Source organism: Vibrio sp. L3-7 (genome assembly GCF_963898195.1).
Lineage (GTDB): Bacteria > Pseudomonadota > Gammaproteobacteria > Enterobacterales > Vibrionaceae > Vibrio > Vibrio echinoideorum.
In genome coordinates this window covers 57,672-101,535 of sequence record NZ_CAWQUW010000002.1, presented here as the reverse complement: position 1 = coordinate 101,535, position 43,864 = coordinate 57,672, and the positions used below count along the sequence as shown (strand labels likewise).

At 44.4% G+C, this 43,864-nt stretch carries 38 protein-coding genes and 8 tRNA genes (1 of these 46 running past the window's edge); 6 read left to right on the top strand and 40 right to left on the bottom strand.

Translation table 11 applies throughout. The annotated features are described in order from the left end of the window. Positions 1-33: 33 nt before the first annotated feature. From AACW75_RS02835 to pncC, 13 genes are all read right to left on the bottom strand, one after another. Positions 34-110 (bottom strand) — tRNA-Arg (locus tag AACW75_RS02835). Positions 111-192: 82 nt separating this feature from the next. After that, a tRNA-Arg gene (locus AACW75_RS02830) sits at positions 193-269 on the bottom strand. 101 nt (positions 270-370) lie between these two features. Beyond that, positions 371-447 (bottom strand) — tRNA-Arg (locus tag AACW75_RS02825). 101 nt (positions 448-548) lie between these two features. Continuing rightward, positions 549-625 (bottom strand) — tRNA-Arg (locus tag AACW75_RS02820). An 83-nt stretch (positions 626-708) separates the two neighbouring features. Further along, a tRNA-Arg gene (locus AACW75_RS02815) sits at positions 709-785 on the bottom strand. Positions 786-869: 84 nt separating this feature from the next. Beyond that, positions 870-962, bottom strand: a tRNA-Ser gene (locus AACW75_RS02810). A gap of 48 nt (positions 963-1,010) precedes the next feature. Then, positions 1,011-1,087, bottom strand: a tRNA-Arg gene (locus tag AACW75_RS02805). Positions 1,088-1,133: 46 nt separating this feature from the next. Next, positions 1,134-1,226: transfer RNA gene (locus AACW75_RS02800), tRNA-Ser, on the bottom strand. A 472-nt stretch (positions 1,227-1,698) separates the two neighbouring features. Beyond that, on the bottom strand, positions 1,699-1,896 hold the full coding sequence (csrA, locus tag AACW75_RS02795; protein ID WP_009847619.1) for a carbon storage regulator CsrA: 198 nt from the start codon (positions 1,894-1,896) through the stop codon (positions 1,699-1,701). A gap of 92 nt (positions 1,897-1,988) precedes the next feature. Then, positions 1,989-3,170 (bottom strand): aspartate kinase, encoded by a 1,182-nt coding sequence (locus AACW75_RS02790; protein WP_145570519.1) that lies wholly within the window; start codon positions 3,168-3,170, stop codon positions 1,989-1,991. A 220-nt stretch (positions 3,171-3,390) separates the two neighbouring features. Beyond that, entirely contained in the window at positions 3,391-5,973 is a 2,583-nt protein-coding gene (gene alaS / locus AACW75_RS02785; RefSeq protein ID WP_135457187.1) for an alanine--tRNA ligase, read from the bottom strand. Positions 5,974-6,296: 323 nt separating this feature from the next. Then, positions 6,297-7,334 carry a recombinase RecA gene (gene recA, locus AACW75_RS02780; RefSeq protein ID WP_029405997.1) on the bottom strand — a complete coding sequence of 346 codons (1,038 nt, stop codon included), beginning with the start codon at positions 7,332-7,334 and terminating at the stop codon, positions 6,297-6,299. A 138-nt stretch (positions 7,335-7,472) separates the two neighbouring features. Then, on the bottom strand, positions 7,473-7,967 hold the full coding sequence (pncC, locus tag AACW75_RS02775; RefSeq protein WP_029225095.1) for a nicotinamide-nucleotide amidase: 495 nt from the start codon (positions 7,965-7,967) through the stop codon (positions 7,473-7,475). Positions 7,968-8,091: 124 nt separating this feature from the next. Between pncC and mutS the strand changes: the two genes are divergently transcribed. Further along, entirely contained in the window at positions 8,092-10,653 is a 2,562-nt protein-coding gene (gene mutS / locus AACW75_RS02770; RefSeq protein WP_017075369.1) for a DNA mismatch repair protein MutS, read from the top strand. A 143-nt stretch (positions 10,654-10,796) separates the two neighbouring features. Here the strand turns inward: mutS and rpoS are convergent, their stop codons facing one another. The 13 genes from rpoS to rlmD all read right to left on the bottom strand — a co-directional run bounded on the left by rpoS (position 10,797) and on the right by rlmD (position 25,261). Further along, a complete protein-coding gene (gene rpoS, locus AACW75_RS02765; RefSeq protein WP_029225096.1) occupies positions 10,797-11,777 on the bottom strand; it encodes an RNA polymerase sigma factor RpoS in 981 nt (326 codons plus the stop codon). A 98-nt stretch (positions 11,778-11,875) separates the two neighbouring features. Continuing rightward, positions 11,876-12,790 (bottom strand): murein hydrolase activator NlpD, encoded by a 915-nt coding sequence (nlpD, locus tag AACW75_RS02760; RefSeq protein ID WP_145570454.1) that lies wholly within the window; start codon positions 12,788-12,790, stop codon positions 11,876-11,878. A 35-nt stretch (positions 12,791-12,825) separates the two neighbouring features. After that, a complete protein-coding gene (locus tag AACW75_RS02755; protein ID WP_017075372.1) occupies positions 12,826-13,452 on the bottom strand; it encodes a protein-L-isoaspartate(D-aspartate) O-methyltransferase in 627 nt (208 codons plus the stop codon). After that, a complete protein-coding gene (surE, locus tag AACW75_RS02750; protein WP_029225098.1) occupies positions 13,453-14,196 on the bottom strand; it encodes a 5'/3'-nucleotidase SurE in 744 nt (247 codons plus the stop codon). It lies immediately after the preceding gene. A 76-nt stretch (positions 14,197-14,272) separates the two neighbouring features. Continuing rightward, complete coding sequence (truD, locus tag AACW75_RS02745) at positions 14,273-15,319, bottom strand: tRNA pseudouridine(13) synthase TruD (protein WP_029225099.1); 1,047 nt, start codon at positions 15,317-15,319, stop codon at positions 14,273-14,275. A 22-nt stretch (positions 15,320-15,341) separates the two neighbouring features. Continuing rightward, on the bottom strand, positions 15,342-15,821 hold the full coding sequence (ispF, locus tag AACW75_RS02740) for a 2-C-methyl-D-erythritol 2,4-cyclodiphosphate synthase (protein ID WP_029225100.1): 480 nt from the start codon (positions 15,819-15,821) through the stop codon (positions 15,342-15,344). Positions 15,822-15,823: 2 nt separating this feature from the next. After that, positions 15,824-16,525, bottom strand: coding sequence for a 2-C-methyl-D-erythritol 4-phosphate cytidylyltransferase (gene ispD / locus AACW75_RS02735; RefSeq protein WP_145570452.1), 702 nt, complete (start codon positions 16,523-16,525; stop codon positions 15,824-15,826). Further along, positions 16,525-16,806: a cell division protein FtsB gene (ftsB, locus tag AACW75_RS02730; RefSeq protein ID WP_004735394.1), complete on the bottom strand. Its 282-nt coding sequence runs from the start codon at positions 16,804-16,806 to the stop codon at positions 16,525-16,527. Before ftsB ends, ispD begins: the two co-directional genes overlap by 1 nt. A gap of 575 nt (positions 16,807-17,381) precedes the next feature. After that, positions 17,382-18,680, bottom strand: a complete 1,299-nt coding sequence (gene eno / locus AACW75_RS02725) for a phosphopyruvate hydratase (RefSeq protein WP_029225101.1) — start codon at positions 18,678-18,680, stop codon at positions 17,382-17,384. Between the two features lie 82 nt (positions 18,681-18,762). Beyond that, positions 18,763-20,403, bottom strand: coding sequence for a CTP synthase (locus tag AACW75_RS02720; protein ID WP_017075378.1), 1,641 nt, complete (start codon positions 20,401-20,403; stop codon positions 18,763-18,765). A gap of 150 nt (positions 20,404-20,553) precedes the next feature. Then, positions 20,554-21,351, bottom strand: a complete 798-nt coding sequence (gene mazG, locus AACW75_RS02715) for a nucleoside triphosphate pyrophosphohydrolase (RefSeq protein ID WP_145563962.1) — start codon at positions 21,349-21,351, stop codon at positions 20,554-20,556. A 229-nt stretch (positions 21,352-21,580) separates the two neighbouring features. Continuing rightward, on the bottom strand, positions 21,581-23,806 hold the full coding sequence (relA, locus tag AACW75_RS02710) for a GTP diphosphokinase (protein WP_029225103.1): 2,226 nt from the start codon (positions 23,804-23,806) through the stop codon (positions 21,581-21,583). 135 nt (positions 23,807-23,941) lie between these two features. After that, positions 23,942-25,261, bottom strand: coding sequence for a 23S rRNA (uracil(1939)-C(5))-methyltransferase RlmD (rlmD, locus tag AACW75_RS02705; protein ID WP_145570450.1), 1,320 nt, complete (start codon positions 25,259-25,261; stop codon positions 23,942-23,944). Positions 25,262-25,426: 165 nt separating this feature from the next. Between rlmD and barA the strand changes: the two genes are divergently transcribed. Further along, the gene (barA, locus tag AACW75_RS02700) at positions 25,427-28,240 is read left to right on the top strand and encodes a two-component sensor histidine kinase BarA (RefSeq protein ID WP_145570448.1); all 2,814 of its coding nucleotides are present in this window, start codon (positions 25,427-25,429) and stop codon (positions 28,238-28,240) included. A 122-nt stretch (positions 28,241-28,362) separates the two neighbouring features. Here the strand turns inward: barA and acpS are convergent, their stop codons facing one another. The 11 genes from acpS to rpoE all read right to left on the bottom strand — a co-directional run bounded on the left by acpS (position 28,363) and on the right by rpoE (position 37,655). Continuing rightward, positions 28,363-28,743: a holo-ACP synthase gene (gene acpS / locus AACW75_RS02695; RefSeq protein ID WP_017075383.1), complete on the bottom strand. Its 381-nt coding sequence runs from the start codon at positions 28,741-28,743 to the stop codon at positions 28,363-28,365. A 98-nt stretch (positions 28,744-28,841) separates the two neighbouring features. Further along, positions 28,842-29,579 (bottom strand): pyridoxine 5'-phosphate synthase, encoded by a 738-nt coding sequence (gene pdxJ / locus AACW75_RS02690; protein WP_017075384.1) that lies wholly within the window; start codon positions 29,577-29,579, stop codon positions 28,842-28,844. Continuing rightward, on the bottom strand, positions 29,576-30,304 hold the full coding sequence (recO, locus tag AACW75_RS02685) for a DNA repair protein RecO (RefSeq protein WP_237297594.1): 729 nt from the start codon (positions 30,302-30,304) through the stop codon (positions 29,576-29,578). Before recO ends, pdxJ begins: the two co-directional genes overlap by 4 nt. A gap of 103 nt (positions 30,305-30,407) precedes the next feature. Continuing rightward, the gene (gene era / locus AACW75_RS02680) at positions 30,408-31,379 is read right to left on the bottom strand and encodes a GTPase Era (RefSeq protein ID WP_135457203.1); all 972 of its coding nucleotides are present in this window, start codon (positions 31,377-31,379) and stop codon (positions 30,408-30,410) included. Next, positions 31,372-32,049 (bottom strand): ribonuclease III, encoded by a 678-nt coding sequence (gene rnc / locus AACW75_RS02675; protein ID WP_017075387.1) that lies wholly within the window; start codon positions 32,047-32,049, stop codon positions 31,372-31,374. The genes era and rnc overlap by 8 nt, the downstream gene beginning before the upstream one ends. A gap of 26 nt (positions 32,050-32,075) precedes the next feature. Next, positions 32,076-32,972, bottom strand: coding sequence for a signal peptidase I (gene lepB, locus AACW75_RS02670; protein ID WP_017075388.1), 897 nt, complete (start codon positions 32,970-32,972; stop codon positions 32,076-32,078). Between the two features lie 97 nt (positions 32,973-33,069). Next, entirely contained in the window at positions 33,070-34,863 is a 1,794-nt protein-coding gene (gene lepA / locus AACW75_RS02665; protein ID WP_017075389.1) for a translation elongation factor 4, read from the bottom strand. A 137-nt stretch (positions 34,864-35,000) separates the two neighbouring features. Continuing rightward, positions 35,001-35,471, bottom strand: a complete 471-nt coding sequence (locus AACW75_RS02660) for a SoxR reducing system RseC family protein (RefSeq protein WP_017075390.1) — start codon at positions 35,469-35,471, stop codon at positions 35,001-35,003. Further along, positions 35,468-36,430 carry a sigma-E factor regulatory protein RseB gene (gene rseB, locus AACW75_RS02655; protein ID WP_017075391.1) on the bottom strand — a complete coding sequence of 321 codons (963 nt, stop codon included), beginning with the start codon at positions 36,428-36,430 and terminating at the stop codon, positions 35,468-35,470. The genes AACW75_RS02660 and rseB overlap by 4 nt, the downstream gene beginning before the upstream one ends. Further along, positions 36,427-37,050: a sigma-E factor negative regulatory protein gene (locus AACW75_RS02650; RefSeq protein ID WP_004735378.1), complete on the bottom strand. Its 624-nt coding sequence runs from the start codon at positions 37,048-37,050 to the stop codon at positions 36,427-36,429. The genes rseB and AACW75_RS02650 overlap by 4 nt, the downstream gene beginning before the upstream one ends. A gap of 26 nt (positions 37,051-37,076) precedes the next feature. Then, a complete protein-coding gene (gene rpoE, locus AACW75_RS02645; protein ID WP_004735377.1) occupies positions 37,077-37,655 on the bottom strand; it encodes an RNA polymerase sigma factor RpoE in 579 nt (192 codons plus the stop codon). 387 nt (positions 37,656-38,042) lie between these two features. Here rpoE and nadB point away from each other — a divergent pair, with 387 nt between their 5' ends. After that, positions 38,043-39,659, top strand: coding sequence for an L-aspartate oxidase (gene nadB, locus AACW75_RS02640; protein WP_017075393.1), 1,617 nt, complete (start codon positions 38,043-38,045; stop codon positions 39,657-39,659). Between the two features lie 83 nt (positions 39,660-39,742). Here nadB and AACW75_RS02635 read toward each other — a convergent pair whose 3' ends face one another. Together AACW75_RS02635 and AACW75_RS02630 are read right to left on the bottom strand one after the other, a co-directional pair. Further along, positions 39,743-40,162, bottom strand: coding sequence for a protein YgfX (locus AACW75_RS02635; protein WP_318276513.1), 420 nt, complete (start codon positions 40,160-40,162; stop codon positions 39,743-39,745). Beyond that, positions 40,110-40,370 (bottom strand): FAD assembly factor SdhE, encoded by a 261-nt coding sequence (locus AACW75_RS02630; protein WP_017075394.1) that lies wholly within the window; start codon positions 40,368-40,370, stop codon positions 40,110-40,112. The genes AACW75_RS02635 and AACW75_RS02630 overlap by 53 nt, the downstream gene beginning before the upstream one ends. A gap of 167 nt (positions 40,371-40,537) precedes the next feature. On the opposite strand from AACW75_RS02630, the gene ygfZ reads away from it, so the two are divergent. The 3 genes from ygfZ (at position 40,538) to AACW75_RS02615 (ending at position 42,743) form a co-directional block, all read left to right on the top strand. Beyond that, on the top strand, positions 40,538-41,509 hold the full coding sequence (gene ygfZ, locus AACW75_RS02625) for a tRNA-modifying protein YgfZ (RefSeq protein WP_145570446.1): 972 nt from the start codon (positions 40,538-40,540) through the stop codon (positions 41,507-41,509). Positions 41,510-41,513: 4 nt separating this feature from the next. Further along, positions 41,514-41,975 (top strand): aminoacyl-tRNA deacylase, encoded by a 462-nt coding sequence (locus AACW75_RS02620; protein ID WP_237297598.1) that lies wholly within the window; start codon positions 41,514-41,516, stop codon positions 41,973-41,975. 561 nt (positions 41,976-42,536) lie between these two features. Next, positions 42,537-42,743, top strand: coding sequence for a DUF1107 domain-containing protein (locus AACW75_RS02615; RefSeq protein WP_004735370.1), 207 nt, complete (start codon positions 42,537-42,539; stop codon positions 42,741-42,743). 156 nt (positions 42,744-42,899) lie between these two features. Here AACW75_RS02615 and AACW75_RS02610 read toward each other — a convergent pair whose 3' ends face one another. Further along, a protein-coding gene (locus AACW75_RS02610; RefSeq protein WP_237297593.1) for an FAD-dependent 2-octaprenylphenol hydroxylase crosses the window boundary here: on the bottom strand, positions 42,900-43,864 show its 3' portion. The gene runs 259 nt beyond the window's last position; the window shows 965 of its 1,224 coding nt (coding positions 260-1,224); its start codon lies off the right edge, out of view — the gene reads right to left on this strand; it ends in the stop codon at positions 42,900-42,902.

Genomic DNA, 43,864 nt, shown 5'->3' with positions numbered 1-43,864 from the left:
TTCAACATCAGGATTAATGAAAACCCTAAATAGTGGTGCGCCCTGGAGGATTCGAACCTCCGACCGCCTGGTTCGTAGCCAGGTACTCTATCCAGCTGAGCTAAGGGCGCAACGGTTTCGATATTAATTATGAAGTAAGGCAATTTAGCCAAACTAAATCATCAATATCAGGGTTAGTGAAAACCCTAAAAGTGGTGCGCCCTGGAGGATTCGAACCTCCGACCGCCTGGTTCGTAGCCAGGTACTCTATCCAGCTGAGCTAAGGGCGCAACGGTTTCGATATTAAGCTGTTAATTAAAGCAATAAAGCTGTTAAGACAATAAAGCCAAACTAAACGTTCAACATCAGGGTTAGTGAAAACCCTAAATAGTGGTGCGCCCTGGAGGATTCGAACCTCCGACCGCCTGGTTCGTAGCCAGGTACTCTATCCAGCTGAGCTAAGGGCGCAACGGTTTCGATATTAAGCTGTTAATTAAAGCAATAAAGCAGTTAAGACAATAAAGCAAAACTAAACGTTCAACATCAGGATTAATGAAAACCCTAAATAGTGGTGCGCCCTGGAGGATTCGAACCTCCGACCGCCTGGTTCGTAGCCAGGTACTCTATCCAGCTGAGCTAAGGGCGCAACGGTTTCGATATTAATTATGAAGTAAGGCAATTAAGCCAAACTAAATTATCAATATCAGGGTTAGTGAAAACCCTAAATAGTGGTGCGCCCTGGAGGATTCGAACCTCCGACCGCCTGGTTCGTAGCCAGGTACTCTATCCAGCTGAGCTAAGGGCGCACGGTATCTTCAAAAGAAGAAGTTGTGAAATATATCACATTCTGTTTCTACGAAACAAAAAAAAGGCCATAGGCCTGTAATGAATGGCGGTGAGGGAGGGATTCGAACCCTCGATGCGGCTACAAACCACATACTCCCTTAGCAGGGGAGCGCCTTCGGCCACTCGGCCACCTCACCTAATTCATTATTCTAATCTATCACTTCTTAACAAAGTAATATTAAGAATGGTGCGCCCTGGAGGATTCGAACCTCCGACCGCCTGGTTCGTAGCCAGGTACTCTATCCAGCTGAGCTAAGGGCGCACATTGTTACTTCTGTGTTTGCGTGCAAATTCAAACGTGCAAGAAATGGCGGTGAGGGAGGGATTCGAACCCTCGATGCGGCTATAAACCACATACTCCCTTAGCAGGGGAGCGCCTTCGGCCTCTCGGCCACCTCACCGTCTTGCGGAGGCACATATTACGTTTTACCGAAAATATGTCAAACACTTTATTGAAAAAAATAGGACAAAAACATCCAACCGTTTGCTATTTAATCAAAGCGCTTGCAAATTGAACTTATAAGATCAATTTAACGCTTTTTCCCTTAAAAATTAAGGTGAAAGATTAGCCATAATAAACAACCGAAAACAATTATCTAATTTATCCAGCAGCAAGTGCTACCGCTGTTTGCACAATACTACGGGATGCGTAATTGCGCCATAGAGTAAGCTAACAAATCTTGAGCTTTGGCAAACAAAAACAGATAAACGATCGTACTCAGCATGTTTGCATTTCACCGATTAATGAAACCGGCGCTTCGCCAGTTCAAAACAAAGCAGTTATACAACCAATGTATATCCAAACGTTCTTTTCTGTTCCTCAAGATCAAAAAAGGCTAGCAACAATGCTAGCCCTTTCTCTACGCAAAAGTATTAGTAGTTGCCAGGTGCAACGTTACCATTACCTTTTTCAGCTTGAATGCGCATGTAGATCTCTTCACGGTGAACAGATACTTCTTTAGGTGCGTTAACACCAATACGTACTTGGTTACCTTTAACGCCAAGTACAGTAACTGTTACTTCATCACCAATCATCAGTGTTTCGCCAACACGGCGAGTCAAAATTAGCATTCTTTGCTCCTTGAGTAATCTCTAAATTTATCTAGCTACGAGAGCATTATCCAACAAAAGTTATATTTTCGTAAACTATCGATTGAGTTTATTTAACCAAAATGCACTTCTTTTTTAGGATAACCCTGTGTTTCACGCGCTACGATGTATGCATTGTGTAATATGTTAGCAGCCATATCGACTTGCGTTGGTGATATCACCAAAGTTAAAGACTGCTGCTGCAATAAGTGATGTTGTACATCAATTTCGCCTTCAGACAACAATCCATGTGAACTGACCACAATATCTTGTGTTCGGCTTCCTACCACAGTTAACAAACTAACCTGTTCACTATTACGGATTTTTTCTGCAAAAACTAGTTTTAATTTAGCACTTATGTCTTGTTTAATAATGAGTGCTGCTCGTTCTGTTTCCTCGATCACACTACAGACTTCGATCCCTAACAGTTGGCAATGCGATATGAAAGATGGTAAATCTTCATTCAAACACTCAATACGCACCATATCTCTTTGAATGGCGATGCCAGCAATATCATTCAAACACTGGTGCCCCGCGATCAACGTGCCCTCACCTTCTTCAAAACTTGAAAGCACTCTCAGTGGTACATTGTGGTGCCACGCAAACTGAACACACGGCAGGTGTAATACCTTTGCGCCTCTACGAGCCATTTCTTCCATAGACGGAAAGTCCAAGGTATCTAATTTTTTCGAATGCTTCACGACTCTGGGGTCGCAAGAGTAAACACCATCAACATCAGTATAGATCTGACACTCTTTCGCTTGAAGTGCTCCAGCCAACGCAACCGCAGTGGTATCTGAACCACCTCGGCCTAATGTCGTGATATCGCCTTTTGCATTAACGCCTTGAAAGCCTGCAACAATCACAATCTGGTCGTCATCTAACAGAGCTTTAATAGGAGCGGTATCAATACGCTCAATCGTTGCATTATTATGATTCGCATCGGTGTGTATCTTAGCTTGATAACCCGTCATCGATGTCGCTTCATAACCTAACTGATGCAGTGTCATCGCCAACAAAGCCATGGAAACTTGCTCTCCAGCCGTTAACAACACATCCAATTCTCTAGCGTTTGGTACGCTATCAATTTGTGAGGCCAAGTTAACTAACCGATTTGTTTCACCTGACATAGCAGAAACGACAACCACGATCTGGTTACCTTCATTTTTCGCTTCAATGATTTTCTCTGCTACATGATGGATTCGTTCTATTGAACCCACCGACGTTCCACCAAATTTCTGCACGATAAGAGGCATTTTCACCCTTCCTCACCTTCCCAAGACCAATGTCTATATATGACAAAAAAACACACGCTCCGCGTCATGGCGAAGCAATAAAAAATTAACCAAGGAGTCTAACGTTATCATTAGACTTCTTGGTTAATCTCAATCAAACCTTATTTAGACACGCTTCCAATAGGCAAAATAAAAGATGCCCAATCAACGGATTGGGCATCTTTGTATCAGTTACTTAAGCTTAAAGACGCTCTTCGAGCCAAGTACGTACCGATTTTAAAGCTTCAGGTAGCGCTTCAACGTCTGTACCGCCCGCTTGAGCCATATCTGGACGACCGCCGCCTTTACCGCCAACTTGCTCAGCAACCATCTTAACGAGGTCACCCGCTTTCACTTTACCGATAAGATCTTTCGTTACGCCAGCAATTAAGCCAACTTTTCCGTCCGCTATATTGGCAATAAGGATGATACCGCTACCCACTTGGTTTTTAGCATTATCAACCATAGTACGTAGGTTCTTGTTGTCTGCGCCTTCAATTGCAGCAACCAGTACTTTAGTACCTGAGATATCTTCCACTTTACCCATGATGTTTGCGCCTTCAGCAGCAGCCATCTTTTCTTTAAGTAGTTGGATTTCTTTCTCTAGCGATTTTGCTTTCTTAGCCGATTCAGCCAATTTCTCTTCGTAAGCGTTATTCTGTGCATCCACTGCATCTAAAGCAGCTTCACCGGTTACCGCTTCAATACGACGAATACCCGCAGCGATACCACCTTCAGAAGTGATCTTGAATAGACCGATATCACCTGTGTTGCTCGCGTGAATACCACCACAAAGCTCAGTAGAAAAATCACCCATAGACAGAACACGAACTTCATCATCGTACTTCTCGCCAAACAGTGCCATCGCACCTTTTTCTTTCGCTGACTCGATGTCCATGATGTTCGTTTCAATCACATGGTTCTGACGAACTTGTGCGTTAACTAGACGCTCTACTTCTTTAATCTGTGCTGGTGTTACCGCTTCAAGGTTAGAGAAATCAAAACGTAGGTTGTCTGGCTTAACTAAAGAACCTTTCTGAGCAACATGCTCACCTAGCACTTCGCGCAATGCAGAGTGAAGTAAGTGAGTTGCAGAGTGGTTTAATGAGATAGCAGAACGACGCTCAGCATCAACGCGCGCTTCTACTTTATCGCCTTGAGCAAATACACCTTCAACGAGCTCGCCATGGTGTGCAAATGCGCTACCTAGCTTCTGAGTGTCTTGCACTTTGAATAGACCCGACGCAGTGCTTAGCGTACCAGCGTCACCACATTGACCGCCTGATTCAGCGTAGAATGGTGTCTCTTCAAGGATGATGATTGCTTTGTCGCCTGCCGATAGTGAAGATACTTCTTCGCCGTCAACAAATAGCGCAGAGATTTCACCAGCACCTTCAGTAGTGGTGTAACCACAGAACTCAGTGTTCGTGTCTACTTTGATAGTCGCGTTGTAATCCGTACCGAATTGACCTGCTTCACGTGCACGCTTGCGCTGTGCTTCCATCGCTTTTTCAAAGCCTTCTTCATCGATAGTAAAATCGCGTTCACGAGCTACATCGTTAGTAAGGTCAGCTGGGAAACCGTATGTGTCGTAAAGTTTGAATACTGTTTCACCATCAAGCTCTTTGCCTTCAAGTGCGTCTAGCGCATCATTCAAGATAACCATGCCACGCTCTAGAGTACGACCAAAGTTCTCTTCTTCAATGCGAAGTACTTTTTCAACAAGCTCTTGTTGTTTCTTAAGTTCTTCAGCGGCAGAGCCCATCACTTCAGCCAGTACACCCACAAGTTTGTGGAAGAACACGCCTTGTGCACCAATCTTGTTACCGTGACGAACTGCACGACGAATAATACGACGTAGAACGTAGCCACGACCTTCGTTTGAAGGCATTACGCCATCAGCGATCAGGAATGAACAAGAACGGATGTGGTCAGCAATAACGCGCAGCGATTGGTTAGATAGGTCATCATGACCAACCACTTCTGCTGTCGCTTTGATTAGCTTTTGGAATACATCAATTTCGTAGTTAGAGTGAACGCCCTGCATGATTGCAGAGATACGCTCAATACCCATACCAGTATCTACAGCTGGCTTAGGTAGCGGTTCCATAGTGCCGTCAGCGTGACGGTTGAACTGCATGAATACGTTGTTCCAGATCTCGATGAAACGGTCACCATCTTCTTCAGGTGTACCAGGACGGCCGCCCCAAATGTGCTCACCGTGATCGTAGAAGATTTCAGTACATGGACCACAAGGACCTGTGTCACCCATTGTCCAGAAGTTATCAGACTCAAACTTCTTGCCGCCTTCTTTGTCGCCGATGCGAACAATCTTGTCAGCTGGGATGCCTACTTTCTTGTTCCAGATTTCGAATGCTTCGTCATCTGTCTCGTAAACCGTTACTAACAGGCGATCTTTTGGCAGACCTAGTGTTTCAGTCAGGAATTCCCAAGCAAATCCAATCGCTTCTTCTTTGAAGTAATCGCCAAAGCTGAAGTTACCTAGCATTTCGAAGAATGTGTGGTGACGAGCCGTGAAACCTACGTTTTCAAGGTCATTGTGTTTACCACCCGCACGTACACAACGCTGAGCCGTAGTTGCTCGTGTGTAGGCACGCTTTTCGGCGCCTAAAAAGCAATCTTTGAATTGGTTCATACCTGCGTTAGTAAATAGCAGGGTTGGATCGTTATGTGGAACTAACGATGAACTGTCTACGATTTGGTGTTCTTTGCTCTCAAAGAACTTAAGGAACGCGTTGCGAACCTCGTCAGTGCTCATGTACATGCAGCTCTTCCTGAAAATAGTCGAGTTAGAATTTTGCCGTATTGTAGATCATGGTTAAGGCTTCGACTAGTTTTCTTGTAGAAAAGACACCCTTGGGTAGGATTTTAGTTGGAATTAGATAAAACGAAGAATATTCCACTAGCTCAGATAGGGAACAAACAAAAAATTGGCAAGCTACCTCAAACAACCAAATAGATCTAGCAAGGCGCTGCAAGGATGGGGACAGATACTTTGACAAAAAAAGCCCCGCACAAAATATGCGAGGCTTCCTATTCTTTCAAAGCGGATGTTCCTTTCAAACACCCGCTCTATAAACCGTTAGCTTATAGCTCTTCGTTTTCTTCTTTCTCTGCGCCTTTCTCTTCAAGAACAGCAGGAGTCAGTAGCAATTCACGAAGCTTAGTGTCAAGTTCAAGAGCGATCTCTGGATTTTCACGTAGGTGTTTACAAGAGTTCGACTTACCTTGGCCAATCTTGTCGCCTTTGTAGCTGTACCAAGCGCCCGCTTTTTCTACCAACTTATTCTTAACACCTAAATCGATAAGCTCGCCTTCGCGGTTGAAGCCTTTACCGTAAAGAATTTGAGTCTCAGCTTGCTTAAATGGCGCTGCGATCTTGTTCTTAACAACCTTAATGCGAGTCTCGTTACCAACAACTTCATCACCATCTTTGATCGCACCCGTACGACGGATATCTAAGCGAACAGATGCGTAGAACTTAAGTGCATTACCACCGGTTGTTGTTTCTGGATTACCGAACATCACACCAATTTTCATACGAATTTGGTTAATGAAGATAGCCATACAGTTAGACTGCTTAAGGTTACCTGTCAGTTTACGCATCGCTTGAGAAAGCATACGAGCCTGAAGACCCATGTGGCTATCACCCATTTCGCCTTCGATCTCAGCTTTAGGTGTTAGTGCAGCAACCGAGTCAATAACAAGAACGTCGATAGCACCTGAACGAGCCAATGCATCACAGATTTCTAGAGCTTGTTCACCAGTATCTGGTTGAGATACAAGTAAAGCATCAATATCAACACCAAGCTTTTGAGCATAGATAGGATCAAGTGCGTGTTCCGCATCAATGAATGCACACGTTTTGCCCACTTTCTGAGCTGCGGAAATAAGCTCAAGAGTTAGCGTTGTTTTACCTGATGATTCCGGACCGTAAACTTCAACGATACGTCCCATAGGTAAACCACCAGCACCCAGCGCGATATCTAGAGATAGAGAACCTGTAGAAATAGTTTCTACGTCCATTGTACGGTTATCACCAAGACGCATGATCGAACCTTTACCAAATTGCTTTTCAATCTGACCAAGGGCTGCGGCTAACGCTTTCTGTTTATTATCGTCCATTTCTATCTCCACATAATCGGTTGTCTAACAAGCGATTTAGAATCTATTTCTAACCCACAAAGGGGTGACTAATTGACTTTTATTATACTGTTTATTCATACAGTGTCCATACCTGTATGAAAATAATTTGTACAAATGTTACTTGTCTTCCATTGAGAGGTAATCATAAATAACTTGCAAGGCATGATGCGTGGCTTGTTGACGTACTTGTGATCTATCGCCTGCAAATACATTCGTTTCTACTTTATTCCACCCACTTGACGCCTTCCAAGCAAAACACACAGTACCTACGGGTTTATCTTCAGTGCCACCACCAGGACCAGCGATGCCGCTGATCGAGACAGAAATCGTGCCATTGGAATTCTGTAACGCACCATCGGCCATTTCAATAACCACAGGCTCACTCACAGCACCAAATTTGGCTAAGGTTTCAAGCTGAACTCCGATCATCTCTTGTTTGGCTTCGTTACTGTAAGTCACAAAGGCACGATCAAACCACGCAGAGCTGCCTGCAATATCTGTCACAGCACTCGCTACGCCCCCGCCAGTGCAGGATTCAGCCGTCACTAGAATGTGTTGGTGTTTCGCAAGTAAATGTCCAAGCTGCTCACTAAGTTCTTGAGTCGTATGCATCGTCGGCTTCCCTTTATTCACAGTCATATCATTTGGATTTACATCTTTTCGCATGTGTCGCTTTTCGCACGAAACGCTTTCACGTATCCTAAGCCGCAATAGAAATAAACGAAAGAAGTTAACTGTGAAAGCCGATCAAAAACATACTCCCATGATGCAGCAGTATCTAAAACTCAAAGCAGAAAACCCAGAAATTCTGTTGTTCTACCGCATGGGCGATTTCTACGAGCTTTTCTACGATGACGCTAAAAAAGCCTCTCAACTCCTAGATATTTCACTGACTAAGCGTGGCTCTTCGAATGGCGAGCCAATCCCTATGGCAGGTGTTCCGTACCACGCCGTCGAAGGTTACCTTGCGAAATTAGTGCAGTTGGGAGAATCCGTAGCGATTTGTGAACAGATTGGCAATCCAGCGACTTCAAAAGGCCCCGTTGATCGCGCTGTCGTGAGAATTGTGACACCAGGAACCGTGACAGATGAAGCATTGCTTTCTGAGCGTGTTGATAACCTGATTGCCGCTATTTACCACCATAACGGTAAGTTTGGCTACGCAACACTTGATATAACCTCTGGTCGATTCCAGCTATGTGAGCCTGAAACTGAAGAAGCGATGGCCGCGGAGCTACAAAGGACATCACCACGTGAGTTGCTGTTCCCTGAAGATTTCGAACCTGTAACCTTAATGGCAAGCCGCAATGGTAATCGCCGTCGTCCAGTATGGGAATTTGAATTAGATACAGCGAAACAGCAGCTAAACCAACAATTTGGTACTCGTGACCTCGTTGGCTTTGGCGTTGAGGGCGCGAAACTAGGCCTCTGCGCAGCTGGCTGTCTAATCCAATACGTGAAAGATACGCAACGTACTGCCCTTCCGCACATCCGTTCACTCACAATGGATAAACAAGATCACTCAGTGATCCTTGATGCGGCGACCCGTCGAAATCTAGAGATAACTCAGAACTTATCTGGTGGCACTGACAACACCCTTGCCGAAGTACTTGATCACACTGCAACAGCTATGGGCAGCCGTATGTTGAAGCGTTGGTTACATCAACCAATGCGTAATATCTCAGCACTTGATCAACGCTTAGATGCAATTGGCGAAATGAAAGACTTGTCTCTGTTTACGGAGTTACAGCCAACACTGAAACAGATTGGTGATATCGAACGTATTCTTGCTCGCCTTGCACTTCGTTCAGCTCGCCCTCGTGATATGGCGCGACTTCGCCAAGCAATGGAATACTTACCAGAGTTAGCAGAAACACTTACGCAACTTAAGCATCCTTACCTTACTCAGCTTGCTCAGTATGCATCACCTGTGGATGAAGTTTCAGAACTGCTTGAGCGTGCGATCAAAGAGAATCCACCCGTCGTGATTCGAGACGGTGGCGTGATAGCAGAAGGCTACAACGCTGAACTAGATGAATGGCGCGATCTTGCAGCCGGTGCAACCGAGTTTCTTGATAAGCTAGAGAAAGAAGAGCGTGAACGTCATGGTATCGACACGCTTAAAGTTGGCTACAACAACGTACACGGTTTCTTTATTCAAGTAAGCCGCGGACAAAGCCACCTTGTGCCGCCACACTATGTTCGCCGCCAAACGCTAAAAAATGCTGAGCGTTACATCATTCCAGAACTGAAAGAGCACGAAGACAAAGTTCTCAGCTCTAAATCGAAAGCCCTAGCTATTGAGAAGAAGTTATGGGAAGAGTTGTTTGATTTGTTACTGCCTTATCTAGAGCAACTACAAAACATCGCTTCTTCAGTGTCTCAACTTGATGTTCTACAAAACTTAGCGGAACGTGCAGACACTCTTGATTACTGTCGCCCAACGATGACCGAGTCGGCAGGCGTGCAAATTCAAGCGGGTCGTCACCCCGTTGTTGAGCAAGTGATGGACGAACCTTTCATTGCTAACCCAATTGATCTGAATGACCAACGTAAGATGCTGATCATCACAGGTCCAAACATGGGCGGTAAGTCGACCTACATGCGCCAAACAGCGCTCATCGCATTGATGGCTCATATCGGTTGTTATGTACCAGCAGAAAGCGCAACAATTGGCTCTATCGATCGTATTTTTACTCGTATTGGTGCGTCCGATGATTTGGCGTCTGGTCGCTCAACTTTCATGGTCGAAATGACAGAAACTGCAAATATTCTGCACAATGCGACACCAAATAGTCTTGTGTTGATGGATGAGATCGGCCGCGGCACCAGCACTTATGATGGCCTATCACTGGCTTGGGCAAGTGCTGAATGGCTAGCTAATCAAATCAATGCGATGACACTGTTTGCAACGCACTACTTTGAACTAACTGAATTACCAAACCAAATTCCAACCTTAGCGAACGTACATTTAGATGCGGTTGAACATGGTGATAGCATTGCCTTTATGCACGCAGTTCAAGAAGGTGCTGCCAGTAAATCTTACGGCCTCGCGGTAGCTGGATTGGCTGGTGTACCTAAAGCGGTAATCAAAAATGCACGCGCTAAACTAACCCAGTTAGAAGCACTCAGTATCGATTCACCGACGTCAAAGCCAAGCGGCGTTGATATCGCGAACCAACTGAGCCTGATACCTGAACCGAGTGAAGTGGAACAAGCACTGGCGAATGTAGACCCAGATGATTTAACACCTCGCCAAGCATTAGAAGAGCTCTACCGTTTAAAGAAACTGCTTTAGTCTTTTCCAAGTAGCTTCTTTCTGTCGTTTGGCAATGTCGTGTTGATTAGGCGACATTAAATACAAAAGCCACAAACAAAAAAACGCTGACTAAAGTCAGCGTTTTTATTTGTCTTTTATTCAAAGAAACGTCATCAGTTCATTTAGTCGTTTTCTACGTTGAACAGATTTTCCATGTTCAAGCCTTGCTTGATTAGAATCTCACGTAGACGACGAAGACCTTCAACTTGGATTTGGCGAACACGTTCACGAGTCAGGCTGATTTCACGGCCCACTTCTTCTAATGTTGACGGTTCATACCCTAGTAGTCCAAATCGACGTGCCAATACCTCTTTCTGCTTAGGATTCAGTTCATCAAGCCAGAAAATCAACGAGTTCTTAATATCATTATCTTGAGTTGAAACCTCAGGATCTGAATTGTTGATGTCTGGAATAATATCCAACAGTGCTTTTTCACCGTCACCACCTATTGGCGTATCGACAGAACTCACTCTTTCGTTTAGACGAAGCATCTTGCTCACATCACCAACAGGTTTATCTAGCTTAGAGGCAATCTCTTCAGCTGTTGGTTCATGGTCAAGCTTCTGTGATAGCTCTCTTGCGGTACGTAGGTAGATGTTCAGCTCTTTCACAACATGGATTGGCAAACGGATGGTGCGAGTCTGATTCATTAAAGCACGTTCAATGGTTTGACGAATCCACCATGTCGCGTAAGTTGAAAAGCGGAAGCCGCGTTCAGGATCAAACTTCTCTACGGCGCGAATCAAACCTAGGTTGCCTTCTTCAATTAGATCGAGAAGTGCAAGGCCACGATTGCTGTAACGACGAGAAATTTTCACAACCAAACGCAGGTTACTTTCGATCATGCGTTTGCGTGCTGCTTCATCACCGCGTAGAGCTCGACGTGCATAAAGCACTTCTTCTTCAGCGGTAAGTAATGGTGAGAAACCGATTTCACCCAAGTAGAGTTGAGTAGCATCTAAACTTTTAGATGTAACTTCGGTCTCTTCTTTCGTTTCGGTTTTCTTAGTGACAGCTCGTTTTGCTTTTCCAAGTTTTTCCGGTTCCGTGGTTGCTTGGTTAAGATCGAACTCTTGTTTGGTTACTGCATTGCTTATACTCATAACGCCTCCCCCTGGCGAAATTAGCATGACATTTCAACTTCATATGTCGCTAAATGACTATGTCACTCAATACAATACGTTATTAATTCATATTGTATTTAAGGCAAATACCGTTTTGGATTAACTGATTTGCCTTGGTAACGAATCTCAAAGTGCAGCCTAACACTGCTGGCTCCAGAGCTTCCCATTGTTGCAATTTTCTGCCCTGGTTTCACACTTTGCCCTTCAGATACTAATAGTCGGTCGTTATGCGCGTATGCACTTAAGTAATTATCATTGTGCTTCACAATCACTAGATTGCCGTAACCTCTTAATGCATTACCCGAATAAACAACCGTTCCCCCTGCAGTCGATACTATTGGCTGACCTCGCTGTCCTGCTATGTCGATGCCTTTATTTCCTTGTTCGCCTACAGAGAAATTCTTAATCACTCTCCCTTTCGTTGGCCATAACCATTTGGATACTTTATCACTTGTTGGTTTGGTGGACGGTGTAACATTCTGTTTACCTTTAGAACCAACATACTCCTTTGATTTGGATTGTTCAACCTTCTTTGGTGGATCTTTTTTAACCACTTTAGTCGTAGTTTGAGCTTGTGCAGATTTAGAGTTTTTACTCTTATTCGGAGTGGTTTTAGGTTTACTTGCTGTAGATGAAGTTGTGGATGCCGCGACAGGAGCAGCAACGGCTGCAACCGCTACCGTTGATTTACCATACGCTGGTGCGTTATAACTCGGACGCCATAACTTAAGCTTCTGCCCTGGATGGATAGTGTAAGGAGCAGCAAGCTTGTTATAACTCACAAGATCGTTAACGTCTTTATTCGTTACATAAGCAATAAAATAAAGTGTATCGCCTTTTTTCACTTCGTAGTAACTACCGCGATAGCTGCCACGATCAATCGAGGAATATTTTTTATTTAAGCTTGAAACTGGCGCAGGCGAATTAGCTGCACACCCAATAAGTGCACAGCTAAGCAGTAAAGTACTTACTTTTAACAACTTCGAACGCATCGACTCTCTATCCACCTACACCATTAGTCTTTTTATTAAGCTAGCTCACCAGGAACAAGAGGTACAAATCTCACCATCTCGATAACACTGGATAGGAACTCATCTCCATGGCGAACGATCTTCAACAACTGTTGTTCATCATCACCGACGGGGATTAATAAACGACCGCCATCTTTCAACTGCTGCAAAAGCGCTTGAGGAATTGACTCCGCGGCGGCGGTTACAATAATGGCATCAAAAGGCGCTTTGGACGACCATCCTTGCCAGCCATCACCGTGCTTGGTTGAAATATTATAGAAATCGAGTTGCTTTAGGCGGCGTTTAGCATCCCATTGCAGCGATTTTATTCTTTCAACCGAATAAACATGATCAACCAGTTGAGCCAATACTGCGGTTTGGTAGCCAGAGCCGGTTCCAATTTCCAAAACACGACTACCCTGTTGCAACTCAAGTAACTCTGTCATTTTAGCAACAATATACGGCTGAGATATTGTCTGGCCCTGCCCAATCGGCAGCGCATTATTATCATAGGCTTGATGATACATTGCCTGTGATAAAAAACTCTCTCTTGGCAGTTGGTAAATAGCATCAAGAACCTTTTGGTCCTGAATACCATTTTCAATCAGAAAAGTGACTAAGCGTTCTGCTTGTGGATTACTCACTTACTTCTCTCCTAACCACGTTGCCATCGCACCCAACGACTCATGTGCCGTAAGATCAACTTGTAATGGTGTTACCGATACAAAGCCACGTTCTATCGCACAGAAGTCAGTGCCTTCGCCAGCATCTTGCTCTTTACCCGGAGGGCCAAGCCAATAGATATCATGACCACGAGGGTCTTTTTGCTTAATCATATCTTCAGCATGATGGCGCGCACCTAAGCGTGTCACCTGAGTACCAGACAGTTGTTCCAAGGCTAAATCAGGAACATTAACGTTTAATAGACGATTAGTAGGGATTGGATTTGCTAAATGTTGTTCGACGATACGACGAGCTATAGTCGCCGCTGTCTTAAAATGTTTTTTTCCAACCAGAGAAAACGCCACCGATTGAACACCTAAAAAGTGCCCTTCCATTGCCGCTGCTACCGTACCCGAATAAAGCACGTCATCACCAAGATTTGCACCGTGATTAATGCCCGTTAAAACTAGGTCAGGCATGTCATTTTTTAGAAGTTCATTTAACGCAAAATGTACACAGTCGGTTGGTGTCCCTTGTACCGAATAAGTATTTTTAGCAATCTCTTGAACACGCAAAGGTTGTTCTAAAGTTAATGAATTTGAAGCACCCGAGCGATTACGATCAGGTGCAACAATGATAACTTCAGCAAGATCACATAGTTCATTTGCAAGCTCATGAATACCTTGAGCATGCACACCATCATCGTTGCTGAGTAAAATCTTCATCTTGTATCCTTTCTTTTGTTCCAATTCCAAGTGACTTAAATTCCAATATCAAGTCACTTAGATCCAAGCAGAGTCGTTATTGATCATAGCTTCTCTCTACGTGTACTTCTTCAACCAGTTCACGAACAATAGCGGTCGCGAAACAACCAGCATCTAAAGAGAACTTGAGAGTCACGTTATCTTCGCTCACTTCCCACGTTAAGCCAGTAGGTTTAAGCGACGCTTCACGGCGGTCATGACGCATACGATTACCGCAAATCAGAGCCATAAGATCAGGTTCAGAATCAAGATGCTTCTGCTCTAAAGCTTGAGGTTCACCCGCTGTTGGCAAAGCATTATCACCAGCTAAAGCGACAGTAACAAATGCAGAGTCGTTCGCAATATCTTGGTTTAACGCTTCAATGTTGTCAGCTGTCACAATAAGTTGAGCACCGTCTTTAAACACAATGTCACCAACCAATGCTGATGCAAAAACACCTTGTTCAATACGGTCTGAAAGGATCAGGTTGTAAATCCACGAGCGTGCGGCAGAAAGATACAAGCTACGCTTATTTTGGTTACGAGTACGTACATTCTCTCGGCCCCAACGACGAGCCTCAGTGAGGTTATTACCTTCATTACCAAAACGCTGAGCACCGAAGTAATTTGGCACACCTACTTGAGCGACTTTTTCTAAACGTTTTACCACATCATCGCAATCTGTTACTTCAGACAAGGTCAGCTCAAATTGGTTGCCAACTAAATCACCTGGACGTAATTTTTTGTTATGACGTGCAGTCGCTAAAATCTCAATGCTTGGGTACTGTGCTAAGAAAGCTGAAAAGTCAGGTTCACCTTTAGGTAAGTGCACACTCAACCACTGTTCTGTAACAGCGTGACGGTCTTTCAAACCCGCCCAGCTCACGTCTTTCGACTTAACACCGCATGCTTTAGCCAGTTCGTTTGCAACGAAACTCGTATTTTCACCCGTTTTACGAATACGAACCATTAGGTGTTCGCCTTCACCAGTGAACTCAAAACCCAAGTCTTCATTAACGACAAAGTGTTCGGCTTTTGCTTTTAGTTTTGCTTTCGCAGTTGGTTTACCGTTTAGGTAAACCAATGAAGATAAAATATCTGACATGCTGTTCTTTTCGTGTTGGTGCTTACGCACTTTTGGTAATTAGGACCACCGCTTCACACGCGATGCCCTCTTTGCGACCTGTAAAACCTAAACGCTCAGTAGTCGTCGCTTTTACATTCACATTACTAATGCTAGTTTCTAAATCTTGTGCAATAGCTTGGCACATAGAGTCTATATGAGGTGCCATTTTAGGAGCTTGCGCCATGATAGTAATATCAGCATTACCGATCTCATAACCTTGCTCTTTGACTCGACGATATACATCTTTAAGCAGTTCACGGCTATCCGCGCCTTTCCACTCATCATCAGTATCGGGGAAATGACGACCAATATCACCCGCAGCAATAGCACCTAGCAAAGCGTCACACAACGCATGAAGGGCGACATCTCCGTCTGAATGTGCAATAAGCCCTTGCTCGTAAGGAATGCTCACGCCACCAATAATTACTGGGCCTTCACCGCCAAACTTATGCACATCAAAGCCATGACCAATACGAATCATCATTATTCCTTATTCTGACTTAAATAGAACTCAGCCAAAGCTAAATCTTCAGGCTGAGTAATCTTAAAATTATCTGAACGCCCAGCAATCAATGCTGGTGATAAACCCTTCCACTCAAATGCAGAGGCCTCATCGGTAATCGAAACGCCTTGTTGCAAGGCTTCGCTCAAGACTTTCCGTAAAGGCTTAGGTCGAAACATCTGAGGGGTAAGCGCATGCCAAAGATCGACACGATCGACCGTGTGTTCAATTTGTCCTTGCACACCACGTTTCATTGTATCGCGAACCGGCGCAGCTAAAATCGCCCCCACATCATGGGTCATGGCCCCAGAGATCAGTTTGTCGATATCGCTCAGCTGGATACAAGGCCTAGCGGCATCATGCACCATAACCCAGTCACTGAGTTGCTGTTGAGCAATATAATCCAGAGCAGAAAGCACCGAGTCGGCTCTTTCCGTTCCGCCTGAAACTCTGATCACCTGCGGGTTAAGGTTAAGCGGTAATTCAGGGTAGTAAGGATCATCGTCGCTGACCGCTACCACAACTTTAGACACCTGAGGGTGAGACAACAGTTTTTCAACGGTGTGCTCTAAAATCGTTTTACCGTGAATCTGAAGATATTGTTTGGGACGGTCTGCCTTCATTCGGCTGCCGACGCCCGCAGCGGGGACCACTGCAATAACGCTTTGAAGTTGGTTCGACATTAATGAGATTCCTCACCAATAATACGATAAAACGTTTCGCCTTCTTTCACCATTCCCAGCTCATGACGTGCGCGCTCTTCAATCGCGTCTAAGCCTTGGCGTAGATCGTCGATTTCCGCAAACATCTCAGCATTACGAAGATGAAGCTTTTCATTTACTTGCTGCTGAACTTGGATTTCATTGTTCACACCGTAGTAATCAGAAATACCATTTTTACCGAGCCACAGTGTGTGTTGTAGCCAGCCAAACACTATGAGCAGTACTAAAGCAAAAATTCGCATAACACCTTTCGCCGGTTGAAAAAGAAGGAACTAGAATAAGGCACATATATACCATAATGCGCTTATTGGTGCGAGATATGTGGTGTCAGGGAATCAATAAGTCGAAGAATTATTCGGCAGAATAGTGGGCTGTAAGAATGAGATTCCCACGAACCTCCTCCGTAAAACTGAAAGAATGATAGAACAATTGAAGATAAAGCACCTACCCGCTCTGCTGTTATATCGTCATTCTCAAGAAGGAGGAACGACTGAGTGGGGCATCTATAACGACAAACGTTAATAATAGATTCCCTACTCCTTCCTTTGTCAGCCTGGTGAATGACGAATTTCAGACAAAAAAATGCCCTACCGGAGTAGAGCGTTTTTCAAAAGATTAAGTTAACAATTCGCTAGGCTTTAAGTCTTGAAGAAAGTGCTGACCTTTAACTTCCTTAAGACCGCTTTTGTTGTAAAAGGAGGAGCTTTAGAACCTAAAGCTTCTTTCCCTCAGTTTTCTACAGACAAAAAAATGCCCCGCATTAGCGAGGCATTCAAAGCTTAGATTAACAATTCCTTTGGTTTAAAAACCAGAGAGATTATTGACCTTTAACTTCTTTAAGACCGTTGAAAGGAGCTTTAGAACCTAGAGCTTCTTCGATACGGATTAGTTGGTTGTACTTAGCAACACGGTCAGAACGGCTCATAGAACCAGTTTTGATTTGACCTGCAGCTGTACCTACCGCTAGATCAGCGATAGTTGCATCTTCAGTTTCGCCAGAACGGTGAGAGATTACTGCAGTGTAGCCAGCGTCTTTAGCCATCTTGATAGCAGCTAGAGTCTCTGTTAGAGAACCGATTTGGTTGAACTTGATAAGGATAGAGTTAGCTACGCCTTTCTCGATACCTTCAGCAAGAATCTTAGTGTTTGTAACGAATAGATCGTCACCAACGATTTGAAGCTTGTCGCCTAGAAGTTCAGTTTGGTGCTTGAAGCCATCCCAATCTGACTCGTCAAGACCGTCTTCGATAGAAACGATTGGGAAGTTGTTCGCTAGGTCAGCTAGGTAGTGGTTGAACTCTTCAGAAGTGAAAGTTTTACCTTCGCCCTTCATGTTGTAGATACCAGCTTCTTTGTCGAAGAACTCAGATGCAGCACAGTCCATAGCAAGAGTAACGTCTTTACCTAGTTCGTAACCAGCAGCTGCAACAGCTTCTGCGATAACTTCTAGAGCTTCAGCGTTAGACTTAAGGTTAGGAGCGAAACCACCTTCATCACCAACTGCAGTGCTGTAGCCTTTAGACTTAAGAACTTTAGCTAGGTTGTGGAATACTTCAGCGCCGATACGAAGACCTTCTTTAAGAGTTTTAGCGCCAACTGGTTGGATCATGAACTCTTGGATGTCAACGTTGTTATCAGCGTGCTCGCCACCGTTGATGATGTTCATCATTGGTAGAGGCATAGAGAACTGACCAGCAGTACCGTTTAGCTCAGCAATGTGCTCGTATAGAGGCATGCCTTTCGCAGCAGCAGCAGCTTTTGCGTTAGCTAGAGAAACAGCAAGGATAGCGTTAGCGCCAAACTTAGACTTGTTCTCAGTACCGTCTAGATCAAGCATAACTTGGTCAACGTCAGCTTGTGCTTTAGCGTCAGAACCAATTAGAGCTTCAGCGATTGGGCCGTTTACAGCTTCAATAGCTTTAAGAACACCTTTACCTAGGAAACGTGATTTGTCGCCGTCACGTAGCTCAAGAGCTTCGCGAGAACCAGTAGATGCGCCAGATGGAGCAGCAGCCATACCTACGAAACCGCCTTCTAGGTGTACTTCAGCTTCTACAGTTGGGTTACCACGTGAATCGATGATTTCACGACCTAGAACTTTAACGATCTTAGACATTGAATGTTTCCTTCTCGTTGAATATATAAATGTCAAATTTAAAAGGTAGCAGCACAACTTACGCTACTACCTGTATTCCTTTTTACTTTTCTAATTCGCCGCGCTGATATTCACCAGCTGCTTTAACGAAACCTGCAAACAATGGGTGACCATCGCGAGGTGTTGAAGTGAACTCTGGGTGGAATTGAGCAGCAATGAACCATGGGTGGTTCGGGTTCTCAATAACTTCAACCAGTTTCTTGTCCGCAGATAGACCCGATACTTTTAGGCCCGCTTTTTCAATTTGTGGACGAAGATTGTTGTTCACTTCGTAACGGTGACGGTGACGTTCGTGGATCGTCGCACTACCGTATAATTCGTAAGCTTTTGTCCCCTTAGTTAGGTGACAAAGTTGCGAACCTAGGCGCATAGTACCACCTAGATCGGATTTTTCAGTACGCTCTTCAACTTTACCTTCGCCGTCAATCCACTCAGTGATTAGGCCAACAACAGGGTATTTAGTTTCTTTGCAGAATTCAGAAGAGTGTGCACCTTCCATTTTCGCAACGTTACGAGCGTACTCAATAAGAGCAACTTGCATACCTAGACAAATACCTAAGTAAGGTACTTTGTTTTCACGAGCGTATTGTGCAGCAAGGATCTTACCTTCAACACCACGATCGCCAAAGCCACCAGGAACTAGGATTGCATCTAGGCCTTCTAAAATCTCTACGCCTTTTGACTCAACATCTTGAGAGTCTACGTATTTAATTGTGACGCTTAGGCGGTTTTTCAAGCCTGCGTGCTTAAGAGCTTCATTTACTGATTTGTATGCATCTGGCAGTTCAATGTACTTACCAACCATACCAATCGTTACTTCACCCGTTGGGTTAGCTTCTTCGTAAATTACTTGTTCCCATTCAGACAGATCAGCTTCTGGAGCATCGATACCGAAACGCTTACATACAAGATCATCAGTACCTTGTGCACGGATTAACTGTGGAATCTTGTAGATTGAATCTACGTCTTTCATAGAGATAACTGCTTTTTCTTGTACATTACAAAAAAGAGCAATTTTCTTACGTTCGTTTGCTGGGATAACACGATCTGAACGACAAACTAGAATGTCAGGTTGGATACCAATAGACAGTAGCTCTTTTACAGAGTGTTGCGTTGGCTTAGTTTTAAGCTCACCCGCTGCACCTAAATAAGGAACGAGAGTTAAGTGCATGAACATCGCGCGTTCACGACCTAGTTCTACAGCTAACTGACGAATCGCTTCCATGAATGGTAGAGATTCGATATCACCAACAGTACCACCAACTTCAACAAGCGCGATATCGTGGCCTTTAGCGCCAGAGATTACGCGTTCTTTAATAGAGTTAGTAATATGTGGAATAACCTGGATAGTTGCACCTAGGTAATCACCGCGACGTTCATTACGTAGAACGTCAGCATAAACACGACCTGCAGTGAAGTTGTTACGCTTGGTCATCTTGGTGCGAATGAATCGCTCATAGTGACCAAGGTCAAGGTCAGTTTCAGCGCCATCTTCCGTAACGAACACTTCACCGTGCTGAGTCGGGCTCATAGTGCCTGGATCAACGTTGATGTAAGGGTCAAGCTTCATCATAGTCACTTTAAGACCACGAGCTTCTAAAATAGCCGCAAGAGATGCTGCTGCAATACCTTTACCTAGAGAGGATACAACCCCGCCAGTAACAAAAATGTAATTTGTCGTCATGTTTAACCTGAAATTGGTTGAATGAGGGAAATGGATTACTTCTGGACGGGATGAAAATATACCAGAAGCCCCTTATCGCCACAACGTGAAATCTATCACACTGCTATTTTTTATTTTTTGCTTCAAATCAATTCATGATAAATGCTTTGGTTATCTTTTCTCCGCCACTTTGACCTCATCCCACATGGAATCAAGCTGTTGTAGAGAAAAATCGGTTAAATTCTTATCTTGTTGGCGAACTATTTGTTCCACCCCTTTAAAACGACGTGAAAATTTCAAGTTCGCTTTTGTCAGAGCCGATTCCGGATTTTTGCCCAGATGTCGAACCAAATTTACCGTTGCAAACAGTAAATCACCCAGTTCTTCTTCAACTAACTCTTCGTTTGGTGTTACTTGAAGCGCTTCTTCTAGCACCTCATCCACTTCCTCTAAAACCTTATCCGCTACTGGTCCAATAGAGTCCCAATCAAAGCCAAATTTTGCGACTTGTTTCTGGATCTTTGTAGCACGCGAAAGTGCAGGCAGAGAGTTTGGTATTGAGTCTAGAATACTTTCCTGAGTTTTTCCTGCCTCTGCTTTTTCTTTGGCTTTTTCAGCTTCCCAATTAGCATTAATTTCTTCATCGTTAGTAAACTCGGTATCAGAGAATACATGCGGATGGCGGCGTGTCAGTTTCTCATTGATACCGTCTACCACATCAGAAAACTCAAACAAGCCCTGCTCTTTCGCCAATTGGCTGTAGAAAATCACTTGAAACAACAGGTCACCTAACTCTTCTTGTAAGTTTGGCCAATCTTTATTGTGAATCGCGTCCACCACCTCATAGGTCTCTTCGATAGTATGCGGCACAATTGTTTCAAAATTTTGTTTTAAATCCCAAGGACAGCCACCTTCTGGATCGCGCAGCTTAGCCATAATCTGTTCAAGTTGTTCAATCGGGTGATTCATCGTTTTCTTCCTATTCACTGTCTTTGATTTTTAAATTTAAAGCTTTTGCGAAAACTAAAAAAGGTGAGCAGCCAAAACCACTCACCTTTGTTGATACTGTCTAATTCTCTAAATAATTGAAACTGTGGCTAGGCGACAAGCAAGCGAGACTCCTGAGCATAGCTTGTCTATGTGATTGAGCGAGTGCGCGCAGGCAACAACGCCATCAGCTTCAAGTATGACGAGAATTTTAGCCTAGGCGTTTTACGCTCATTACATCTTTGATTTGTTCTACTCGGCTGGTCACTCGACTCAGAATCTCAATGTTGGTCACTTCCAAATCGAAATCCATAACCGAAAGCTGACGTTTATAGTCAATACGGCTCTTCATTGTCGTCACACTGACTTTCTCGTTCAAGAACAATGATGTGATGTCTTTTAACAAACCGTTGCGCTCTAGCGCTTCTACACGCAGTGTTAGGATATATGAGCCTACAAAACCATGTCCCCAGACTGTATCGATAATACGTTCAGGTGCATGTAAATTAAGCTCACTTAACTGCTCACAATCGCTGCGGTGTACCGATATACCACGACCTTGAGTAATGTAACCTTTGATCACATCGCCCGGGATCGGCTGACAACAACGAGCCAAGTGGGTCATTAGGTTATCGACACCTTCAACGACCACTGCATCTTTTTTCGGACGGCTCTGATGAGCGGGCTTATTATCAGATTCAAGCAACTTCTCTAGCGCTTTCTTATCTTCTTCTTCCGCCGTCGGCTTATTAACTAGGGCATTGATGTGATTCACGACTTGGTTAATACGCAAATCGCCACTACCAATACCCGCATACAACTCATCGGGCGTGTTGACGTTGAATCGTTTCAGTGCATATTGCTCAGCGTCTTTCAATGTTGCACCGACTCTGCCGAGTTCGACTTCTAAGATATCTCGTCCGGCTTCAAGGTTTTTCTCACGACTCTGAGCACGGAACCATGCGTTAATTTTTGCTCGTGCACGGCTAGAGTGAACAAAGCCTGTGGTCGGGTTTAACCAATCACGTGATGGATTCGGTTCTTTTTGAGTGATGATCTCAACTTGATCGCCCATCGCCAGCTTATGAGTAAACGGGACGATTCGACCGGCTACTTTGGCACCGATACAACGGTGTCCAACCATCGAGTGGATGTGGTAAGCAAAATCCAACGGTGTTGCACCCATTGGTAGATCAACGACATCACCGCGCGGTGTAAAGGCATAGACACGGTCATCAAAGACTTGGCTGCGTACTTCATCCAGCATTTCGCCAGAATCCGACATCTCTTCTTGCCAGTCGATAAGCTTACGCAACCAAGTGATTTTTTCGTCGTAGCCGCTACGTACGTTGCTAGATGCACCTTCTTTGTATTTCCAGTGCGCAGCAACACCAAGTTCAGAGTCTTCATGCATCTGCTTGGTACGGATCTGAATCTCAATGGTCTTGCCTTCAGGGCCAAGAACCACGGTATGAATTGATTGGTAACCATTTGGCTTGGGATTCGCCACATAGTCATCAAATTCACTGGGTAGGTGTTTGTATTTGGTATGAACCACGCCCAACCCGGCATAACAATCTTGCAGTTGGTCGGCGATAATACGCACCGCACGTACATCAAAAAGCTCATCAAACTCTAAGCCTTTTTTCTGCATTTTACGCCAAATGCTGTAGATGTGTTTTGGTCGGCCGCTGACTTCAGCATTGATGCTTGAACGCTTCATTTCTGCCGTTAAATCATCAACGAAATCTGTAATGTATTGTTCGCGCACGATACGACGCTCAGACAGCTGTTTTGCAATCTGTTTATACGTATCAGGTTGTTGGTAGCGGAAAGCGTAATCTTCAATTTCCCACTTTAGCTGACCAATACCCAAACGGTTTGCAAGCGGAGCATAGATGTTGGCACACTCTTTTGCTGCCGCACGGCGCACAGCATCAGGAGCCTTTTTCACTTCTATAAGGTTACAAATTCGTTCAGCTAGCTTGATGACTACGCAGCGGAAGTCATCCACCATTGCGAGTAGCATTCGACGAACATTATCGACTTGACCCGAGGCTGCACTGCCTTCAAGGGTAATATTTAGCTGGCCCAAAGCCGCCATTTCTTCCACGCCATCAATCAGCTTTACGGTTTCTTTCCCGTAACTCTCTTCAAACGCTTCGCGCTCAAAAACACCGCTTGATACGACAGGGAATAGCTGTGCTGCAATTAAAGTAGCGCGATCCATAGACAATGTGACCAAGATTTCGATCATTTCACGTCCACGCCAAAGCAAAAGTGTTCCTTGATCGTGATCTTTTAATAGCTCTTCACAGTGACGATAAACTTTGGTCAGTTTATTCGAGGTTTTTGCGTCTTGATTTAGTGACGCAATCCAATTATCTAGCTCAAACTGTTCGCTTGGGTTTAAATGTGCGCTTCGTACCGCAACCATCATGCCTTCCTAGTTATTATGTTTTATACCCAATTCAATATGACTAACTGGTTCCGCGTTAGTTCGAATCATATTGATATCAGCGCAGACTTCCCTGCGCCTTTTGATTCATTTTGAAGCTGTGTTTAGGAGCCTCTAAGCCTTGATAAAGAGAGCCATCGATTCTAGATGACTGGTATGAGGGAACATGTCCAACATACCCAGCTTAGCCAATTGGTAGCCTTGTTTTTCTAAGCTCTCAGAATCTCTAGCTAGAGTAGCAGGATTACACGAAACATAAACCACACGCTTCGCACCTAACCCTGAAATTTGATCAACGATCCCACTCGCTCCTGCACGTGCTGGATCAAGTAAGATTTTATCAAATCTTTCTTTTGCCCAAGGCTGTGAAGACAGCTCTTCTTCAAGGTTCGCTTGGTAGAATTCTGTATTACTCAATTGATTCAAAGTCGCGTTAGACGTGGCCTGTTGAACCATTTCATCGACACCTTCGACACCCACTACAAACGCAGATTGTTGTGCAATAGGCAAACTGAAGTTCCCTAAGCCACAAAACAGGTCGAGCACTCGCTCATCGGCTTGAGGCTCTAGCCACTCAATCGCTTGAGCAACCATTTGCTGGTTCACTTTCTGGTTAACTTGGATAAAGTGGTTTGGCTCAAAAGGTAAAGTCACGCCTATTTCGCTATAAGCTGGCGCATCACCGACTAAACGAATGAGCTTGTCCGTTTCAGGCATAGTATACAACGTGGCACCTTCCGCTTTAGCGAGTGCAATCAATGCTTGCTCATTTTTCTCAACCAAAGGCTTAAGGTGACGCAGCACCATCACCGGACCAGTATCTCCGAGTACTAATTCAAGATGTCCTAAAGACGTAAGGTTCTTGAAAGTGTTCAGTAAATTCTTCAACTTTGGCAACAATACATTAAGGCGAGAATCAAGAACGGCACAGTCGGTGATATTTTCAATCTGCTTACTTTGCTTCTTACGGAAACCGAACTGAAGCAGCTGTGTTTTTTTATCAACAAATAAGCTAATTCGAGCACGGCGGCGATAACCCGTTTCTTCACCCAAAATAGGCTGTGCAAGCTCAGTGTTAGTGGTTTGATATTGACTCATCAGATGCGTAAGGGATTGAGCTTTGTGCTCTACCTGAGAAGCGTAACCGAGGTGTTGGAGGTGACAGCCACCACACTGATTAAAGTGCTTACAAAACGGCTGTAAACGCTGCTCACTCGGCTTCAGTAATTTGATGAGTTTTGCTCGCGAAAATTTACTTTTGCTCTCAGTAAGTTGAATAACCACCTGCTCACCTGGCAATGCGCCATCAATGAAAACAGGCTTATTTTTCTGATAAGCGATGCCAGCGCCATTGTGATCCATTCGTTCAACCAAAATCGATTGATGCTTGGTCTCGAGTTGAGTTTTCTTTTTTGGTTGGAAAAAACGTGCCATTGCTTGTGCCTAATGTATCTTTTAATAAGTAATTGGTATCCAGGACTCACTATTCTGTCTTGGAATCATTGTCGAACGTCACGGCTTTGATTAAGCTTACCGTTCACTTAACCGCCATTGTGTGCGTTATTTTCCCATATCCAGACCTCGATGTAATTAAAGAACATGACCAGATATGGCTTAAGAGCCCGTGTAATTACCTTAACTCTAGCTCCAACCCTGATTATTGGGCTGCTATTGAGTGCATTTTTCTCATTTAACCGCTATCAAGACCTTGAAGGGCAAGTGGTTAACACTGGTACCAGTATCATTGAACCACTTGCGATTGCGAGTGAATCAGGCATGAAGCTCGAAAGTCGAGAGTCTGTTCGTCAGCTGATTAGCTATGCTCATCGAAAGAATTCCAAACTGGTGCGCAGTATCGCGGTGTTTGATGAACGTCATGAGTTGTTTGTAACTTCAAACTTCCATCCTGACTTTGAAAGCCTAACTTATCCAAAAGACAAACCCATCCCGCATTTAAGCTCATCAAACTTACTCGACAATACGTTGATTCTTCGAACGCCTATCATTGCGGAAGGTCAGTACATCAACTCAGCAAACGGGCAATCTCAGGCCAACCAAGCGATCGGCTATATTGCGATTGAGCTCGACTTATCTTCATTACGATTACAACAGTATCAAGAGGTGTTCTCTGCTTTCTTGGTATTGATTCTGGGGCTTGGACTTTCTGGTGTATTTGCTTTTCGCTTGATGCATGACGTAACCCAACCGATCACACACATGAAAAACATGGTCGATCGAATTCGTCGTGGTCACCTAGATGTGCGTATCGAAGGTAAAATGCATGGTGAGCTAGATTCGCTGAAAAACGGTATCAACGCGATGGCGGTTTCGTTATCAGAATATCACGTCGAGATGCAGCACAGTATCGACCAAGCAACCTCCGATCTGCGTGAAACCCTTGAACAGCTAGAGATTCAAAACGTTGAGTTAGATATCGCGAAAAAACGCGCCCAAGAAGCCGCTCGTGTTAAGTCTGAATTTTTGGCAAATATGTCTCACGAATTGAGAACACCACTCAACGGTGTAATTGGCTTTACTCGCCAAATGCTCAAAACCCACCTATCGAACAGCCAAACCGACTATCTGCAAACCATTGAACGATCCGCGAACAATCTACTTAGCATCATTAATGATATCTTGGATTTTTCCAAACTCGAAGCGGGCAAACTAGCCTTAGAAAACATCCCATTTGAGTTCCAAGGAAGCCTTGAAGAGGTCGTCAATCTTCAAGCAACCAATGCTCATGAAAAAGGCTTAGAGTTAACCCTTAAAATTGATCCTAAAGTACCGCCAGGTGTTGTTGGTGACCCACTACGTATCCAGCAAATATTGACTAACCTTGTAGGTAACTCAATCAAATTCACTGAGCGTGGCAACATCGATATCAGCGTCGAGCTACGCTCACAAACCGAAGACAGTATTGAATTACAGTTCATGGTTCGAGACACGGGGATTGGTATTTCTGAACGTCAACAAGCTCAATTATTCCAAGCCTTCAGTCAAGCGGATGCGAGCATCTCTCGTCGTTATGGCGGTACAGGCTTAGGTCTGGTCATTACCCAGAAATTGGTGAGCCAAATGGGTGGAGAGATCAGTCTAACCAGTCGCCTACACCAAGGTTCGACGTTCTGGTTTACGTTAAGGCTTTCTACCACTGATATGCCGATGACTGAGCTGATTGAGACTCAGTGTTTGCAAGACAAGCAGCTGCTGCTTATCGAACCAAACATGCAAGCGGCGTCGATTACTCAACAAATCTTAACCCAAGAAGGCTTGGTGGTCACTTATCGTTCGGTTATGCCTGACGAGTCTACCTCGTATGACTACGTTCTACTCAACCTAGCCGCGAACCAAGAGTATCAATTTGACACAGTGAGTGGTTGGGCTATTGGTGCGAAGAAAATAGCTCAGAATGTGATTATTGGTACGCCAAGTACCGAATTAGCGCTAGGAGAGCAACTGATGAAAGAGGTGGATGTTCAATGCATTACCAAACCCCTCTCTCGTAAGAAACTGTTGCAAACTCTCATATCGAATCAAGCGCCAACCTTGATTGCTCCTGCCATTGAAACGCACTCGGAAGATAAGTTGCCGCTCACCGTATTAGCCGTTGATGACAACCCTGCCAACCTAAAATTAATTACCGCACTACTGAAAGAACGCGTAGAAACAGTCATCAGTTGCACCAGCGGTCAAAAGGCCATCGATAAGGCAAAAGAAACACCATTTGATATCATTTTCATGGATATCCAAATGCCACAGATGGATGGTGTGACCGCTTGTCAGAACATCAAGAAGCTGGCTAACAATGCGAATACACCGATCATTGCAGTGACAGCTCATGCCATGGTGGGCGAACGTGATCGACTACTTGCAGCCGGTATGGATGACTATCTCACCAAACCAATTGAAGAACATGTTTTACAACAAGTACTCATTCATTGGAACCCAACGTCAGAAGTTGATCACATCGAAAAAATAGACCCTGACCACCCAGCAGTTTCCACCGAGGTGGACAATAGCCAAGTATCAGAAACAGAAGCTAACGAACACAAAAACATCATCATTGATTGGCAAGCAGCAATGAAGCAGGCAGCCAACAAAGAAGATCTCGCACGAGATATGTTACAAATGCTAGTGGACTTCATTCCTGAGGTTTATGAGGCCGCCGACAAAGCGATTGAAGACAGTGATTACTCTGTTGAACAATTGACACACATCATCCATAAAATGCATGGCAGCAGCTCATACAGCGGCGTACCAAGGCTAAAATCGGTTTGTGCAACGATAGAGAAAGAGTTACGTTCTGGAACTTCAGTTGAAGATATTGAACCGGAGCTTTTTGAGCTTCAGGATGAATTAGATAAGGTTCAAGCAACCGCGATTCACTACTTGAAACCGGCCAAGAGATAGCATCAGCCGAAACAATAAAGACTGAAGCCTTAAATGCAGACCAATAAAAAGCAGAGCTCATGAGCTCTGCTTTTTTTGTCTAGTGCTGAATTCAAACTAGATTGAGATTGGCGGTAATCTATTTATGACTCGAGTAACACCGTTGCCACGGCATAGTGCCGCTCATCTGAGATAGTCAGGTGAATCGACTTGGTTCCACTCGCCTCCGCGATTTCACGAGCTTTCTTATGTAAGCGTAATACAGGCTTACCATGCTCATCATTGGAAATCTCGAAGTCGTGAAAGGTAACACCAAGAGCAATCCCCGTACCTAGCGCTTTAGACGCTGCTTCTTTAGCAGCAAAACGCTTTGCAAGGTAACGCCCTTTTTGCTTTAGTTGTTGAAACACTTCAAACTCAGAATCCGTCAAAATACGCTGCGCAAAAGCATCGCCACTTCGCGACAGTGCCTTCTCGACACGTTCTATTTCTGCGATATCTGTACCTAATCCAACAACAGCCATGTTACCCCTATTACCAAACTTCTATTTATAAACTCAATGACTAACCACTTATCGCTTATCGCTTATTACTTATTACTTATTACTTACAACATTAAGCATTAAGCGTTGTTGCGTGCTGTTTCCATAACGGCTTTCATGTCTGCAACCGCTTTGTTCAAACCATCAAAGACTGCACGTCCCATGATCGAGTGACCGATGTTCAGCTCATAAATCTCTGGAAGAGCCGCAATCGGCGCTACGTTATGGTAAGTCAGACCATGACCAGCATTGACGGTAATACCAAGATCGTTTGCATAGCTTGCGCCTGCAGCAATCTTTTTCAGTTCATCTTGCTGATCTTCTTCTGTTTCAGCATCGGCGTAATGGCCAGTGTGCAGCTCAATGAAAGGTGCGCCACACGCTTTTGCCGCGTCGATTTGCTCGCGATCCGCATCGATGAACAGAGATACTTTAATACCCGCTGCAGACAGTTTTTCTGTCGCTGCTTTGATTTTCTCTAGTTGACCCACAACATCCAAGCCACCTTCTGTGGTTAGCTCTTCACGCTTTTCTGGAACCAGACAAACAAACTCAGGGTTAGTATCGAGTGCGATTTGAACCATCTCATCCGTAACCGCCATCTCTAAGTTCATGCGAGTCTGGATAGTTTCAGCAAGAATGCGTACATCGCGATCTACGATATGGCGACGATCTTCACGTAAGTGAATGGTAATACCGTCAGCACCCGCACGTTCAGCAATTTCGGCTGCGTGTACTGGATCTGGGTATTTAGTACCACGTGCATTACGTAGAGTTGCAATATGATCGATATTAACGCCTAAAAGAATTGAGCTCATTTTCCAATACTCCGTGCTCTAGAGAGGGCTATTGTTGGCATAAATAGCTCTCTACTTTTTAATGGTTTGCCGCCAAGATACGGCTTTAAGGCTATGCGTGTAAAGCGTTTTGCCGCTTTTAACTGCTCTTTAGTGACAAACCTACGTTCGCTGATTGCGATAAGTTCATCACCCATGAATGTCAGGTTATCTCTACGTATCGAAGCGATGAAACCTTTCTGCTCTCGATAGCGATAGGTCATATTCGGATCAATCGGTTCACCGGTACCCGCGCAGTGTAAAAAGTCGACGCCATACCCCATAGCTGAAAGTAGAGCCAGCTCAAAACGACGTAGCGCTGGCTCTGGGTTCTCATTATGAGCCAGTTCTGTTAAAGCATAAAGATAGTCGTGAAAAAATGCGGGCATAGCCACTTCGGCCATCAACACTCGCCCAACCAACTCATTGACATACATTGCTGAATACAAGTTGATACCGGCAAGAGGAAGCCCCAAGCTAATTGGCTCAGCTTGGCGTAAAGTTTTCATTGAACCGTTGCCTGACCACTTAAGTAGCAGCGGCGTAAAAGGTTGCAATGCACCTTTCAAATTAGAACGCTTACTCCGAGCACCTTTAGACATCAACGTCACCCGACCATACTCTTCACTGAAGACGTCCAGAATCAGGCTCGTCTCACTGTATGGTCGACGGTGTAACACAAAGCATCGCTGTAACCCTTCGCTCAATCACTTACCCTTCTTACAGATACAAAAAGAGAGAGTTCGCACTCTCTCTTGAATTTATGGTCAGTTCAACTTTCTCATCGAAGAAAGTGATACTCAATCTATATTATAGATCGTCAATGTAACCTAGTGAGCGAAGTGCACGCTCATCATCAGCCCAACCAGACTTAACTTTAACCCAAGTCTCTAGGTAAACCTTACGACCGAATAGTTCTTCCATATCGAGACGAGCTTCACGACCAATCGTTTTGATCTTCTCGCCCGCTTTACCAATAACCATCTTCTTCTGACCTGTACGTTCAACAAGAATCAGGGCATTGATATGGAAGCCATCGTTATCTGGGTTGTAATCAAAACGCTCAATTTCAACCGTTACTGAGTATGGTAGCTCTTCGCCTGTGAATCGCATCAGTTTTTCACGGATGATTTCAGACGCCATAAAACGCTGTGAACGATCCGTTACGTACTCTTCAGGGAAGTGGTGCGTCGCTTTCGGTAAACAATTACGAACATGCTTACGCAGTACATCGATATTCTTACCTTGCTTCGCCGAAATAGGTACAACATCAAGGAAGTCCATCTTCTTAGACACTTCCATCATATGTTGCATCACATCGGTACGGTCTTGAACGTTGTCTACCTTGTTAATACAAAGTACGACTGGGAAATCTGTTTTTCTCAGCTTGTTCAGTACCATTTCATCGTCGTCAGTCCAATGAGTACCGTCAACAAGGAAAAACACTAGGTTCACGTCGCTCAGTGAGCTGTTCGCCGCACGGTTCATCAAACGGTTGATTGCACGCTTTTCTTCGATGTGAAGTCCAGGAGTATCAACGTAGATCGCTTGGTAATCACCTTCAGTTTCTACGCCCATAATACGGTGACGTGTCGTCTGAGGTTTACGTGATGTAATAGAAATCTTCTGGCCCAGAATATGGTTCAGAAGCGTCGACTTACCTACATTTGGGCGACCGACAATAGCGATAAAGCCACAGTGTTGGTTTTCCGGTAGGCCCGTTTTTTTGCTATCAGATGAAAAGAATGCATCGATATCGAAATCTTGGTTGTTATCAGACATTGCTTAGTTGCTCTAATGCTGTTTCAGCAGCCGCTTGTTCTGCCTTGCGGCGGCTAGTGCCTTTACCGATAACAGGTTTATCCACACCTGCCACTTCACACTCAACCGTAAACTCTTGGTTGTGTGCTTCACCTTTAATATTAGTCACTGTGTAGACAGGTAGAGGATTTCTTCGACCTTGTAAAAACTCTTGTAGACGAGTTTTCGGATCTTTTTGAGATACTCCAGGCTGAATAGCATCTAGGCGAGATTTGTACCAGCTTAAAATAATGCCGCGAACTACCTCAGTATCACTATCTAAATAGACAGCACCGATAATAGCTTCAACAGCATCCGCTAGAATAGAATCACGACGGAAACCGCCACTCTTCAACTCACCTGGACCTAATTTTAAGTAATCTCCTAGTTCGAATTCACGACCTAGTTCTGCCAACGTATGACCACGCACTAATGTTGCACGCATGCGGCTCATATCGCCTTCGTTTACCTTAGGAAAACGATGGAAAAGATCATCAGCGATAACAAAACTTAAAATTGAATCGCCCAGAAACTCAAGACGTTCGTTATGTTTACCTGCGGCGCTGCGGTGAGTCAGCGCCAAATGGAGAAGATCGGCATCATTGAACTGATAGCCAATCTTTCTCTCTAGTTTATCAATTGGAGAATTCATGCTCTCTCGATGTGTTATGTGATCGATTAATGAATCCCACCGATGCGATTAAAACGCACACCAGTAGGAATCCATGTTGGAAGTACACTGTCTGAACCACGTTCAAATTCGAAGCTAATCCAAATAGCAACGGCCTTACCAACAAGGTTTGCTTCAGGGACAAAGCCCCAGTATCGGCTATCAGCACTGTTGTCACGGTTATCACCCATCACAAAATACTGGCCCTCTGGAACGACCCACTCATTAACACCATTACGAGGCTGATATGCTTGTACACGATCACGGCGTAATGGGTTAACTAAAATCTGGTGCTCCACGTCTCCAAGCTGTTCATTCAGCTGAATCAGGGGGACACCATCTTGAATAAATTGGCTTTCTTCAACGTTACTTAGTTTCACTGGTTCACAGCTGCTAGCACCTTTCGCTTGAATGCAGACCTCTTTACGGCTGCTGTAGCGAATAGTATCGCCCGGCATACCAACAACACGTTTGATGTAGTCAATATTCGGCTGAGGTGGATACTTAAATACAATTGAGTCACCACGTTCTGGCTTGCCTGTTTCTACCAATTGAGTGCGCCATACTGGGTCTTTTAGGCCGTACGCATACTTTTCTACCAAGATAAAATCACCAACCAAGAGGGTTGGCATCATCGAGCCAGAAGGAATTTGAAACGGTTCATAAATAAATGAACGCAAAACCAAAACAAATGCAATTACCGGGAAAATGGACACACTGTTCTCAACCCACCAAGGCTGAGCCGTAACTTTAGCGCTGGTTTCAGCGTCTAGGCCATTCGATTGTGCTTCAACGTCAGCCAGTTTTTGCTGGCGTTTCTTAGCCCACACAAACTTTTCCAACGCCCATACAATGCCGGTCACTAGAGTTACGATCACTAAAATAAGCGAAAATGTATTAGCCATTGATATCCCTTAAATTTCATTTCTTTAAAAATAACGAAAGTGAAAGAATAGCGAGCTACTCTTCCACTTTCAATTATTCGTTTAATGCTGGATAAAGTTAGTCTTTACCAACATGAAGAATCGCTAAGAATGCTTCTTGAGGCAGTTCAACGTTACCAATCTGCTTCATACGCTTCTTACCTTCTTTTTGTTTCTTAAGAAGTTTCTTCTTACGACTGATATCACCACCGTAACATTTTGCGATTACGTTCTTACGTAGTTGTTTCACTGTAGAACGAGCAATAATGTGGTTACCAATCGCAGCTTGAATCGCGATATCAAACATCTGACGAGGAATGAACTCTTTCATTTTCTCAACCAGTAGACGACCACGAGACTGTGCAATATCTTTATGCGTGATGATCGCAAGTGCATCAACCGTTTCGCCATTTAGCAATACGTCAACACGAACCATGCTCGACATTTCAAAGCGTTGGAAATTGTAATCCAGTGACGCGTAGCCACGAGATGTTGATTTCAAGCGGTCAAAGAAATCTAGAACCACTTCTGCCATAGGAAGGTCATAAGTCACAGCAACTTGGTTACCGTGGTAAACCATGTCGACTTGTACGCCACGCTTCTCAACACATAGTGTGATTACGTTACCTAGGTAATCTGAAGGCACAAGAATATTACAACGAGCGATAGGCTCACGAATCTCTTCTACATCATTAGTCGCTGGCAGTTTTGCTGGGCTATCAACATAAAGGATGGCGCCATCAGTTTTTACAACTTCGTAAACTACTGTTGGTGCCGTCGTAATTAGGTCTAGGTCGTATTCACGTTCTAAACGTTCTTGGATGATCTCCATGTGGAGCATACCCAAGAAGCCACAACGGAAACCAAAACCAAGTGCAGCCGAGCTTTCTGGTTCGTAAAACAGTGAAGCATCGTTCAGGCTTAATTTGCCTAGTGCATCACGGAAGTTTTCGTAATCATCAGACGATACTGGGAATAGACCCGCGTATACCTGAGGCTTCACTTTTTGGAAACCAGGTAGACGTTCTGTGCTACCACCTTTCGCAAGCGTCAACGTATCACCAACTGGTGCGCCAAGGATGTCTTTAATACCACAAACAACCCAACCAACTTCGCCAGTATTTAGCTCAGTGGTGTCGATTTGTTTAGGTGTGAAGATACCTAGACGGTCAACCCCCCAAACTTGGTCTGTCGACATAACTTTAATCTTATCGTTCTTCTTCAGCTTACCGTTTTTAATACGAACCAAAGAAACAACACCGAGATAGTTGTCGAACCAAGAGTCAATGATCAGTGCTTGTAGAGGCGCTTCTGGATCACCTTCCGGTGGCGGGATAGCCGTTACGATGTTCTCAAGAACATCATCAACACCTAAACCTGTTTTCGCAGAACAACGAGTCGCTTCCATCGCATCAATGCCAACGATCTCTTCGATCTCTTCAGCAACACGATCTGGTTCAGCAGCTGGTAGGTCAATCTTGTTCAAGATTGGCACTACTTCCAGTTCCATTTCAATAGCGGTGTAACAGTTAGCTAGAGTTTGTGCTTCAACACCCTGGCCAGCATCCACTACAAGTAGTGCGCCTTCACAAGCGGCTAGAGAGCGAGAGACTTCGTAAGAGAAATCTACGTGTCCAGGGGTATCGATAAAGTTTAGTTGGTAAGTTTCACCATCTTTCGCTGTATAATCTAAAGTCACACTTTGCGCTTTAATTGTAATACCACGCTCGCGTTCTATATCCATAGAATCGAGGACTTGAGCTGCCATCTCACGTTCACTTAATCCTCCACAAACTTGGATTAAGCGGTCAGAAAGGGTCGACTTACCGTGGTCGATGTGGGCGATAATCGAAAAATTACGAATGTGCTTCATAGGCTTGGTGTGACTAAACTCTTTGAATAGGGATAATAAGAAAGCCGCTGTGTTTCCAATCTGTATTCAGCATTGGTGGCGGCATTTCAATCAAGTTGGCAGATTCTACCGAATTTAAGTGCAAGACGCATCATAAATTAGACGAGAGGCTCACCTAGGATTCGAATCAAGACGACTTCTTGCTTGGATTTGTCTTCCATTGGTTTGGCTAACCGCTTCGCTAGGGCAATACCACCAGCGGTAAATAGAGCAGCACTGAGTATCACTATCCCCTCGCCCCCTTGGAGTAAGGGTTGTAACAATAGTTGTCCAAAACCAGCACCAATCATCAGCATGAAAAGTGGGATAAGATAAACGATAGCCGCGGACTGAAGCAGGCTTTTTTCTGGGAAGCCGATTTCTACAATTTGCCCGGCTTTAACAAGGCTTAGAGTTTTCAACTGCCAAAACAAAGATTTATTGCCAACAGCTTTGGTAACAATACCGGTGCCGCAGCTTTTTTGAGAAGAACAACTGCTACAACTGGTTTGTTGTTCGCAGCTCAGTTGAACAAAATATTGCTTACCTTTTTGTTCAACTGAGCTAACAGTAGCCAGCGCGGTCATCATTGCGCTGACGCCTGTTTATTGAACTTTACAGATTGGGCAATACGCTTGGCCGTTGCTGGAGGAATATCTCCAACCACAGATATTTCTTTGTCGCCAACCACTAAGCTATGTAAGGTTCTGCGCCCCTGACGAACCAATTGCCCCTTCAATGAATGCTCATCTTTATCGGCTATATATACCGAAAAGCTAAATAATCCATCACTGAAAAGCTGACTTTCGACCATTTTATCGGTCGTCGCCATCTGATAGCGACTGAGCTCTTTCGACTTAAACCCTTCAGGAATCCAAGACGCTTGCCAGTTAGTTTCGCTCACAAGACCTTCAGGTAGTGACAAAACCTTCGGCAGTTGAGCTTGATTTAAGCCCCCCATAGCCTCGGCAATCTTGTCATTCACCACGTAAGATATTGTGCGGTATTGTTCAAGGACTTCGCCATCACGATCAAGAAGATCGGCACGCAATGGAAGGCTCGTTTTTTCATCGACCCAGACAACGTAAGAGTATCGAAGGCCATCTTTTGGCACCACTCGTAACACTTGTGTTGTCGTACCCGCTTCACGCGCACGCCCGACCTTAACAAAATCGTAGTACTCGCTAAGAGAATCGATATCTCTGTTGATCATCGGAATGACAGGCGCAACCATGCTGCCAGACTGAATCGTAAATGGCTCTGTACCCGGTTCAATGTAGCTAACTTCGTTACCACGTCGAATGACTTCACGGACAGGGCCGCTTAAGTAAACAAGGTGAGCAAGTTGTTGGTCGTCGTTAACCGCATGGCGATAAACAAGAGGTTCAATACTGCTCTTCTTTATCAAGATATAGGAAAGTTCGTAATTTAGATGCTGACTGGCCTCGTTCATTTGATGTAACAACGCCTTTGCAGTAATTTCCTCTGCAAAGGCTGTTGGAGACATCAAGCTGAACAGTGTCAGTGCACTGACCAGGATTTTCTTCATTCAATGTCCGATTCTAGATGTGCATCTTGCATTGGCGATGCATCACTGTTTAATCTTAGCTGCAGCTCATAATCTTCTAGCATTGCATGAACGCGTTTGCGCTGCTCTTGCAAGTTAGCTTCAGATGCCGGCTTCTCAACAGAGTCACGCGTCAAGCTTACTGGTTCAGCAGAACCCGCAAATGGAATCGTTTGTAGTACAGGTAACTGCTCTGGCGCAGCAGGGTCGCTGCCACCATATTGTTGAACACCTAGTACAACGACTAGTGAGACACACGCTGCCACGGCAACTTGTCCAAACTGTTGTAACCACGCTGGAAGCTGACGCTTCGCTTGCTGAGGTTTAGGTTGCTCTTCAATTGGAGCAACAGTTGGTTCAACATGCACTTGGTGCAGATTCGGCATTGCACTATGTGCAGGCTCATTATCAAGCGCTGCCGCTACACTGTTAGCAATGTTCCACTCTGGAGTTTCTGGCGCATCCCCACGCATAACATCACCAATTAGATGGTAACTCTGCCAGGTATCCATGCTTTCTTGATCAGATTCGAGATCTACAATGAGAGCTTTATCGATCGTTTCACCATCCATGAGTGCCGAAAGCTTTTCTTTATCAGCCATTATTTTCACCATAATTATTACAAGTTCTAGCGTTGCAAAAGAGGCTTAATTTTCTTTTCCACCGCTTCACGAGCTCGGAAAATACGCGAACGTACGGTTCCTACAGGGCAATCCATTACTTCTGCAATCTCTTCGTAGCTCAAACCTTCGAGCTCACGCAACGTCATTGCAGTTTTTAAGTCTTCCGGTAGCGCTTCAATCGCTCCAAAAACGACTTGTTTCAATTCGTTTGACAGCGTTAAGTTCTCAGGGTTCGATATTTCTTTTAACGCGCTGCCTGTTTCGTAATATTCTGCATCTTCTGCATCTACATCTGTTGCTGGCGGCCTACGGCTTTGGGCAACGATATGATTTTTAGCGGTGTTCACGGCAATTCGGTACAACCATGTATAGAAGGCACTCTCGCCACGAAAGTTAGGTATCGCGCGGTAAGCTTTAATAAAAGCTTCTTGTGCTACATCAGGTACATCACCGGAATTATTCACGTATCGAGAGATAAGATTACAGACTTTGTTTTGATACTTAACCACTAATAAGTTAAATGCCTGCTTATCTCCACTCTGAACTCGCTCAATCAACACTTGATCGGTTAGCTGCTCGTTCATTCGAGCGGGTACTCCTATTGTTATAGCCCTTACCTTCGCAGATATGGGTACTAATTATGCGAAATGTAGTATTGACACCACCGTCTACAAGAGCACTATTGTGACTAAGCCAAATACTGAAAGTTCCAACTTTCTTAAAATTATTTGCCATTATTGTTTCACAATGTGATGTAATAAAAATAGTTATCCCTATCAATTTGGGGAAACTTGAGCAAAAGCAATGGTATTGAGCAATTAAATATTTCTAGATAGCTGTCTATATCTTGATTCTGCGTAACGTTTTAGGATGACTCGGGAGATTATAACAGTCTTACCGCAACTCCTAAAACAAGACAAGGTCAATTGAGAGTGGACAACTCGACTATAGCCCGGGATTGAATAAGTTTTATGAACGCAAACCGTGAACATCAGTGTGATGTATTAGTGGTAGGAAGTGGTGCGGCAGGCTTGTCATTAGCCTTACGTGTAGCTGAACATGCAAAAGTAATTGTATTGAGCAAAGGACCACGCAGCGAAGGATCGACGTATTACGCACAAGGTGGTATCGCCGCGGTGTTCGATGAGTCGGACAGTATTGAGTCTCATGTAGAAGATACTCAAATTGCTGGGGCCGGGTTATGTGAAGAAGATACCGTTCAATTCATTGCTGAAAATGCAAAAGAGTGCGTGCAATGGCTGATTGATGGCGGCGTTCCATTTGATAAAGATGAGAACAGCACCGAAGGCCAACCAAAATATCACCTCACTCGTGAAGGTGGACACAGCCACCGCAGAATCTTGCACGCTGCCGATGCCACTGGCATGGCAATGCAAACCTCACTGCAAGATAACGTCAACAATCACCCAAACATCGAGATCTTCGAGCGCCATAATGCCCTTGATTTGATCACTGAAGATAAAATTGGTGGTTCGAAAGACAAGGTTATTGGTGCCTACATTTGGAACCGCAACCAAGAGCACGTTGAAACCGTGCGCGCTAAATTTGTTGTACTTGCAACTGGCGGCGCTTCAAAGGTTTATCAATACACATCAAACCCAGATGTCTCTTCAGGCGATGGTATTGCTATTGCTTGGCGTGCGGGTTGTCGTGTCGCAAACCTTGAATTCAACCAGTTCCACCCAACATGTCTGTTCCACCCAGAAGCACGCAACTTCTTGCTAACGGAAGCCTTACGTGGCGAAGGTGCATACCTACGCCGTCCAGATGGTTCTCGTTTCATGAAGGACTTCGATGAGCGCGGTGAACTGGCTCCACGTGATGTGGTTGCTCGTGCGATTGACTTCGAAATGAAGCGTTTGGGTGCAGACTGTATGTATGTCGATATCAGCCACAAACCTGAAGAATTCATCACGACGCACTTCCCAATGATCCATACTCGCTTGATGGATTTGGGGATTGATATGACCAAAGAGCCGATCCCTATCGTACCAGCCGCTCACTACACTTGTGGTGGTGTCATGGTCAATAAGCAAGGTCAAACCGATCTAACGAATCTGTATGCGATTGGCGAAGTGAGTTACACCGGCTTACATGGTGCGAACCGCATGGCGTCAAACTCACTGCTTGAATGTGTTGTTTATGCTTGGGCTGCGGCAAAAGATATCGTAGAGAACATAGACCAACCTCAACTGTGCTCAGAACTGCCTGCTTGGGATGAAAGCCAAGTTACCAACAGTGATGAAGAAGTCATCATTCAACACAACTGGCACGAACTACGCCTGTTCATGTGGGATTACATGGGGATTGTTCGAACAGACAAACGGCTAGAGCGTGCAATGCGCCGTATTCAGATGCTGCAACAAGAAACTCATGAGTACTACAGCTACTTTAAGGTTTCCAATAACCTGCTTGAGCTGCGTAACTTATTGCAAGTCGCTGAGTTGATGGTTCGTTGTGCGATGCAACGTAAAGAGAGCCGTGGCCTACATTACACGTTGGATTACCCTGAGCTTGCTAAAGACAGTGGTCCAACGATTCTTACACCAGAGAAAGACCAGTTATAGTCACTTAGCCTTAGCTACTTAGATTTAACTATTTAGTTAAGAGCAATCAAATGAAAAGGAGCCAAGTGCTCCTTTTTCTTTGTCTATCGTTCTCGTTGTAAGTTTGCCAGAAAATGGCGATATTCACGATCATGACAACTGTCTCGCCATATTAATACCGAATGCCCGCACTCAAACTTCAGCTTAATGAAAAACTGCGCCCAGATCTTATCAACCGACTTTAGAATATAATGTTGGTCATTCAGTCGAATTTCACCATCTTCTTTATAATCAAAACGCCCTTGAGCACTGTTCAGAATTACGTGATTCGTTATAAATAAGTTAATGATTAAGGATAAACAATAGAGAGCAACGACGAGAGGAATGGAAGAAAAGACAGTGACAAACAAAAGGCACCCGAAAACAGTGCCTTTTGCAAATAATGCGAAATATGAAGGGTTAAGCTGAAGCTTAACGAACCTTGCTGAGGTTATGCGCGACAATTTTATCAACCATTGAAGCATGGCCTAGATTTTCACTGCGCCCATGTCCCATCACCCAAGTAAACAAATCTGGGTCATCACACTCAAGTAGAGAAACAAACTCGCGCTGTTCCTGATCTTGTAACGAATCAAAACACTCTTCAAAAAATGGCATGATAACAACATCAAGTTCTAACATGCCGCGACGGCAACCCCATTTAATTCGTGCTTTCTGCTCTGCAGTGTACATTGGCTATCCTCACCTATAATTTTTCTTTCTCGGAGTGTAACAAGTCACACGCTCTGCAACTACTATGTGAGTCACAGTCCCTATCTAAGCTCACAAAAAAACCTAGGCTGACAAAGAAACAGAACCGGATTAACATAGAGCCAAATAAAATTCTTAGGAAAGATAAAATGGATTGGAAAAACACATTTCAGCCGCTCGCTCACACACAAAATGATTCACTTCCAGAACTGATGATGACTCACGTTTCTGATTGGAGTGCCATTACCATGATAGGCGATGACAAAAAATCGTACTTACAAGGTCAAGTAACATGCGATGTCGTCACTCTTCCTAAAGATGAATCCACATTAGGCGCGCATTGTGATGCAAAAGGAAAGGTATGGAGTATCTTTCGCTTGTTCCACCACAACGGCGGCTACGCACTTATGCAGCCTAAATCTGCGATTGAAGTCGAGTTAGTTGAAATCAAGAAATACGCTGTATTCTCTAAAATTGATATCGAGCAGACGTCTGACGTGGTTATCGGAATCATGGGCACTTTAGCGAACCAATACGTTGATTCGATTGCAGAGGGTCAAGGAAAAGTGCGTACTATCTCTGGTGGTACAGCCGTTCAGGTATCTGACAACCGTTGGGCTCTACTTGTTACGCAAGAAGCAGCAGAGGCTTTGGTATCAAGCAGCTCAGCTGAAAAAGTATCGGAAGCGCTTTGGCAGTATCATGAAATTCTTGATGCTCAGCCTAGCCTATCGAAGGTAGAGCAAAACGAACATATCCCTCAGGCTCTTAACCTACAAGCCATTGGCGGTATCAGCTTTTCAAAAGGCTGCTACACAGGTCAAGAAACGGTTGCTCGTGCCAAGTACCGCGGCATGAACAAGCGTGAAATGCGCATTGTTTCTGGAACGACTTCAGATGTACTGTCTCTAGAGAATACGATTGAACTTGAACGTAGCGTTGGCGAAAACTGGCGTGGCGCAGGACGACTATTAAACGTGTATCAATTTTCTGATAATCGAGCGATTGGTTTGATGGTGCTACCAAACAACCTTGATGACGACGTTCAGCTTCGACTGACCGCGCAGCCTGATCAAACATGGAATATCCTGCCACTGCCTTACAGCCTTGACGACGAGTAACCACGTGGAAACACTGATTACACAATGGCTGGATCAACAGCAGGTGAACTATCGCCTGCTGATGCAAAGTAAACCAACCACCAGCATCGAAGAAACAGCTCAAGAGCGAGGCATCGACGCCTCTCAAATGGTGAAGTGTATCCTGCTCAAGGATATGGGAAACCAGTATGCGTTGGCCTGTACTGCTGGTGATCGCTCTGTCGACCCTAAGAAAGTACGCTCGGTACTGAATTGCCGTCGAATGACCTGCGTATCATTGAAAGATGTTGAAGCTATCACTGGCTTTAAGGCTGGATGTGTTGGACCGCTTGCTCTGAAGAGACACATGCCGATCATTTTTGATCCTTCTCTGCAGAACAACGTCTTCGTGACGATCAGCTCTGGCGATCGAATGGCTGGCGTCGCACTAAATCTCGATGATCTTATGGCCCTTTGCGCACCAATCGTTGCTGACATCAGTCGATGATCTTTTCGATCGTGTCATCGTTCGCAAACTTCATTAAGCTTTTTCATTGAATACATTTTTAGTGTGAGCTTTGTCATAAGAAAAACACACAAATAGTAAATAGTTAATCAAAATAAAAGCATAAGTAGTCACAAGAGTGAATTTGCGTTATTGTAAATTCACTGGCTAGCCTTTAGGCAAATCAGTACAAGTGAATCCACTGAGTAACATCAGTATCCACTTTTGTGTAATGCATCTGTGACTATTCGCCCGTTTTAGACGGGCTTTTTTTTGTCAAAAATTTACAATTTGATTACACAAACAAAAAAATCCCGCCTATTCTTATACTTGTAACATTATCACTGCTTAATACCGGACAGGAAAGTTCACAGCAGTTCACTACTCAGTATTATTTTGGGGAGGAGCTCACGTAAAAATAGATATTTACTGAAGAAAGTGCTTAGAACAGCACAAATATCTAATTAACGTCAACTCTACTGCATATTACTCCATGCTTATCACAATTATTATCTCGGAGTTTTTCTATAATATGCAGGCTAGGTAAATATAAGGATAATTAAAATGAGACTGTTTAAGCGCTATACACCGAGTATGATTGCTAAACATGTAAGTCGACTTTTCAAAGGACGAATCTACATTTACGGCGTAGGAAAATTTGAGTTTGATAACGGTAAACTCGTGCTACCAGACCGAGCAGAAAGACGTCACTTTCAAACGGTAAAAGAAATAAATAGTGAAATCATGAAACTGCGCTGCGCATACGCCTGATCTGATTATCTACAGAATTAAAAACAAAAAGGGTTGGCATAATGCCAACCCTTTTTTCGTGTTCATGATTGAGCCAATGGCAATCAGATCCAGCTACTAACCATCAACAACGGCTCACCCGTGCGCGACTATTGATTTGTGATTATTGATTCACGACTATTGGTGCATAACTGAACGCTTGGCTAGATCGGGAAGATTGCCTGACAAACCCAGTGCTCGCTTCATGATCTCATCCTTCGCACCAGGTAATTGGCCAGCTAGCTTCATACCGATACCACGAATCAACTTCTTGGCTGGGTTATCACCTTCAAACAGATCTTTAAAGCCCTGCATTGAAGCAATCATCTTGGCCGCCTCAGCTTTTCTCCAACGTTCATAGCCACGAAGGTTACGCTTGGTACCAATATCCTCACCAACAGCCCATAGCGTTAATAGCTCTTGCGCTAAGCTTGCTGCATCAAGTAAACCGAGGTTCACACCCTGACCAGCTAATGGGTGAATGGTATGCGCCGCATCACCAACTAGAGCAACACGTTCTACAGCAAAATCACGCGCATAACGCATACGCAATGGGAATGCAAAACGTTCACCAACCACCTCGCACAACCCTAACTTTGCATCAAACTCCGCTGTTAGCTGTTTATTAAAGTCAGCATCTGACATTGATACAAGCTTCTCGGCACGATTTGGTTCAGTCGACCAAACAATTGAACTCATATTCGTTGGCTGCATTGGCAGGAATGCCAACGGCCCTTGTGGTGTGAATATTTGACGAGCAACGCTGTGGTGCGGCTCTGTGGTCTTAATATTCGCGACAATCGCGCTGTGGCCGTAATCCCAATGTGTTAATGGGATATCTTGTTGTTTGCGAACCCAAGAGTTTGCACCATCAGCTCCAACAACCAATTTAGCTGTCAGTGCTTGGCCATTATCTAGCGTTAACCATGCTTCACTTTCACCAATCGCCATCGTTTTGCACGTTGCAGGCATGTATAGGCTAACGTTGTCTTGCTTCTTAACCTGATCAAGCAGTGCGAGTTGAATCACACGGTTCTCAACAATATGACCGAGATTCGGCTGAGCCAAACGTGTCGAGTCAAACTCAATGCGAGCAAAGCTGT

Bases quoted from the DNA above. Each gene is read 5' to 3' on its own strand.
- csrA (WP_009847619.1), bottom strand. From the start codon at position 1,896: ATGCTAATTTTGACTCGCCGTGTTGGCGAAACACTGATGATTGGTGAT.
- AACW75_RS02790 (WP_145570519.1), bottom strand. From the start codon at position 3,170: ATGCCTCTTATCGTGCAGAAATTTGGTGGAACGTCGGTGGGTTCAATA.
- alaS (WP_135457187.1), bottom strand. From the start codon at position 5,973: ATGTACATGAGCACTGACGAGGTTCGCAACGCGTTCCTTAAGTTCTTT.
- recA (WP_029405997.1), bottom strand. From the start codon at position 7,334: ATGGACGATAATAAACAGAAAGCGTTAGCCGCAGCCCTTGGTCAGATT.
- pncC (WP_029225095.1), bottom strand. From the start codon at position 7,967: ATGCATACGACTCAAGAACTTAGTGAGCAGCTTGGACATTTACTTGCG.
- rpoS (WP_029225096.1), bottom strand. From the start codon at position 11,777: ATGAGTATAAGCAATGCAGTAACCAAACAAGAGTTCGATCTTAACCAA.
- nlpD (WP_145570454.1), bottom strand. From the start codon at position 12,790: ATGCGTTCGAAGTTGTTAAAAGTAAGTACTTTACTGCTTAGCTGTGCA.
- surE (WP_029225098.1), bottom strand. From the start codon at position 14,196: ATGAAGATTTTACTCAGCAACGATGATGGTGTGCATGCTCAAGGTATT.
- truD (WP_029225099.1), bottom strand. From the start codon at position 15,319: ATGTCAGATATTTTATCTTCATTGGTTTACCTAAACGGTAAACCAACT.
- ispF (WP_029225100.1), bottom strand. From the start codon at position 15,821: ATGATTCGTATTGGTCATGGCTTTGATGTGCATAAGTTTGGCGGTGAA.
- ispD (WP_145570452.1), bottom strand. From the start codon at position 16,525: ATGTCGAACCAACTTCAAAGCGTTATTGCAGTGGTCCCCGCTGCGGGC.
- ftsB (WP_004735394.1), bottom strand. From the start codon at position 16,806: ATGCGAATTTTTGCTTTAGTACTGCTCATAGTGTTTGGCTGGCTACAA.
- eno (WP_029225101.1), bottom strand. From the start codon at position 18,680: ATGTCTAAGATCGTTAAAGTTCTAGGTCGTGAAATCATCGATTCACGT.
- AACW75_RS02720 (WP_017075378.1), bottom strand. From the start codon at position 20,403: ATGACGACAAATTACATTTTTGTTACTGGCGGGGTTGTATCCTCTCTA.
- mazG (WP_145563962.1), bottom strand. From the start codon at position 21,351: ATGAATCACCCGATTGAACAACTTGAACAGATTATGGCTAAGCTGCGC.
- relA (WP_029225103.1), bottom strand. From the start codon at position 23,806: ATGGTTGCGGTACGAAGCGCACATTTAAACCCAAGCGAACAGTTTGAG.
- rlmD (WP_145570450.1), bottom strand. From the start codon at position 25,261: ATGGCACGTTTTTTCCAACCAAAAAAGAAAACTCAACTCGAGACCAAG.
- barA (WP_145570448.1), top strand. From the start codon at position 25,427: ATGACCAGATATGGCTTAAGAGCCCGTGTAATTACCTTAACTCTAGCT.
- acpS (WP_017075383.1), bottom strand. From the start codon at position 28,743: ATGGCTGTTGTTGGATTAGGTACAGATATCGCAGAAATAGAACGTGTC.
- pdxJ (WP_017075384.1), bottom strand. From the start codon at position 29,579: ATGAGCTCAATTCTTTTAGGCGTTAATATCGATCATATTGCAACTCTA.
- era (WP_135457203.1), bottom strand. From the start codon at position 31,379: ATGTCTGATAACAACCAAGATTTCGATATCGATGCATTCTTTTCATCT.
- rnc (WP_017075387.1), bottom strand. From the start codon at position 32,049: ATGAATTCTCCAATTGATAAACTAGAGAGAAAGATTGGCTATCAGTTC.
- lepB (WP_017075388.1), bottom strand. From the start codon at position 32,972: ATGGCTAATACATTTTCGCTTATTTTAGTGATCGTAACTCTAGTGACC.
- lepA (WP_017075389.1), bottom strand. From the start codon at position 34,863: ATGAAGCACATTCGTAATTTTTCGATTATCGCCCACATCGACCACGGT.
- AACW75_RS02660 (WP_017075390.1), bottom strand. From the start codon at position 35,471: ATGATGACCGCGCTGGCTACTGTTAGCTCAGTTGAACAAAAAGGTAAG.
- rseB (WP_017075391.1), bottom strand. From the start codon at position 36,430: ATGAAGAAAATCCTGGTCAGTGCACTGACACTGTTCAGCTTGATGTCT.
- AACW75_RS02650 (WP_004735378.1), bottom strand. From the start codon at position 37,050: ATGGCTGATAAAGAAAAGCTTTCGGCACTCATGGATGGTGAAACGATC.
- rpoE (WP_004735377.1), bottom strand. From the start codon at position 37,655: ATGAACGAGCAGCTAACCGATCAAGTGTTGATTGAGCGAGTTCAGAGT.
- nadB (WP_017075393.1), top strand. From the start codon at position 38,043: ATGAACGCAAACCGTGAACATCAGTGTGATGTATTAGTGGTAGGAAGT.
- AACW75_RS02635 (WP_318276513.1), bottom strand. From the start codon at position 40,162: ATGCTTCAATGGTTGATAAAATTGTCGCGCATAACCTCAGCAAGGTTC.
- AACW75_RS02630 (WP_017075394.1), bottom strand. From the start codon at position 40,370: ATGTACACTGCAGAGCAGAAAGCACGAATTAAATGGGGTTGCCGTCGC.
- ygfZ (WP_145570446.1), top strand. From the start codon at position 40,538: ATGGATTGGAAAAACACATTTCAGCCGCTCGCTCACACACAAAATGAT.
- AACW75_RS02615 (WP_004735370.1), top strand. From the start codon at position 42,537: ATGAGACTGTTTAAGCGCTATACACCGAGTATGATTGCTAAACATGTA.